55 protein-coding genes (1 of these 55 only partly in view) are annotated in these 57,671 nt (G+C 42.7%); 5 read left to right on the top strand and 50 right to left on the bottom strand.

Translation table 11 applies throughout. The features are described from left to right. The 3 genes from G633_RS19495 to G633_RS0114115 form a co-directional block, all read right to left on the bottom strand. Positions 1-2,030, bottom strand: partial view of an ATP-binding response regulator gene (locus G633_RS19495; RefSeq protein WP_196804273.1) — the 5' portion only. Its footprint begins 853 nt before the window's first position; 2,030 of the gene's 2,883 nt are visible here — the first part of the coding sequence; it begins with the start codon at positions 2,028-2,030; the stop codon falls past the left edge of the window. 53 nt (positions 2,031-2,083) lie between these two features. Next, on the bottom strand, positions 2,084-4,612 hold the full coding sequence (locus G633_RS19490; RefSeq protein ID WP_026520320.1) for a bifunctional diguanylate cyclase/phosphodiesterase: 2,529 nt from the start codon (positions 4,610-4,612) through the stop codon (positions 2,084-2,086). A gap of 174 nt (positions 4,613-4,786) precedes the next feature. After that, complete coding sequence (locus G633_RS0114115) at positions 4,787-6,433, bottom strand: SulP family inorganic anion transporter (protein ID WP_026520319.1); 1,647 nt, start codon at positions 6,431-6,433, stop codon at positions 4,787-4,789. A gap of 187 nt (positions 6,434-6,620) precedes the next feature. Here G633_RS0114115 and G633_RS0114110 point away from each other — a divergent pair, with 187 nt between their 5' ends. The 3 genes from G633_RS0114110 to G633_RS0114100 all read left to right on the top strand — a co-directional run bounded on the left by G633_RS0114110 (position 6,621) and on the right by G633_RS0114100 (position 7,805). After that, complete coding sequence (locus G633_RS0114110) at positions 6,621-6,836, top strand: hypothetical protein (protein ID WP_022768986.1); 216 nt, start codon at positions 6,621-6,623, stop codon at positions 6,834-6,836. Between the two features lie 124 nt (positions 6,837-6,960). Next, a complete protein-coding gene (locus G633_RS0114105; protein WP_022768985.1) occupies positions 6,961-7,260 on the top strand; it encodes an STAS domain-containing protein in 300 nt (99 codons plus the stop codon). Between the two features lie 14 nt (positions 7,261-7,274). Then, a complete protein-coding gene (locus G633_RS0114100) occupies positions 7,275-7,805 on the top strand; it encodes a hypothetical protein (RefSeq protein WP_022768983.1) in 531 nt (176 codons plus the stop codon). A 168-nt stretch (positions 7,806-7,973) separates the two neighbouring features. Here the strand turns inward: G633_RS0114100 and G633_RS0114095 are convergent, their stop codons facing one another. The 41 genes from G633_RS0114095 to G633_RS20160 all read right to left on the bottom strand — a co-directional run bounded on the left by G633_RS0114095 (position 7,974) and on the right by G633_RS20160 (position 51,018). Next, complete coding sequence (locus G633_RS0114095) at positions 7,974-9,836, bottom strand: peptide ABC transporter substrate-binding protein (protein ID WP_022768982.1); 1,863 nt, start codon at positions 9,834-9,836, stop codon at positions 7,974-7,976. A 99-nt stretch (positions 9,837-9,935) separates the two neighbouring features. Then, positions 9,936-10,943, bottom strand: a complete 1,008-nt coding sequence (locus G633_RS0114090; protein ID WP_022768981.1) for an ABC transporter ATP-binding protein — start codon at positions 10,941-10,943, stop codon at positions 9,936-9,938. Continuing rightward, positions 10,940-11,929 (bottom strand): ABC transporter ATP-binding protein, encoded by a 990-nt coding sequence (locus G633_RS0114085; RefSeq protein ID WP_022768979.1) that lies wholly within the window; start codon positions 11,927-11,929, stop codon positions 10,940-10,942. The genes G633_RS0114090 and G633_RS0114085 overlap by 4 nt, the downstream gene beginning before the upstream one ends. Positions 11,930-11,945: 16 nt before the next feature. Continuing rightward, the gene (locus tag G633_RS0114080; RefSeq protein ID WP_026520318.1) at positions 11,946-13,004 is read right to left on the bottom strand and encodes an ABC transporter permease; all 1,059 of its coding nucleotides are present in this window, start codon (positions 13,002-13,004) and stop codon (positions 11,946-11,948) included. Positions 13,005-13,018: 14 nt separating this feature from the next. Then, entirely contained in the window at positions 13,019-13,948 is a 930-nt protein-coding gene (locus tag G633_RS0114075) for an ABC transporter permease (RefSeq protein WP_022768976.1), read from the bottom strand. Positions 13,949-14,282: 334 nt separating this feature from the next. Beyond that, positions 14,283-15,053, bottom strand: coding sequence for a flagellin (locus G633_RS0114070; protein WP_026520317.1), 771 nt, complete (start codon positions 15,051-15,053; stop codon positions 14,283-14,285). Positions 15,054-15,421: 368 nt separating this feature from the next. After that, complete coding sequence (locus tag G633_RS0114065; RefSeq protein WP_196804272.1) at positions 15,422-18,058, bottom strand: YfhO family protein; 2,637 nt, start codon at positions 18,056-18,058, stop codon at positions 15,422-15,424. A gap of 97 nt (positions 18,059-18,155) precedes the next feature. Continuing rightward, positions 18,156-18,566 carry a hypothetical protein gene (locus G633_RS0114060; protein ID WP_022768972.1) on the bottom strand — a complete coding sequence of 137 codons (411 nt, stop codon included), beginning with the start codon at positions 18,564-18,566 and terminating at the stop codon, positions 18,156-18,158. Positions 18,567-18,667: 101 nt separating this feature from the next. Further along, on the bottom strand, positions 18,668-19,420 hold the full coding sequence (locus G633_RS0114055) for an ABC transporter ATP-binding protein (RefSeq protein ID WP_026520315.1): 753 nt from the start codon (positions 19,418-19,420) through the stop codon (positions 18,668-18,670). 5 nt (positions 19,421-19,425) lie between these two features. Then, entirely contained in the window at positions 19,426-20,232 is an 807-nt protein-coding gene (locus G633_RS18580; protein ID WP_051200233.1) for an ABC transporter ATP-binding protein, read from the bottom strand. After that, entirely contained in the window at positions 20,223-21,047 is an 825-nt protein-coding gene (locus tag G633_RS0114045) for an ABC transporter permease (protein WP_022768971.1), read from the bottom strand. Before G633_RS0114045 ends, G633_RS18580 begins: the two co-directional genes overlap by 10 nt. Next, positions 21,040-21,987 carry an ABC transporter permease gene (locus G633_RS0114040; protein WP_022768969.1) on the bottom strand — a complete coding sequence of 316 codons (948 nt, stop codon included), beginning with the start codon at positions 21,985-21,987 and terminating at the stop codon, positions 21,040-21,042. The genes G633_RS0114045 and G633_RS0114040 overlap by 8 nt, the downstream gene beginning before the upstream one ends. 39 nt (positions 21,988-22,026) lie before the next feature. Further along, positions 22,027-23,550 carry an ABC transporter substrate-binding protein gene (locus tag G633_RS0114035; RefSeq protein ID WP_026520314.1) on the bottom strand — a complete coding sequence of 508 codons (1,524 nt, stop codon included), beginning with the start codon at positions 23,548-23,550 and terminating at the stop codon, positions 22,027-22,029. A 128-nt stretch (positions 23,551-23,678) separates the two neighbouring features. Beyond that, on the bottom strand, positions 23,679-24,191 hold the full coding sequence (gene nrdR, locus G633_RS0114030) for a transcriptional regulator NrdR (RefSeq protein WP_022765473.1): 513 nt from the start codon (positions 24,189-24,191) through the stop codon (positions 23,679-23,681). A 138-nt stretch (positions 24,192-24,329) separates the two neighbouring features. Then, entirely contained in the window at positions 24,330-25,574 is a 1,245-nt protein-coding gene (ftsZ, locus tag G633_RS0114025; RefSeq protein WP_026520313.1) for a cell division protein FtsZ, read from the bottom strand. 112 nt (positions 25,575-25,686) lie between these two features. Next, positions 25,687-26,559, bottom strand: a complete 873-nt coding sequence (locus G633_RS0114020) for a cell division protein FtsQ/DivIB (protein ID WP_022768965.1) — start codon at positions 26,557-26,559, stop codon at positions 25,687-25,689. Between the two features lie 7 nt (positions 26,560-26,566). After that, positions 26,567-27,697 carry an FtsW/RodA/SpoVE family cell cycle protein gene (locus tag G633_RS0114015; protein WP_026520312.1) on the bottom strand — a complete coding sequence of 377 codons (1,131 nt, stop codon included), beginning with the start codon at positions 27,695-27,697 and terminating at the stop codon, positions 26,567-26,569. A gap of 31 nt (positions 27,698-27,728) precedes the next feature. After that, on the bottom strand, positions 27,729-29,099 hold the full coding sequence (gene murD / locus G633_RS0114010; RefSeq protein WP_026520311.1) for a UDP-N-acetylmuramoyl-L-alanine--D-glutamate ligase: 1,371 nt from the start codon (positions 29,097-29,099) through the stop codon (positions 27,729-27,731). Between the two features lie 31 nt (positions 29,100-29,130). Continuing rightward, a complete protein-coding gene (gene mraY, locus G633_RS0114005) occupies positions 29,131-30,096 on the bottom strand; it encodes a phospho-N-acetylmuramoyl-pentapeptide-transferase (RefSeq protein ID WP_026520310.1) in 966 nt (321 codons plus the stop codon). Between the two features lie 23 nt (positions 30,097-30,119). Further along, entirely contained in the window at positions 30,120-32,360 is a 2,241-nt protein-coding gene (locus G633_RS18575) for a penicillin-binding transpeptidase domain-containing protein (RefSeq protein WP_035771437.1), read from the bottom strand. A gap of 44 nt (positions 32,361-32,404) precedes the next feature. Beyond that, complete coding sequence (locus tag G633_RS0113995; protein ID WP_022768959.1) at positions 32,405-32,845, bottom strand: cell division protein FtsL; 441 nt, start codon at positions 32,843-32,845, stop codon at positions 32,405-32,407. Between the two features lie 15 nt (positions 32,846-32,860). Then, the gene (gene rsmH, locus G633_RS0113990; protein WP_026520308.1) at positions 32,861-33,799 is read right to left on the bottom strand and encodes a 16S rRNA (cytosine(1402)-N(4))-methyltransferase RsmH; all 939 of its coding nucleotides are present in this window, start codon (positions 33,797-33,799) and stop codon (positions 32,861-32,863) included. Positions 33,800-33,803: 4 nt separating this feature from the next. Beyond that, the gene (gene mraZ, locus G633_RS0113985) at positions 33,804-34,244 is read right to left on the bottom strand and encodes a division/cell wall cluster transcriptional repressor MraZ (protein WP_022768956.1); all 441 of its coding nucleotides are present in this window, start codon (positions 34,242-34,244) and stop codon (positions 33,804-33,806) included. Positions 34,245-34,487: 243 nt separating this feature from the next. Continuing rightward, positions 34,488-36,065 (bottom strand): helicase HerA-like domain-containing protein, encoded by a 1,578-nt coding sequence (locus tag G633_RS0113980; RefSeq protein ID WP_026520307.1) that lies wholly within the window; start codon positions 36,063-36,065, stop codon positions 34,488-34,490. Positions 36,066-36,122: 57 nt separating this feature from the next. Next, entirely contained in the window at positions 36,123-36,974 is an 852-nt protein-coding gene (locus G633_RS0113975) for a DegV family protein (protein ID WP_026520306.1), read from the bottom strand. 155 nt (positions 36,975-37,129) lie between these two features. Beyond that, the gene (locus G633_RS0113970; RefSeq protein WP_026520305.1) at positions 37,130-37,723 is read right to left on the bottom strand and encodes a low molecular weight protein-tyrosine-phosphatase; all 594 of its coding nucleotides are present in this window, start codon (positions 37,721-37,723) and stop codon (positions 37,130-37,132) included. A gap of 627 nt (positions 37,724-38,350) precedes the next feature. Further along, positions 38,351-39,226, bottom strand: coding sequence for a BRO family protein (locus G633_RS0113960; RefSeq protein ID WP_026520303.1), 876 nt, complete (start codon positions 39,224-39,226; stop codon positions 38,351-38,353). Then, the gene (locus tag G633_RS0113955; protein ID WP_026520302.1) at positions 39,216-39,455 is read right to left on the bottom strand and encodes a helix-turn-helix domain-containing protein; all 240 of its coding nucleotides are present in this window, start codon (positions 39,453-39,455) and stop codon (positions 39,216-39,218) included. The genes G633_RS0113960 and G633_RS0113955 overlap by 11 nt, the downstream gene beginning before the upstream one ends. A 441-nt stretch (positions 39,456-39,896) precedes the next feature. Further along, the gene (locus tag G633_RS0113950; protein ID WP_026520301.1) at positions 39,897-40,373 is read right to left on the bottom strand and encodes a zinc-ribbon domain-containing protein; all 477 of its coding nucleotides are present in this window, start codon (positions 40,371-40,373) and stop codon (positions 39,897-39,899) included. A gap of 327 nt (positions 40,374-40,700) precedes the next feature. Next, a complete protein-coding gene (locus tag G633_RS0113945; RefSeq protein ID WP_022768943.1) occupies positions 40,701-41,855 on the bottom strand; it encodes an ATP-binding protein in 1,155 nt (384 codons plus the stop codon). A 111-nt stretch (positions 41,856-41,966) separates the two neighbouring features. Next, positions 41,967-43,253, bottom strand: coding sequence for a S41 family peptidase (locus tag G633_RS0113940; protein ID WP_026520300.1), 1,287 nt, complete (start codon positions 43,251-43,253; stop codon positions 41,967-41,969). Next, complete coding sequence (locus tag G633_RS0113935; RefSeq protein ID WP_026520299.1) at positions 43,228-44,421, bottom strand: winged helix-turn-helix domain-containing protein; 1,194 nt, start codon at positions 44,419-44,421, stop codon at positions 43,228-43,230. Before G633_RS0113935 ends, G633_RS0113940 begins: the two co-directional genes overlap by 26 nt. Positions 44,422-44,438: 17 nt before the next feature. Then, positions 44,439-45,197 (bottom strand): hypothetical protein, encoded by a 759-nt coding sequence (locus G633_RS0113930; RefSeq protein ID WP_026520298.1) that lies wholly within the window; start codon positions 45,195-45,197, stop codon positions 44,439-44,441. Further along, positions 45,194-45,715 (bottom strand): GNAT family N-acetyltransferase, encoded by a 522-nt coding sequence (locus G633_RS18570; RefSeq protein WP_051200231.1) that lies wholly within the window; start codon positions 45,713-45,715, stop codon positions 45,194-45,196. Before G633_RS18570 ends, G633_RS0113930 begins: the two co-directional genes overlap by 4 nt. A 188-nt stretch (positions 45,716-45,903) precedes the next feature. Continuing rightward, a complete protein-coding gene (locus G633_RS0113920; protein WP_026520297.1) occupies positions 45,904-46,188 on the bottom strand; it encodes a helix-turn-helix domain-containing protein in 285 nt (94 codons plus the stop codon). A 76-nt stretch (positions 46,189-46,264) separates the two neighbouring features. Then, positions 46,265-46,813, bottom strand: coding sequence for a hypothetical protein (locus G633_RS0113915; RefSeq protein WP_026520296.1), 549 nt, complete (start codon positions 46,811-46,813; stop codon positions 46,265-46,267). A 6-nt stretch (positions 46,814-46,819) separates the two neighbouring features. After that, on the bottom strand, positions 46,820-47,035 hold the full coding sequence (locus G633_RS0113910; RefSeq protein WP_022768932.1) for a helix-turn-helix domain-containing protein: 216 nt from the start codon (positions 47,033-47,035) through the stop codon (positions 46,820-46,822). A 217-nt stretch (positions 47,036-47,252) separates the two neighbouring features. Next, positions 47,253-49,298, bottom strand: a complete 2,046-nt coding sequence (locus G633_RS0113905; protein ID WP_026520295.1) for a methyl-accepting chemotaxis protein — start codon at positions 49,296-49,298, stop codon at positions 47,253-47,255. Between the two features lie 132 nt (positions 49,299-49,430). Next, positions 49,431-49,844, bottom strand: a complete 414-nt coding sequence (locus tag G633_RS0113900) for a DUF6608 family protein (RefSeq protein WP_026520294.1) — start codon at positions 49,842-49,844, stop codon at positions 49,431-49,433. Further along, complete coding sequence (locus G633_RS19485) at positions 49,828-50,298, bottom strand: LytTR family DNA-binding domain-containing protein (protein WP_051200229.1); 471 nt, start codon at positions 50,296-50,298, stop codon at positions 49,828-49,830. Before G633_RS19485 ends, G633_RS0113900 begins: the two co-directional genes overlap by 17 nt. 9 nt (positions 50,299-50,307) lie before the next feature. Further along, positions 50,308-51,018, bottom strand: a complete 711-nt coding sequence (locus G633_RS20160) for a hypothetical protein (protein WP_026520293.1) — start codon at positions 51,016-51,018, stop codon at positions 50,308-50,310. Positions 51,019-51,245: 227 nt separating this feature from the next. Between G633_RS20160 and G633_RS0113885 the strand changes: the two genes are divergently transcribed. Continuing rightward, entirely contained in the window at positions 51,246-51,938 is a 693-nt protein-coding gene (locus tag G633_RS0113885; protein WP_022768925.1) for a hypothetical protein, read from the top strand. Here the strand turns inward: G633_RS0113885 and G633_RS0113880 are convergent. Both G633_RS0113880 and G633_RS0113875 read right to left on the bottom strand, forming a co-directional pair. Beyond that, positions 51,927-52,574 carry an HAD hydrolase-like protein gene (locus tag G633_RS0113880; protein ID WP_026520292.1) on the bottom strand — a complete coding sequence of 216 codons (648 nt, stop codon included), beginning with the start codon at positions 52,572-52,574 and terminating at the stop codon, positions 51,927-51,929. The genes G633_RS0113885 and G633_RS0113880 overlap by 12 nt on opposite strands. 124 nt (positions 52,575-52,698) lie before the next feature. Further along, positions 52,699-53,577, bottom strand: a complete 879-nt coding sequence (locus G633_RS0113875) for an SPL family radical SAM protein (RefSeq protein WP_026520291.1) — start codon at positions 53,575-53,577, stop codon at positions 52,699-52,701. Positions 53,578-53,773: 196 nt separating this feature from the next. Between G633_RS0113875 and G633_RS18560 the strand changes: the two genes are divergently transcribed. Continuing rightward, positions 53,774-54,532: a transposase gene (locus G633_RS18560; RefSeq protein WP_196804270.1), complete on the top strand. Its 759-nt coding sequence runs from the start codon at positions 53,774-53,776 to the stop codon at positions 54,530-54,532. Between the two features lie 41 nt (positions 54,533-54,573). On the opposite strand, the gene G633_RS0113865 is transcribed toward G633_RS18560, so the two are convergent. From G633_RS0113865 to G633_RS0113850, 4 genes are read right to left on the bottom strand one after another with little or no spacing between them, the layout of a single operon-like run. Then, positions 54,574-55,323 (bottom strand): GNAT family N-acetyltransferase, encoded by a 750-nt coding sequence (locus G633_RS0113865; protein ID WP_026520290.1) that lies wholly within the window; start codon positions 55,321-55,323, stop codon positions 54,574-54,576. Between the two features lie 4 nt (positions 55,324-55,327). Further along, entirely contained in the window at positions 55,328-55,966 is a 639-nt protein-coding gene (locus G633_RS0113860; protein WP_026520289.1) for a GyrI-like domain-containing protein, read from the bottom strand. A 54-nt stretch (positions 55,967-56,020) separates the two neighbouring features. Next, entirely contained in the window at positions 56,021-56,434 is a 414-nt protein-coding gene (locus G633_RS0113855) for a VOC family protein (protein ID WP_026520288.1), read from the bottom strand. Then, positions 56,431-57,348 carry a helix-turn-helix transcriptional regulator gene (locus G633_RS0113850; protein WP_026520287.1) on the bottom strand — a complete coding sequence of 306 codons (918 nt, stop codon included), beginning with the start codon at positions 57,346-57,348 and terminating at the stop codon, positions 56,431-56,433. The genes G633_RS0113855 and G633_RS0113850 overlap by 4 nt, the downstream gene beginning before the upstream one ends. Positions 57,349-57,671: the final 323 nt, after the last annotated feature.

The following is a 57,671-nucleotide window of genomic DNA, read 5'->3' as shown; positions in this document are numbered from 1 at the left end:
GTAATATTCTTCTCGTGCATCTGCAGTTCAAAGAGATCTCTAACATCCTCAAAGGTCTTGCTTAAGTTTACAGGAACAGGCTCAAGGTCCATCCTTCCGCTCTCGATTCTGCTCATCTCAAGGACGTCATTTATAAGTGCCAGCAAATGATGGCTGGATCCTTTTATCTTATGCAGATAATCCTTTAGTTCTTCATGGGTAACAGCTTCATCCTCAGCTAAATTGATATAGCCGATAATGGCATTCATAGGAGTCCTTATGTCATGGGACATATTGGACAAAAAGACCGTCTTGGCCCGGCTTCTCTCATTGGCCTTGATGGACTCAACTGAAGCAGCCTTCTCTCTCCTTGACATAATCCTGTAAATGCTGAACATGATCACAAGAGCAATAATGATTAGACTCATCTGGATCAGGCTGTTTCTGGTAAGAACATGATCTACATTTACCAGCTGTTCCTGTATATAGGCTTCTGTTCTTTCAATGGTATCAATATCCTTGCCACCGCTCTGGCTCTCATAATAATCCTTTATGTTTCCGACAATATCTTTTGTCATGTCGTCGGTAGCTCTTTTAATCCACATTAGTGATGTGAAGAAAATCAGGAACAGGAGGGTCACCCAGACAACCGTTGATTTGCCGTATCTTCTTTCCGTATCCTTTTCAAATACGAACCTGAACCACAAGAACCCCAAAATACTCCAGGTCGCCAATATCAGATAGGACTCAGTTGACATAGCTTCTGCTGAAGACATCATAAAGAACAGGAAGAATAAAGCACTCATGACAATGCCTATTATGCCTGTTATCTCAACCTTCCTATTGTCCTCTTTTTTGGCAGTGGCAAGAGCCGCAGCTGAAGTATAGGCGTATGCTATTGTAGCTCCGATTGTTGTCACATCGACGATCCATCCTATGGCAGTCCTGCCAAGAAGCGGGATGAAAAGAGATATGCACATGATAAAAACAAGGGCATTCTTAGGATTCTTTTCCTCATTGAGCTTTGCAAACCACGGGGGAAGCATTCCCTCATCAGCCATGTAAAACATCAGTCTGCTGGCTGCAATGAAGTTACCGATAAGACCTGTTATTATTCCTGCAAAAGCAGCAAGTCCCAGTATAAATACGCCACTGCTTCCCATGGTATCAGAAACGACATGAAATGTGGGCAGTCCCTCTATACCGGAGAGATTACCAATATCCCTTATATAATCAAGCCAGGTTGAATATCCCTCATCAACATGTGCCACAGCTATCTGAGCCAGCAGCAGATACGATAATACTGCCGTAAAAAGAGCTATCGCCATGATGCTAAGACTTCTTTTTGCAGGGAACTTGAAGCCTGCAGCTGAGTTTGAGATGGATTCAAATCCCACAAAAGCCCAGGGTGAAAGAGCCGCAATTATAAATATCTGGTTGATCTTACTGCCCTGATTACTTACAAAATAAGGTCTTGGAGGAATCAGGATATTGCCGTCCACACCTGCAACAAATGCTGCACAAATGATAATTCCAAAGATGAGAATAAGCGCAAAGATCACCTGCAAAGTAAAGGCAATTCTTTTTCCTCTGATGCAGCATATTCCGCAAATAAGGACCGCTGCCACTGATAGCAGCACTTCTCCAAGATATACGTCATATCCAAGGATCACATAGTGGAAACCAAACTGAAAAGTGCTTCCTAAGAGAAATTTACTGATAAGCCCAAGGGCAGATGCATTGGCCCAAAGGATTGCGATATACACAAGAACCAGAAACCATGCACTCATAAAGCCATGGTCATGACCAAAGGTTCTAAGCGTATAGGTGAGAGTTCCTCCGCCATCCGGGAACTTGTTCATCAGATAGTGGTAATTGGCACCAATTATGAACATGACAATGGCGCCGATGATAAGGCCCACAAAAGTTCCGACAGGGCCTGCCTTTGGAAGGAACGTTGTTCCGGGCATGACAAAAGCCCCCCATCCCACGGCACATCCAAAGGAAAGCGCCCATATATGAATGGGATACAGATATTGATCAAACTTCATTTTATTATTGCCATTTGGCGTTGTATCCGTCCGGATCATCTCCCTTTTCAAACTTATTTCTTAAGTTCTTTCTTGTTCCTGTACATTTCCTCATCTGCACGTTTAAAGACATCTGCTACAGTTTCATTCCCCTTAAACCTGCTCATTCCGGCTGCTATTACAACATCGCCTTTTTGCTTATTCCTCATGTTGTGCTTTCTCATTTTCAGCATCAGAGCATCAATATTGAGATAATCATAGCCTTGCGCTATAACCACAAATTCATCGCCGCCAACCCTGTAGGCCGGACTGTGCTTAAAAATACGACAGATGGTATCGCATCCATGCTTAATGAACCTATCTCCCTCCTGATGGCCGTAAGTATCATTTATCTCTTTAAGGCCATTTAAGTCAAAGACACAGATTGCAAAAGAAGGTGTGTATTTCTCCTCTATTCTTGTATTTAATATCTTTTCCATCTCAACATAGGCATGCTTATTCTTGACGCCGGTAAGCTCATCAAGGTTTGCCTTTACCTCTGCTGCATTAAGGCTTATGGCATATTCCTGCTCGCGTCTTATCTTTTCATCAATATCAAAGATACCGACTATAAGCTTTTCTTCGCCGTCCTCCATGGTCAAAGTAGCCCTTAACTGAACATATTTGGGCTCTCCATTAATGATTGCTCTGTGTTCATTCTCAAACATGCCTGTCTTAAGTATCTGCTCATAGACATTTTCTTTGGTAAAAGCAGTCAGGAATGCATCCAGATCTTCATGATAGATACTCTTGTCGGCATTCTTTATGACGTCTACAAAGAAATCTTTTCCTTCACTTTCTATATTCAAATCCGTAGAATTTCCACCCGGATTATACTTGTAATATTCCTGAGTTCTTGGATCAATCGTGAAGATAAAAATAAAGTTTCCGGTCAGCGCACCTATTCTGGAATAAACAATGCTCTCTTCCTTAGCTCTTTCAACAATCTCCCTGCTCTTTATCTGATTGTCGACGTTATTGATTCCGATAATAACATGATTGGCTGCGTCATTTGTCTTTACTCCCTTGATGCTTACATATGTTGGAGCACCGCCCAGCATCATTCGAGTAACCATTGAAAAGAGACCATTCTCCCTGATCTGCTTTATGAAGTTATCCTTGGTAAACTCAGCTTTGAAGTTCTCAACATCCTCAGAATATATCTCAAAATCTATAGTATTCTTCTCAAGGTCAAAATAGTCATTTCCAAGCCTTTCAAAGGTTATATCCCTGCTATCTCCGTCAGGAGTATATTCTGCAAAAGTCTCTGTATCCAGATCTACAAAATACAGCTTGATATAGTCCTCAGAAAGAGCCCTTGCCACATAGTTATAGGTAAGCCCCTCATTACTTGCTATATCAGAAGCCGATAATATGGCCACCGCTACAGCTGCAACACCTGTAACAGGATTTACCGCCACCCTTCTGATGAACATCTGTATGGTATGACCACTGGCTGTAATGTCGTCTATTATTACCCTCTCTCCGTTTTTAGCACACTGTCTTATAGCATTATAAGAGTAATTTCCCGGGCCTTTACTTACAGTATCGTAAAAGATCTCCTTCCTGTTTTTGCCGTCAGGAAAATAATCCAGGACAAAACGTCTGTAGCTTCTGTTACATCTGACGAAGGTTGCCTTCTTATCATCAAGTGCAAAAATAACCATAGGGATGGTATCAAAGTATTTATTTAAATCCTTTTCATCGGTTTTCGAAGCTGCAAGATCGTATAGGTTAACTCTGCCAAGGGTTTCAAAATATCCCGCCTCTGCAGGATTCTCAAACCCAATCTGTATTCCCCTGATATTTCTGTCAACAATATCTGCAAAAGAAATAGGTCTGGTATAGTAATTCCCCTGCAATTTGACGCAGCCTATTTCTTTCAGGAAATCCACTTGAGTCTTTGTTTCAACGCCCTCAGCCACAGTGTCCATACCGAGTGCCAATGCTGTCTTTACCAGCTCAGTAACAATGATCTTTCCGGCATCAGACTTATCTATTTCCTCTATAAATATCTTGTCTATCTTCAGAAGATCAAAGTGCACCTTAAGAAGAATAAGCATTGAAGCATATCCGCTTCCGTAGTCATCCATCCATACCTTTACTCCCCCGGCTCTGAAGCGATCCACCACCTTTTTCATGCGATCAATGTCCAAAGACATTGTCCTCTCCGAAATTTCAATAGAAATCTTGTCCCTTGTAAAGCCATAGGAATCTATTAAGGCTGTGATCTCCGAAACCATGTCACAGCACTCAAAGTCTGAGGCAGCAAGATTTATGGATTCAGACACAACATAGTAACCCTGTTCGGACTGCTCCTTCATTTTCTTAAGGACTCTCTCAACCATATAAAGGTCAAGTTTGTAGGTCAGCTTTGCCTCATCAAGTGCAGGAACAAATTCTGAAGCTGTAAAGGTTCCCATTTGGGGGTCTATCCACCTCGAATAGGCTTCCTCATCGGAAACCTTACCACTTGCAGCACGAACAAGAGGCTGATGATAAGCCTTTATCCATTCCTCTTTGATTGCCCTATCCAGATTGTCAATAAAGTAGCTTTTATCCAACAGATGGTCCTTTCATCGCCAATTTCATAAATATAGTGTAATACATTTTTCTTCTAAATAACGTATTTTTATAATTATTTTACCATTATATTATATTTGGATTAACCCAATAAAAAAGTGCAACCATCCATATTTTTAGGATGATTGCACCTTTATTTATGAACTGATTTTTATTCAAATTTCAGCTGCGCGCTTTAAGGCATCGTCAATATGAGGCTGAAAGTTCTCTCTGCCCACCAGATCAACAAATCCGTCCTTCTCCATGGTAGCCATAGGCTGCTCATTTACATGGGAAAAGACAAGCTGAACGCCGTTTTCTTTGCATCTTTCATAGAGCTGTTCGAAGGAGTGCATTGCTGTCGCATCGATTGCCGGAACTCCACGCATACGGATTACAAGAGCTCTTGTAAAGTCCTTAAATCCAATCTCTGCGATCATGTCAGCATCACCAAAGAACATGGGTCCGCTGATTTCATAGACTCTGACGTGCTTAGGAATATCTTTAAGCTCAGGTCCATCAGGATCTTCATCGGGGTCATAATACTTCCAGCCTGTAATACCTGACTCGTCGCTCATTCTCTTCATGAACAGGAGGCAAGCAAGAACCATACCGATCTCAATAGCCACTACAAGGTCAAATACGATAGTCAGTACAAAGGTGATGACAAGAACAAATACATCACTCTTTGGAGCTGTCTTACAAAGATGTACGAAAGTTCTCCACTGGCACATGTTATATGCAACCATAAATAGGATTGCTGCTATGGTAGGCATAGGAATAAGCTTTGCAAATGGCATCAGTACTACAAGAACAAGAACCAGGCATAAAGAATGTACCATTCCGGCTATAGGTGTTCTTCCACCATTTTTGATGTTTGCCGCTGTTCTGGCAATAGCACCTGTTGCAGGGATACCACCAAAGAGCGCTGAACCGATATTACCTGCCCCCTGAGCGATAAGCTCCATGTTTGATCTGTGGTGAGAGTTGATCATGGAGTCTGCAACCACACAGGATAACAGTGATTCGATAGCTGCAAGGATTGCAATGGTAAAACCATCTCCTGCCACCGATCTGATTGTCTCAAAATCAAAAGCAGGAACATGAAGCTGTGGAAGGGTTCCTTTTATCTCATAAAGGTCTCCTATGGTGTTAACGTTAAGATTAAGAAGTTTCACCATGAGGATTCCGACGATAACCGCTACGAGTGATCCCGGAATTTTCTTGCTGACCTTGGGCCATACGATCTGAATAAGAAGGCAGACAACACCAACTACAAGAGCCCACACGTTGATGGTTCCGATGTTTGCACCTATGGCCTTCACCTTCTCCATTGTCTCAACTGTCTTGGTTCCTGCAGGATATGTTAATCCCAGGAAGTCCTTGATCTGTCCCACAAGGATTGTCACAGCAATACCTGCTGTAAATCCGGTTGTTATAGTATAAGGAATGAACTTGATAAGGGAGCCAAGTCTGAATACTCCCATAATAATAAGGAGAATACCGGCAAATATAGTAGCCAGTGCCAGTCCTTCCATTCCCTTGGTTGCCACGATTCCGGCAACGATTGTCGCAAAAGCAGCTGTGGGTCCTGCTATCTGAACTCTTGAGCCACCTAAAAATGAAATGATAAAGCCCGCTACAATAGCTGTATAAAGACCTTCCTCAGGGCCAACACCCGATGCAAGAGCAAGGGCGATTGACAAAGGAAGTGCAATTATGGCAACTATGATTCCGGATACAACATCACTGCCAAACTGCTTTACACTATAGTGCTTCAGGTTTGAAAACAGCATTGGCTTTAATTTGTCTTTTGATTGCATGTTACTAACATCCTCCGCTAATACTAACATCATCTAAATAAATACACAGTTTTTAATTATATTACCATCTGCTAAAAAGTAAAGAAATATTTAGTGTGTGACATTACTGTGATAAAGCAAATGCTATTCTTTTAATATAACAAAGAGAGAGCGCTTCCCATCAGGGGAAAGTAAAGGAGAGAAAATTATGAAAGAAAGCACAAAACTGATTATCATCAAATCTATGATCAACACTGTTGTCACATGGCTGTTGTTTGCTATGATCCTTAGCGTTATAAATCATGTAGCTCTGGGGCAGTCACTTATCGAAATCCACACTATTCTGCTTGCAATTTTCGCCGGACTTGGCAGCTATGTCGGGTTCCTTAGAAAAGAGCTTGATGAAACATCCCATATTTCTTGAGAATTTTATGATGTTTTAATGATTAATCTCATTAATAATAGTGCACAAGCTATGCACAATTATGATAAAATAAGAACAATAAATCATATTATTGTTTCACCTACACACATTTAGGAGGAATGCTATGAATATCACAAAAACTGTTAATGGAGATCAGCTTAACATCGCGTTGGAGGGAAGACTTGATACAGGGACAGCACCTGAGCTTGAAAAGGTACTGAATGAGTCTCTTGATCAGGTTAAGGCTCTTACAATTGATATGTCCGCTCTTGAGTACATCTCTTCTGCAGGACTTAGAACTCTTCTCTCTGCTAAGAAGGCTCTTTACAACAAGGGTACAATTAAGATTGTCAACCCTAACGATATCGTTAAGGAAGTCTTTACCGTAACCGGATTCAGCAACATATTTGACATCGAGGGTTGAAAGGAGCAGAGACTATGAAATCAGACGTAATCGCTATTGATAACAAGGGTACCGGATTTAAAGAGGCAGTTGAAGCAACCAAGAAGCTTGCTGAATTCAATGGCCTTAATGCTACAGATTCACTTCATCTTCAGCTCTTTACAGAAGAAATGCTCAGCATGGTAAGGATCGTAACAGGTGAAGTTAAAGCTTCCTTCTGGGTTGATCAGGAAGATAAGACCTATGATCTCAATCTTACAACTGAGACCGTTATGGACAAGGATAAGAGAGCTACTCTCATCTCCGCATCCAGCTCAAGAAAGAACGAAGCTGCAGGAAGTTTCCTCGGAATGCTCAGAGATGCTTTTGAGCAGGCTATGACAGCTGATTCAGATAAAGTTTACTACGAGCTTCCCGATGACATCGCATCAGATGTAGTTGGTCACTTCGTAGATGATCCTGAGTATGATCAGTATGAAGCATCTGTTCTTAAAAAGCTTGCAGACGATGTTAAGATTGCCATCCGTGGTGGCAAGGTACACATGACTGTAAGAAAGGCTTTCTAAGACCGGAAACCTTTAAATAAACAAACTAATAAAAGAGCCGATACCAAATGGTATCGGCTCTCTTTTATTTCACAGTTTGTTTTCACAAGGTAGTTCTGCTCTCGCACTGCGTGCTCGCCAGAACAAAGTAGTACACTAGGCTCGAAAGGACCTCGCCAAGTGATTACTTTAGCCTGTGATTGTGCAGTACATGAAGTACTTGTATCCAAGAGGACTTGAGAAGAATCCCTTTACGTTGCTGCTGATCATGTAAAGATCTGTGTAGTAGTAGATAGGGCAGATGCAGCCTGTTGACATAAGAAGATCCTCTGCTCTGTGCATAAGCTCATAACGAGTCTTAACATCTGTGCAGGTCTTGATGTCGCTGATAAGTACATCATATGTCTCTGACCATGTGCCGTTCTCAACCTTTGTCTCATAACCAAGATCTGTGATGTCAAGTGAGTAAGCCTGAACCTTAGCGTTGTCGCCCTTACCGAACTGAACATCGTTGTTACCTGACTGTGTTGTCCACATATCAAGGAATGAAATAGGATCGTTGTAGTCACCGAGCCAACCGTTACGTGCGATTGAGTAGTTACCTGCCTTACGTGTATCAAGGAATGTAGCCCACTCCTGGTTCTCAAGGTTCATTGTGATGCCGATACCAGCAAATGTAGCCTGTATAGCTTCAGCAATTGCCTTATGTCCCTCTGATGTGTTGTAGAGGTATGTAAGTGTAGGGAAGTCTGTGAACTGCTGTGTAGCCTCATCAAATGTGTAGTACTTCTTGAGAGTCTCAAGAGCAGCACCCCAGTTAGCTTCGTAAGCATCCTCAGATACATCATAGTATCCGTTGAAGCTGTTTCCGCCGGCGTTCTCATAGAACTGTGATCCGTCAGCATCTGTAAGACCCATAGCTACGAATGAAGAAGCAGGAACCTGTCCACCCTGTGCTACGTCGTTTACGATGTAGTTTCTGTCGATGAGAAGTGCAAGTGCGTTACGAACTTCGTTCTCAGCAGCTGCCTTGTCAGCACCTGTAAGTGTGTTTGAAGCAGGAAGAATGTTCTCGTTGATGTTCCAGCATACATAGTATGTTCCAAGCTGACCAGCTGTTACGAACTCATCAGGATATGTCTCCTTAAGAGTAGCGATCTCGTTTGTAGGAACGTCATCGATCATCTGCCAGTCACCATTCTCGAAGTTAGCGAGCTGGTTGTTAGCATCATCTGAAAGGTAGAAGTTGATCTCTTCCATTGTGATCTTATCAGCATCATAGAAGTTATCGTTCTTTGTGATTGTGATAAGTGAGTTGTGATCCCAGCTTGTCATTGTGTATGCACCGTTACATACATAAGTTGAAGGATCTGTAGCCCATGCCTCGTTAGCAACTACATCTTCACGAACAGGCATGTATGTAGGGAATGCAAGAAGCTCATCCCAGTAAGCAACTGTGTTTGCAAGAGTAACCTCAAGAGTCTTGTCATCAATTGCGTTTACATTGAGCTTACCATCATCATATCCGTCTACTACCTCGAACATGTAGCCATAGTCAGCTGCTGTCTCAGGAGCGATTGCTCTGTTCCATGCAAATACGAAGTCACCTGCTGTTACAGGCTGTCCGTCTGACCATGTAAGACCATCTCTAAGTGTGTAAGTGTAAGTTACTGTTCCGTCGTCGTTTGTTACACCTTCAACGAGTTCCTCAGCACAGTCAGGCTGAAGCTCAAGATTTCCGCTTGCATCAAGGCCCCATTTAGCAAGACCTGAGAAGAGGTGGTTGATAAGTGTAGCACCGTCTACTGCAGAGTTAAGTGCAGGATCAAGTGATGCAGGCTCTGAAGCAAGACATACATTGATCTTCTGCTCTCCAACAGGCTCAGCTGCAGGAGCTTCTGCCTGAGTGTCAGCTGCTGTATCAGCAGGTGCAGCTGCCTCCTGAGTATCTGTTGAAGCAGGTGTCTCAGCAGGAGTAGCGCTGTTGCCGCAAGCAGCAAGGCTCAGTACCATGCAAGATGCAAGTACTAAAGAAACTAACTTCTTTTTCATAATTTTCCTCCTTATTATGAATGAGTTTTTATAAAAAATACGGCATTCACCATATTCTTTACCATTTTACCATATATTGTGCACTTCTTAAAATAAAATTTAATTTAGCACAATCTTGTTCTGGATCTTTGATACGTCTTCAATATGATGACAAGCAACAAAGTGTCCGCTGCTAACCTCTTTAAACTCAGGCATTGAAGCAGCACAAGCCTCATCAGCATAAGGACATCTGGTTCTGAAAGGACATCCTGAAGGAGCATTAAGAGGACTTGGTATATCACCTGAGAGGACAATACGCTTGTTAGCTCTAGCGATCTTAGGATCCGGAATAGGTACTGATGATATAAGTGACTTACTGTAAGGATGCATAGGATTGTCATAGATTTCATTTGCATCAGCAAGCTCAACCATCTTACCAAGGTACATAACAGCAATTCTGTCACTGATATGTCTTACAACCAGAAGGTCATGGGCGATAAACAGATATGTAAGCCCAAGCTTATCCTGGAGTTCGTCAAACATATTGATAACCTGAGCCTGAATTGAAACGTCAAGCGCAGATACAGGCTCGTCACAGACGATAAATTCAGGGTTAACTGCAAGTGCTCTTGCGATACCGATACGCTGTCTCTGTCCGCCGGAGAACTCGTGAGCATATCTTGATGCATGCTCTGAGTTAAGTCCTACGTAATTCATGAGCTCAAGGATTCTCTCTCTTCTCTCCTCTTTAGAGCTGCAGAGGTTATGCACATCCAGAGGCTCACCGATAATATCGGATACTGTCATTCTTGGGTTCAGTGATGAATAAGGATCCTGGAAAACCATGGTGGCTTTCTTTCTGAACTCATGAATGTCTTCTTTGGTCTTTATAAGCTTGCCATCGTACCAGATCTCTCCGTCAGTGGGCTTATAGAGGTTTAAGATGGTACGTCCTACTGTTGTCTTACCACAGCCTGACTCACCAACAAGTCCAAGTGTCTCACCTTTTTTGATGGTAAAAGACACATCGTCAACTGCCTTAAGTGGTTTGCTCTTAAAGAATCCTACGTTTACATTGAAGTATTCCTTAAGGTGCTTTATTTCAACAAGGTTCTTATTCTCGCTCATGCTTTTTCACCGCCTTCCATCTGCTTTTTAACATTCATCCAGCAGCCTGCCGCATGATCGTCATTAATCTGCATACGCTCTGCTCTCTCGCGAAGGCAGATCTTCATGGCATTATCGCATCTTGGTGCAAAAGGACATCCCTTAGGCATATTCAGAAGGTCGATAGGAGTTCCTGTGATAGGCTCAAGCTTCTCACCGTCATTGCCCTCTGTAGGGATAGAACGAAGAAGTCCCTTTGTATACTCGTGACAAGGATTGTAGAAAATCTCATCAGCTGTTCCCTGCTCGCAGATTGAGCCTGCGTACATAACGATAACCTCATCACACATCTGAGCTACAACACCAAGGTCGTGAGTGATCATGATGATAGCCATTCCAAGCTCTTCCTGAAGTGACTTCATAAGATCAAGGATCTGTGCCTGAATAGTAACATCAAGAGCTGTTGTAGGCTCATCCGCAATAAGGATATCAGGTTCGCAGGCAAGAGCCATAGCGATCATAACACGCTGTCTCATACCGCCTGAGAACTCATGTGGGTACTGATTCATTCTCTTTTCAGGCTCATTTACGTTAACGAGCCTTAGCATCTCAATAGCTCTTTCACGAGCCTGTTCTTTATTTCTGTCTGTATGGAGCAGAATAGCCTCCATTAGCTGATGACCGATTGTATAAGTAGGATTGAGTGATGTCATGGGATCCTGGAAAATGATTGAAACCTTATTTCCACGAACTGTCTTCATGACTTTCTCGCCGGCACCGACAAGCTCCTGTCCGTCGAGCTTGATCGATCCGGATACGATCTTACCGGTTCCAGCCAGGATCTGCATGATTGAATATGCAGTAACCGACTTACCACTTCCTGACTCTCCTACGATTCCCAGGACCTTACCTCTGTCCAGGTTAAAAGATATACCATTAACTGCCTTTACCTCACCTGCATCAGTAAAGAATGAGGTATGCAGATCTCTTACTTCTAATAATCTCATTATTCTTGCCTCCAAATTAAGTATCCAGCTTAGGATCAAATGCGTCGCGAAGTCCATCACCAAAGAGGTTCAGTGAAAGAACTATCAGCGAAATAACAATTGCGGGAATTATCAGTCTGTATGGATAAGATGAAATTCCGTTCAGCGCATCAGAAGCAAGTGAGCCAAGTGATGGCATAGGCGCATTAACACCAAGTCCGAGGAATGAAAGGTAACTCTCGGTGAAGATAGCGCTTGGGATCTGAAGTGCAGTTGAAATAATGATTACTGAGAAGCAGTTAGGGATGAGGTGCTTTAAGATGATCCATTTACCCTTAGCACCTGCAGCCTCGGCAGCAAGTACATATTCCTGCTCACGCAGTGATAATATCTGTCCTCTTATAAGTCTAGCCATTGATACCCAGTACAGTACACCAAAGACTATGAACAAACTTATAATGTTCGAACCGATCTTGGCCAGGACCGTTCCGTCCAGAGCTCCTTCCATTACTACCTTAAGTACCGATGATAAAAGGATAACCATCAGCATATCGGGCAGCGAATAGATTATATCGACTATTCGCATTATGACAAGGTCCACGGCTCCTCCGGCATAACCGGCCACAGAACCGATGGTCATACCGATAATAAGTACGATAAGGCTGGCAAAGAAACCAACTGCCAGTGAAATACGTGTTCCGTATACAACACGGATGAAGTAGTCACGTCCCTGAGAGTCTGTACCGAAGATGTGAGGTACAACAGACTCACCGGCTTCTATTCTCTTAAGCTCTGACTTACCATACTCGAAAGGTCTAAGATCCTTGAAGCTGTTATCAACAGGCTTACCGGGTGTCATACCAAGCATGCTGTCATAGGAATAGGGCCAGAACATTGGGATAAAGATGGCTGCAAGAGCTATTATTATAATAATAAAGAAGCAAACCGTCGCTACCTTATTCTTACGGAGTCTCTTTACAGAGTCCTTAAAGAATGTAGATGAAGGACGCATCTGCACCATATATTCTTTTTCTTCGTCGGTCGCAGGAATGAAATCATCCATATTGACCTGTGCACTTAACTTACTGATATCCATTATATTAACTCTCCTTACTCAAGTGTGATTCTCGGATCAACAACCTTGTACATGATGTCGCCCACAAGGTTCATGATAACGATTAGTGTTGCAAGCACGATGGTTGTACCCATGATAAGCGGATAGTCACGGCCTGTGATACTGTTTACGAAGGCCCTACCTATTCCGGGAACAGCAAAGATCTGCTCAACGACCAGGGAACCTGTAACGATACCTGCAAGCATTGGTCCGAAATATGTAATAACCGGAATCAGTGAATTCTTAAGTGCATGTCCAAAGATGATCTTCATACCGGACACACCCTTTGCCTTGGCGGTTCTGATATAATCCTGACCCAGAACCTCAAGCATTGAGGATCTTGTAAGCCTTGTGATATAAGCCATTGGGTAAAGGGAAAGCGTAAGAACGGGAAGTACAAGTCCGTTCTTGGATGCTCCGTTTGCCGGGAACCACTTAAGATTTATTGCAAAAGCAATCAGTAAAAGAGATCCCATGATAAATGAAGGCATAGATACGAATGCAGTTGTAATGATCATGATGATCCTGTCGATCAGCTTGTTTCTGCGAAGCGCTGCGACTGATCCAAGGACTACTCCGCTGGCAAGCGCAATCAAAGCAGCAATGAGACCCAGCTTAGCAGAAGTCTTCATTCCATCAAATATGATGTCGTTAACGCTTCTACCCTTCTGCTTAAGTGATGGTCCAAAATCGAATTTGGTTACTACATCAGAAAGATATGTAAGGTACTGAACTCCAAGGGGCTTATCCAGTCCGTACTTGGCTTCCATAGCCTTCATGACCGATTCACTTACGGCCTTCTCACCGATGAATGGACCACCGGGAACTGCATGCATTACAAAGAAGGTAACAGTGATAACTACCCAAACTGTAACTATTGCAAGCAGGATTCTCTTTACAATGTACATTAGTGTCTTAGTATTCATAGCATCTCCAACCTGTTAATAATAGTATTGCCGGCACATAGAATTTTTATCCCCACAAAGCGTTGCAACTTCAACGTGCTAAATCGCTAAATTATGACAAAATAAATGCAATCACATACTTGCCCGTACGTCATTGCACTGAAGATAAATCTCCTATTTAACACGCTTCTAAAACAAAACGTGCAAGCCTTGTTTAGTGTAGAATTTATATTACTTTATGTCAAGTATTTGACCTTAAAATCGCTACAACTGATTAATATATATCAAGAAAACCGCCCCAAAAGACACTTGTCTTTGTGGGGCGGACATTTTCATCAAATAATCTTTATCAGGATTACGCGAAGATGTTCATGGCTTTCTGCTCATCATCTCTCATCTTCTGCGCCAGAAGTGTATTCTGATAGGTATCCATGAGCTCTTTTTGCTTAGCTTCTATAACAGCTCTCATGGAATTGTCTTCTTCCTTGTCCATCTGATATCCGTTGAGCTCCATAGCTGCGTGAGAATTGTAGGTAAGAGCATGTTCTACTCCGTTAGTCTGAGCTCCGGCATTTGATCTGTTCCTGGTAACAGCCTCAAGTGCTTTGTCTATCTTGCTCATATCAAAGCCGTCCTTGGTAACATCGTAGTCATCGATGCCAAGAGCCTTGGTAGTGCTGTTGTAAGTAGAAACATTTACCAGTGAGCCGTTTGAATCGGTTGCTACCTTAAGATCTCCTGCGTTTCCGCTGAGCAGATTCTTCTCATTGTATTTTGCCTGATTGACCGTGTCATTTATGCCCTGCAGATACTGCTTTACCTGAGACTGAATTGACTCCTTATCATCATCAGATAAAGTACCGTTCATTGCTTTAACTGAAAGTTCCTTAATATTCTGAAGATAATCGGTAATACCTTCCATGGCTCCGTCTTCAATGTTGAGGACAGATCTTGCAGATTCGAGATTTTCTCTGCCTACTTCAAGTCCTCTTACCTGAGTATCTGTCTTTTCCTGCATAGCAAGTTCAGATGCTCCCTGAGAAGCCTTTGAAATCTGGCCACCGTTTGAAATGACGGAATACGCTGAGTAGTTACTGTAACCTGAAATTGCTGATATGCTACTCATAGTGCCTCCTTCTTGTGAAACAAAAATAAACTACTCCCATCTACCATAATACTATTTCACAGTCCATAAAAATGGAATACCAAAAATGGCTTGTTTTAGGGCAAAATGAAACATTATTACGCCATTTGCGATCATAAATTGAAAAGAAAATACGTTTATTTTTGTTTTAATTTTACGTTATATTTCTTTTAGAGTTCTGACATAATTTGGCAAAATTTACCCGTTATTATAATCTCATCAGAAGGAAACAACTTCTGAACCCCCAACAATACTTTTTTTCATACACGGGTTGTCTGGTTCCCCACTAGACAACCCCTCCTCCCAAAAAAATACCACCTGCATCGGCAGGTGGTTTTCTTATGTGATTTTCACTTTGCTTTCTTTCTCTCTGATATTTCCACATATATAAGTAGAAACACCCCAATTATGCTAAGCACCACCCCAAACCATAGTCCTGATGATACGTATTTCATCCTGATAGTAACGTCACCTTCACCAAATGAATCATCAACAGGAATATAGGTGAGAGAATCATACACAGCAAGAGCCTGTGTTTTTTTACCATTTGCTGTAATCTTCCAGTTACTCTCGTAGGGCACTGTGAGAAAAAGGCCATCAGCTCCATCAGGAACTGTAATAGTCATCTCATTCTTAAAGGGTTTTATCTTAACATCGCACCCTCTTACCGAAAGCTCATTGTATGCAGCTTTTAGCGCAGCTGTATCTTCTGTGACAAATATAGCACTTCCAAAGTTTTTATCTTCTTTCTCAGCCTGGACAGTCAGCTTGATCTCCTCGCCGGTCTTGTGGTAACCCAGGTTTAATATCTTTACACAGGAGGCATTTCCATAAGTGGTCAAAAACTCATCATTAACAAAAACAGAAAGGCCCTCGCGCGCACCTATAAGCTCATCCAGATAAAAATAGAGTTCTCCGTCCTTAGCAGCTCTGACATTAAAATCAAAGCTTCGTTTTCCTCCAGCGATATACATATCGCTCTTCTTAACTACTGCCGGTGTAAAAATAGATATCTCTTTTCCCAAAAGTCTTGAGTATATATCCTCCTGAAGCTTAAACGGATCCTTCTTGGGAACATGTACCATGGAAGCCTCGGGATCATTGTTATCAGGATCGCAGATGTCTGAGATATCAAATCCATTCGTGGATACAGCCGCAGAAAGAGCAAATGGATTCCTGTAGGCCTTCTCCTTGTCATCCACGGTAAGCTCGTAATCAGGATGGGCCGGATAAGAGCCATCTGTAAATACATACTTGATACCAAGAAGTGAATCCATTGTCTTGGTGTTGTCATGGCCGTAATGAGTGTACAGCCCGTCATCGTTAAATCCAAGTCTTTGAAGGAAATATCTCACATATACAAGTCCCGCGGAGCTGTACTGGGTAACACCGTAGTAATTGTACTGAAATGCATCGTTTTGCTCTCTGGGATTAAGATTTTCCATTCTGTAAAGAATGTTGTCATCTTCGAGGTTCTTAACGGCTTCCACAGCATCCTGTGTCCTTGATATAACTTCTTTATATTCCGCCGCAGTATCACATTTAAGGGACTGCAAGTTATAAGTATGTACCGCATTTGCCGAAAGGTCTGCTATGTTTATTAGAAGAAGCGATAAAGCAAGCAATTGTACCAATACTTCTTTTCTTTTCAAATATGCAAAAGTCAGAGACATCAAAACTATTGTATAAACAGCTGTAATTCCAAGGTTTACATGCCACGTAAGGTCTGTAATATGGTCGTAGTTTTCTTTTCTTAAAAGCACAAGGAATACAAGCAAAACAGCGCCTGCTGCAAGCACCTTGACCGGCGAAAGCTCTTTTCCCAAGAAAGAAAATGCCCTGCAGCTGCAGATGATCATTATAAAAACACAGATAAAAGCCTGTCTGTAGGGATGACCTGATGGCTCCATTCCTGCATGCCATATTACGTTCAGGATATCTATGCCGAAAGATGCAGCAAAGACAATAAAGAGCGCCAAAAAGCCCATTTTTTCCCTCATGGGGATCTCTTTACAGGCAAAATACAAAAGTATAAGGAAAACCGCCAGCACTCCGCAGAAAAGCTGAGGATATCCGAATCTGGCTTCGAGGTAATCATAGGATAAAGTGGGAAGCTTTGAAAAAACATCCAAAAGACTTAACCTTTTGCCGGTGAGTTTCATTCCCAGGAGCGTCACATCCTTGGGGCTGTCCATGAGCTCCAGAAAAGTCGGAACCATGATGACAGCTGAGCACAGAGCTGATATCACTGCAGAATAAATAAGCCTTCCTATCTGAACAAATGGGTGTTTTTCTTTTCTTACCACCAGATCGGCTATGGTCCAGAATACGGTAAAGAAAAGCACCTGATAGGTGATGTAATAGTTGAGAAGCAGCATGAAGAAAAGCGTAACTATGTATGGAAGCTTTCGGCCTTCCCTAAAGAGCCTCTCCAGACTCCAGATATAAAGTGGCAGAAGCATTACTACATCTATCCACATCATGTTCATGCTGTGAGCGAAAAGAAATCCCGAAAAAGCCCAGGAAACAGCTCCGCAGTATACTGCTATGTTACCTGTGTCAGTTGGCAAAATACCTGTAACCTCATCGATAAATCTCTGAAGGAATAGATCCATTATAAAAGCGGCCAGGATGAGCTTTAGCCCGATGACTACTGTAATCCCCAGCGGTATTACGCTTCTGTCAAAAAGGGACAGAATAAGAAGAAACGGGCTCGATAGATAATACGCAAAAAAGCCCAGTGTTCCAGAGCCCAGTGCTGCGTTAAACGAATAAAAAACACTGTTCTCTCCCGCATACACTGTCCGCAGATAGGCATAGTAATCCACATACTGGCGTTTGAGATCAAACATAAGGAATGTCTTTTCCCCAAAGGGAGTTATCGAACAAACCACCAAAACCCCCAGGTACATCGCCAAAATACAGGCAGCTGAGATAACAGCGTGGTAGATATTTAATTTATGCTTTTTAATCTTTTCCCCTAACATACCAAATTTCATTTTACCACTAATAACTTTTTATAGATGTATTATTTCTCAAAAAAATCCCCGCCACTAATGTGACGGGGAATAATCTGACTAATTATCAAAGCTTTATTACGATACCATCTTCTGTTCCGGCTATGATGTTGCTCGGCTTGCCTGTGAGGTCCTTGCCTCCTACAAAGTACTGGTACTCGTGAAGGATGCGGTCCTTCTGCATTCCTGAGATTGCATTCTTCATATCTCTTGATGCAAGTCCCATATCGCCATATATATCAAGTGAAGAGCTGTCATACTGTCCAAAGGAGATTGCTACGTTCTCAATAGAAGCGTTTTCTCTGGCGGGAACCTCGACAGTGAGGTCAAGTCCCTTTTTCTCCTGTTCCTTCTCCTGCTGAGCCTGTTTGGACTGTGGCTGGAGTTCAGGCTGTGGTGCTACCTGGGGATTATCTTTGACAGAGGGAATATTATATGCATTATAGCCGGATGTAAATGAACCAATATTTAATGCCATAGTATACGCCTCCTTTCAACCTTTTTAAAAAACAGCCATGTCTTATCAATGAATATATCGGACATGTTCCCCAAAAACTTAACCTATTTTAACATAAAAATTTAGGCAATCCCAGCAGCTTTTAAAAGCTGTTTCGTATAATCGGCCTGTGGACTGCGATAGAGCTGCTTTGTTTCGCCATATTCCACCACTCTGCCGTCCTTCATGATCATTACGTGGTCGCTGATCTTATAGACGACTCGCAGGTCATGAGATATGAAGATAATGGATATTCCGTGCTTTTTATGAAGATTCTCCAATAGCTCAAGTATCTGTGCCTGAATAGTAACATCAAGAGCTGAAACCGGCTCATCTGCGATAAGGAGCTTGGGAGATCTCATAAGCGCCATACCTATGCATACTCTCTGCCTCTGACCACCTGAGAGCTGAGCAGGAAATCTGTCCAGCATACTAAGTGGAAGCTCGATATCCTCCATTACTTCCTTAACTCTTGCTGCAATCTCTTCCTTGGTCCACTGTCTGGACTTATCAACTCTTAAGGGTTCCTCCAAAAGCCAGCCGATCCTCTTGGCCGGATTAAGGGAACTGTAAGGATCCTGGAATACCATCTGAGGACTATTATACTTCTGCCAGATTTCTCCGGTATAGTCCTTGTTGATGCCGACAATGGCCCTTGCAAGAGTTGATTTACCGCTTCCGGACTCACCTGCTATGGCAAGAACCTCTCCCTCCTGCATGGATACGCTGACATCGTGGAGAGCCTGTATTTTTTTGTTTTTGGAAAAGAGCTTTCGCTTCCTGTTCTTGTAAAAGACATTCAGGTTACTTACTCTTAAAACCTCGTCTCTATCCATTTAAATTACCTGTCTGTGTTTAGATCGATCTTTGGTATTGCTGCAATAAGCTTCTTGGTATAGGAATCTCTTGGTCTTGTAAAGACATCTACTGTCTTGCCGGACTCAACGATATTTCCCTTCTGCATTACTATTACTCTCTGACAAATCTGATTAACAAGGCTGAGGTCATGGGATATAAAGACAATTGAAGTTCCCATTTCCTTGTTGAGCTTTTTAAGGAGTTCCACAATCTGCGCCTGTACCGTAACATCAAGGGCTGTGGTCGGCTCATCCGCTATAAGGATCTTGGGATTGCCGATCATGGCTGCAGCTATCATGACCCTCTGTCTCATTCCGCCCGAAAGCTCATGTGGGTACATATAGTAAACATCCTCGGCATTATCAAGACCTACTGCTCTTAACATCTCAATTGCCCTGTTTTTTCTCTCTTCCTTTGAAACCTCGGGATGGTGGATATAAAGAGGTTCCTCCACCTGCCAGCCTATCCTCTTAACAGGGTTTAAGCTGGTCATGGGCTCCTGGAAAATGATGGATATCTCATCCCCCTGGTAGGAACGGAGCGTCTTTCTGTCACAGGTCAAAAGGTCATTGCCGTCAAACATGATCCTTCCGCTCTTTGTAAGGCTCTTTCTGTTAAGAAGTCCTGCAATAGCCAGAGCACTCATGCTCTTACCGCTTCCGGACTCGCCTACTATTCCCACAATCTCGCCCTTTCCGAGCATAAGGTCAAAGTCCTCAACAGCCACTTCCGGGGATTCATGGTCATGAAATTCTATATGAAGATCGGTTACATCAAGTATTATTTCCATCTGCTGATTCCCTCTCCTAGAAACGCAAATCCCAGAACCATAAGAACAATCACAATACCGGGACACAGAACGTAGCTGGGTGTAGTGAACATGTACTGCTGAGCATCTGAGAGCATCTTACCAAGACTTGCATATGGAGGCTGGGAACCGACTCCCAGATAGCTAAGTCCTGCCTCAGCCAGCACTGCATTATTAAAGCCTATCATTATTGAAGAAGCCATAACGCCCTTTATATTGGGCAGAATATGGACAAATATCATTCTGAGATTGGAGACGCCCTGCAGTCTTGCATTCTCAACATAATCCATGTTTCTGCAGCGAAGGACCTCTCCTCTGACAATTCTGGCGTAACTGGGCACAAAGGCTATTCCCAGCGATATAAGAAGCTGCAGCCATCCGGTTCCAAAAACGCTGACAATCACCAGTGCCAAAAGAATGCTTGGAAAGGCAAAAAGAGCGTCGATGATCCTCATGGTAACCTCATCAAACATTCCTCCGAAATACCCGGTAAGAGCGCCTATAATGGTGCCTACAACAGAGCCAATAGCCACTGTTCCTATCGCTATAAGAAGTGTGATTCTGCTTCCGTACATGACACGGCTAAGGACATCCCTGCCCATATTATCCGTACCCATAGGGTGCCTGAGTGAAATACCCTGGAGCTTTTCTGCGGAATTCATGGTGGTCGGATTATAAGGAGTCCAGAACACACCAAGAAGTATCACAAGAACAATGATTCCGGTGATAACTGTTCCCAAAAGCAGGTACGGATTATTTTTGAAATTTTTCTTTAGCTCTTTCTTTGCCTTACTCATCCTCAAGACCTATCCTTGGATCAACAATGCGGTAGATAACATCCACCAGGAAGTTGACCAAAAGTACAATAATGGCAATACCCATGATGATTGCCTCTACAACCGGGTAATCCCTGTTGCTGATACTTGTAAGCAGTATCCTGCTGATGCCCGGGATACTGAAAACCTGCTCTATTACAATACTTCCTGCAACCATGTCAGCCAGCGCCATGCCAAGGAACGTAATAACCGGTATCATGGCATTTTTAAGGACATGTCTGTATAAAACACCGTTGGTTGCATTTCCTCTGCTGTAAGCAGTTCTGGCGTAGTCCTTGCCTGCCTCATCGATAAGGCTGCCCCTTAGCATCTTGACCGTCATGGATATCTTGGGAAGCGCTATGGCAAGAGACGGAAAAAAGAGATATTGCAGGAATTTACCGAAATTAGCTGTATATGAAACGAAACCTCCGGGGGTAAAGAGTCTGAATATCATACCAAAGATAAAGGTTATGAGTATTCCTGAAAAGAACGGCGGAATAGCCATGATGACCTGGTTTATAACAATGATGATCCTGTCAAGGACACCATTTTCATGCTTCGCCGTAAATATCCCCAGTGGAATTGATATCAAAATCGTTAACAAGAATGCAATTATCGCCATGGTAAGGGTAATCGGGATCTTACTGATGATCATGCCCTTAACCGGCACCTTGTAGTTATAGGAGGTACCAAAATCCCCCTGAATAAAAGAAACAAACCATCTACCGTATCTTACAAGCAGCGGATCGTTTAGTCCCATCTGCTGTCTTGTCTGTTCAACAAGCTCGGGAGATGCCTCCGTGCCCAGCATCCTCAGGGCCGGATCTCCCGGAATAACATTAAAGGCGAGGAAAACACATATAGATACCACCAATAAAGTAACTATCATCATTCCTAGCTTTTTAATGATGTATTTCATATGCGTTCCTCGCCTATCTAAGTCTTTAAAACCTATATATTACTGATCTGCAAGTTTGATCTTGCTAATGTCCTGTACATAAAGAGGATAAAATACATATCCTGTGTACTTCTTGTTCAGAGCAACAAACTCAGGAAGGTCCTGAATATATACGCTTGCTGCTTCCTCAGAAAGGATCTTCTCACATTCCTTGTAGTACTCTGTCTTTGCTGCGTCATCTGATGTGCTCTGTGCATTTGCATAAGCCTCATCATATGCAGGGCTGTTAAAGTTTACAAAGTTTCTTCCTGCATCTGATGCATATCTTGCAAGAAGTGATGATGCTGAAAGTGTTGAAGCATCAACTCCGACTACTGTTGCCTGATACTTTCTGTCTGAGTAAACATCTGAAAGCCATGTGTTCCACTCAACTTCCTGAATGTTTGCTGTAACACCGATTGCCTTGAGCTCCTCTGAAATAACCTGAGCTGTATCTACGTGCTGTGTGTAGTTTGAAGGCACTGTGATAGTAAACTCAAATCCGTCGGGATATCCGGCCTCTGCCAAAAGCTCTTTTGCCTTAGCTGTGTCTGTGTTGTAAGTGTCATTAAGCTCAGGCATGAAGTACTTGGTAAATGAAGGGAACATAGCACTTCCGATCTCTGTGCCTGCTCCATCAGATACGTAATCCATGATCTCCTGAGGGTTAATTGCGTAGCAGAGAGCCTGACGAACTCTTACGTCATCAAAAGGCTTCTCGGCATTGTTGATATACATAGCCTGTACCAGGTTCATGGTTCCCTCGTAGATCTCAAACTGATCATCGAGCTGTGAAACCTGTGTGCTGGTGATACGGGCATACATATCGATTGAACCGCCCTTAAGATCCATAACAACTGCATCTGAGTTAGCCTCGATCTTGAAGGTTACGTCCTTAATGAACGCCTTGTCTCCCCAATAATCATCAAACCTTGTAACTACAAAGTTCTCCTGAGGTGAGCTGGATACATACTTGTATGGTCCTGTACCAATGCAGCTTGTAGCAGGGTCTGTGTTTGATGCGGGGATAATAGCTACTGTGAGCTGAGTCAAGAACTCAGAATCCTCCTCATTCAAAACAACCTCTACTGTCTTGTCATCAACAATGTTTACGCTTGCGATCTTGGAAAAAGAAGAGATCAGGGGCTCACTTCCGTCAACGCCCATGTTACGTTCCAAAGAATATTTGATATCCTCTACTGTAACTGCGTTTCCGTCGTGGAACTTAATTCCGTCTCTCAAGGTGAAAGTGTAAGTCTTGTTGTCATCTGAGATCGTGTACTGGCTGGCTACAGCAGGGTTAAGATTACCATTTTCGTCAGGTTTGACTAAACCTTCGAATACGTTGAAAAGCACCTCTTTAGTTCCTGCCCCTGTTGCATAATGGGGGTCAAGACTGTCAATGTCCTGAGGTATTCCGATTGTAATCTTAGAAGAATCATCTCCTGCCTTGTCGCTTGAGCATCCGCTCAATGCAATAGTCAGCGTTGTGAGCACGATCAGCAAAAAGCTTACGCTAACCTTTCTAAAGCTTTTTCTCATCATGTTCATAATCCTCCTCGATATTTAATTACGAGATATGGCACTTATCCATATCACATTCTACAATATAAAGCCCATGTCCCCAAAAGTCAAGGAATAAAAAAGCCCCGAGAAACCTCGGGGCGTAAAGATCAGTGATCTTTGAGAAGTGGAGTGTTCTTGTCTGTGGTGTCGGTGATGGTGCCTTCTGCTTCCTTCTTGAGGACAGTCTTGAGTTCGTCCATGAAGGTGTTGACATCCTTAAACTCTCTGTAAACCGATGCGAAACGAACGTAGGCAACGGGATCGAGGTTCTTCATCTTGTCCATAACGATCTCACCAATTGCACGGCTGGGAATCTCCTTCTGCTCCATATTAAATACTTCTGTCTCCACAGCATCAACAATCTTGGTGATCTGCTCTGCGCTGACAGGTCTCTTATGGCATGCTCTGAATACGCCGGCTTCAATCTTGGCGCGGTCATAAGGTTCTCTTACATCGCCCTTCTTAATTACGATAAGCGGAATAGTTTCGACCTTCTCATAAGTTGTGAAGCGCTTACCACATGAATCGCACACTCTTCTGCGTCTGATGGAAGTGTTCTCGTCTGCAGGCCTTGAATCAATTACTCTTGTGTCGTCTTTCCCACAAAATGGGCATTTCATAAGTTTCCCTCCGTATATAGTATTTAAACTATTTCACTCCACAAATTATTGTAGCATGGTTTTCCGCTTATTTCCACACAATATTGCAATTAAGCGAAAAAAAGCCCTCTGCATAAGCAGAGGGCATCGCATTTTGCATTATTTTCTCTGTAAGAAATCAGGTATCTTGAGAGATTTAGGCTCTACAGTACTTGTGATATTGGTAGGCCTGTTCAGTGAAAGAGGTCTTGTGGCTGATGATGTAGCCGGCTGATTGTCTGAAGCAGGTGTTCCAATAGGTGTGATTGTAGGCTGTACAGGAGTGATAGGAGTAACAACAGGCTGAACTGTAGGTGTTACTGTAGCAGTACTTGTCTGTGTAGCTACTGTCTGTGCCGCCTTAGCTGCTGCATTCTGAGCCTCAACTACTGCCTGGTTGTTAGTGTTGTTGATCTTATCCTCAATACCTGTAGCAATAACTGTTACGGTACATGTATCTGTCTTGCTCTCGTCATACATAGCACCGAAGATAACATTCACATTATCTCCTGCAAGCTGACGAACATACTCTGATGCATCGGATGCATCTGTAAGAGTGATATCACCGGAGATATTTATGATAACATCTGTAGCGCCGTTAACCTTTGTCTCAAGAAGTGGTGACTCAACAGCCATCTTAACAGCGTCTGTTGCCTTGTCATCGCCCTTTCCGCTACCGATACCGATGTGGGCAATACCCTTATCCTTCATGACTGTAGATACATCAGCAAAGTCAAGATTGATAACTGCAGGAACATTGATAAGATCAGTGATTCCCTGTACTGCCTGCTGAAGAACTTCATCAGCCTTCTTAAGTGCATCAGGCATTGTAGTACGTCTGTCAACAATCTGAAGAAGCTTATCATTAGGGATAACGATAAGTGTATCTACGTTTGTTCTTATATTGGAAATACCAAGCATAGCATTCTGCATACGAACACGAGCCTCGAAACTGAAAGGCTTGGTTACTACGCCTACTGTAAGGATTCCCATGTCCTTAGCAAGCTTGGCTACAACAGGAGCTGCTCCGGTACCTGTTCCGCCACCCATACCACAGGTGACAAATACCATATCTGCTCCCTTAAGTGCTGCAGAAATCTCTTCTGCACTCTCTTCAGCTGCCTTCTGACCAATCTCAGGCTTAGCGCCTGCTCCAAGTCCTTTGGTGAGCTTCTCACCAATCTGCAAAAGCTTAGGTGCCTTGCAGAGCTGAAGCGCCTGTTTATCTGTATTTATACCGATAAATTCAACACCGGTAATATTTTCATCTACCATTCTATTAACAGCATTATTTCCTGCACCGCCAACCCCAACGACGATTATCTTGCAGGCATTTTCTGCTTCGTTAGACTTAATCTCCAGCAAAACAACTCCTCCTTCATCTACCTCATAGACTCCTAATAGCTATGATATAATTTTTTAAACCAATTATCAACCCGTTTTTTTATATAAAATTTTCTCTATATTTATCTACAATTTATTGATTTTTCTCTTCAAAAGTGATGTTTTTTGTACCGTCGTCAAAATCTTTCATTTCCAAAATACCATTTTTTCCTTCGAGCTCAGGTAAAATGTATTGAAGTTGGATAATTTTCTCGTCAATGAAGTCTCTGGTGCCCAGACTGACCTCAACATTGTCGAAATAAAGGTACACGTTATATTCACTGTCAAAGAAGATCCTGTCAGCCTTTAAGTTGTACTTGGAAAGAAGCTGTGTTATATCAAGAATCTCCTCAAATATCTCTTCATTCGGTGTAGGAAGCTTCTCATACATGATAATGTAGTCAAACTTAAGTCCCATTACCTGTGGAACTTCATCAGAGGTCTCATAGGAGCTCTCAACCACTATTCCGTCCCTGTCAAAGTACATATATCTTCCAAGATGGGCAAAATAGCCTGCAATGGCCTTCTCGTAGACATTGATCCTGATGGTGTCCTTGGAAACGATATCCACATCCACTTTTTCTATGAAAGGGATGTTCTCAATGCTCTTGTCCCTGTATTTAAGTGACAAAAACAATGAATTATGGCTTGGCTTGTCATCCAGGACCATATCAATGATCTCATCGTTGGTGTAATGAGTGTTTCCCGTAACATATATGTTGGTAACGGTATAATTATCGTTTATATACTTATAGGCAATACCGCCGGCAATCAGCAAAACCAGTAGTATTATCGCAATGACATACAGACTCTTATGAAGCCTTAATGCTCTGAAGATACTTCTTACAGGATGAAAGTCCCTGAGAGGGTGAAAATCCCTTAGGGGATGAAAATCTTCCATTCTCTCCCTGAGCGATGGTCTGTATTCAATACGCCTCTTTTTTACTCTTCTTTTCTTCTTAGCCATATTTCTATCAGTCTCTGCCTATATTTCTTGCTACATTCAGCGCAATTCCGATCTCCGCCAGCTGGATGATAACAGCAGATCCTCCGTAACTGATGAAAGGCAGTGTAATTCCTGTATTTGGTATCGTATTGGTTACAACGGCGATGTTAAGGATAACCTGGATCGCAATATGCCCCATAACTCCGATAACAAGGAGTGCTCCAAACATGTCCGGTGCATTATTGGCAACCACCATAAGTCTCCAGATAAGGAGAAGGAACATAAGCATTACGGCTATTGCTCCAAAGAGGCCCAGTTCCTCACAGATGATGGAAAAGATCATATCATTCTGCGCCTCGGGGATAAATCCCATCTTCTGCATACTCTCACCAAGGCCTTTTCCGAAAATACCGCCGCTGCCGATGGCATAAAGAGCCTGCAGGGTCTGGAAACCTTTTCCGGAAGCATGAGCCTGAGGATCAAGCCATGCAAGAACACGTTCAAAACGGTAGTTCATACCGCTGGTCTGGTTGGAATTGGCTATTATAACAACCAGCGCAGCTGCGAATGCTAAAACTCCGACTGCAACAATAATATACATACGATAGCCGGGAGTTGAGATAAACAGCATTACTACAGTGATTCCCATGATGATAATGGCAGAACTTAAGTTTCTTGTGATGATATAAACCATTCCGGCAAGAACGGCCGGAAACATCAGAGCGATTCCAAAGCCTTTAAGTGTGGTAAGATTCTTTTTCAGCTTGATGATCATGGTCGCGGTAAAGATAATGGCCGCAACCTTGGCAACCTCCGCCGGCTGGATCGATACTCCTGCGATGATGATCCATCTCTTGGCGCCGTTGATGGTCTTACCAAAAGGAATGATTGCCACCAAAAGAGCAGCTGCAGCAATATAGATTGGCATTGCAAGTCTTGCGTATATCCTGTAAGGAATGTAGGACAGCACAACCATGCCGACAAGTCCAAGGATTGATGGAATCAGCTGGTGCTTGAAATAGTAAGCTGAATCTCCGTAGTCGAGATTTGCCTCGTACGAACTGGTTGAATAGAGCATGATAAGTCCAAACGCCAAAAGAAACAGTATGATGAATATCATGCTGTAATCAATATAGGACTCTTCTCTTTCTCTTCTCAAAAAACCTGCTCTCTCCAACTTAAGCAACCCCTTACTCAGAAATCTTATTTACATACTCTTTAAATTTCTTTCCCCTGGTCTCGTAATTCGGGAACATATCCCAGCTCGCACAGGCAGGTGAAAGAAGTACCGCATCTCCGGGCTGTGCGCTCTCAGTACAGAATGTAAGCGCCTCCTCGAAGGTGTCTTTAAACACATAATTTGTAAAGCCGTGCTTTTTAGCGCACTCAGCTATTTTATCCTTAGTCTGACCGATGAGCACCAGGAGTTTGACCGTATCTCCAAAGTTCTCAATCCATTCATCATATTCGCTGCCCTTGTCATAACCGCCTCCGATGAGGATCGTTGGACGTGACATAGCTCTGATTCCCTGAATTGCAGCATCGGGATTGGTTCCCTTTGAGTCGTTGTAATAGTCAACACCTCTCTTTGTGGCAACGAACTCTATTCTGTGTTCAACAGCCTTGAAGTCCCTGATAACACTGAGAATTGTTGAAAGCGGAACACCCATGGCAAGTGACATTGCAATGGCAGCCATTACGTTCTCTACATTGCACAGTCCAACCAGGTTCATATCGTGAATATTCATGATAGACATTGAAGTTCCTGCTGTGGCCATCATGATCTCATCGTTATCGAGATAGAATCCGTCCGCAAGTTTCTCTTTTGTTGAAAAGAAAACCACCTTAGCCGGGCATCTGTCTGCAAAATCTCTTGTATACTCGTTATCATAGTTAAGAACGCAGGTGTCGTCCTTAGTCTCGTTGTTTGTTATGTTTTCCTTCATGGAAGCATAGCATTCCATGGTGTGATGTCTGTTGAGGTGATCGGGTGTGATGTTCAGGATTGCTGAAACTTTCGCATGGAAGTTGTCCACAGCCTCAAGCTGGAATGAGCTTATCTCTCCCACAATCACTGTGTCGTCCTTCATCTCGAGAGCGCTTTCTGCAAAAGACACTCCGATATTACCTACTACATAGACAGAATTATAGTGAGCCTTCATGATCTCGCCCACAAGAGTCGTGGTAGTTGTCTTTCCGTTTGTTCCGGTTATGGCTACCATGGTTCCCTTGGAGAAATTGTAAGCAAGCTCAATCTCACTCCAGATCGGTATATTCTTGGCCTTAATGCGCATTACTGTCGGCGCATCAAGCGGAACTGCAGGGCTTGGAACTGTCAGTGCTATCGTATCAAGCACCTCGTCCGAAATCTCTCCGATGATGATCTCTGTATTCTTGTCACCATCGTGGAGCTTAGCCTTTATGTCATCCTGTGTAACCTTGGTGTTTTCCTCAAGGATAACAGGGATCGCTCCTACCTTGTGGAGGAGGTTAACAGAACCAACGCCTGATAAACCTGAACCTATTACGAGAACTCTTTTACCTTCTAAATCTGCCTTCATACCAAAAACCTCTTAAAATGTATAAATCTTGTTACAGACCTGCATAAGAGAGCAGGCAAAGCAAAATAGTTATTGTTGTAAATACGTTAACGACCTTGGTCTCGGACCAGCCACCCTTCTCAAAGTGGTGATGGATCGGGGCCATTCTGAAGATTCTTTTACCATGTGTGATCTTGAAGTAAGAAACCTGCATGATTACTGAGATTACTTCAAGAGCATATATAAATCCTGCGATAGCAATGAAGATGGGCATCTGCATAACGTACGCTACGCCTGTCACAAAGCCACCGATTGCCAGAGAACCTGTATCTCCCATCATTACCTTGCCGGGATATACGTTGTATACAAGATATCCAAGGAGTGCTCCGACCATGGCGCTGGACATTACTTCTGCTCCCGTAGCGCCGTAGTGCATTCCGGCAACTGCAAAGAATGCTGCAACAACCGCTGTGACTGATGCGCAAAGTCCGTCAACTCCGTCTGTAAAGTTTGTTCCGTTGGCTGTTCCCAGCGCGATAAAGAACAATATCGGGATGTTCCAAAATCCGAAATCAAGTACGATGCTTGTAAAAGGAACCTTCATGGCAAGGGAAATATCTGTGAAGTTCTGTACATACAGTGAAAAAAGAACTGTAACAACAAACTGTCCGAGAATCTTCTGCCATGCTCTAAGTCCCAGATTATGCTTTCTCACAACCTTTATATAGTCATCAAGAAATCCTATGATACCAAAGCCAATTGTAAGGATCAGCACCGGAATAACCTCTTTGTGGGTTCTTCCGTAAAAGATTCCTATGATGACAACCGGAATAAGGAAGATTATTCCGCCCATTGTAGGGGTTCCGGTCTTTTTCTGGTGTGATTCAAGACCTTCTACTCTCTCTGTCTGTCCGGCCTTTAACCTTCTTAATAATTCAATAATCTTTGGGCCGATCAGTACTGCTATAAAGAAAGAAATCACAACAGGAAGAAGGGTCCTTAAAACATAACTATTCATAACAACATCTCCGTAAAATTGCTTTAGTTACCATCACCTTCGGTAACGGGTTCAAAAATGCTCTCATCTCCGAAATCAGGAAGATCATCTCCGCCGAAAGCATGTCCACTTTCAGGATCGATAAGATTACCTGTGTTCGGGTCAATATAATACCCCGTTGTACTATCCACGTCAAATGACTCCCAGATTGATCCGGTCTCCTCTGACTCGGTAGTTTCCTCCTCCGTTTGTGTCTCCTCCTCAGTTGCTTCCCCTTCGCCCTCTTCTGTAGTTTCCTCACCCTCGGCAGTTGCGGTTGTGACCATCTGCTCGCGAAGCTCTGCAAGCTCAGCCTGCTCTTTTTCGGAAAGTTCTTCAGTCATAGGGTAATTGAGATAGGGAAGCGCCTCGGTAAGTACCGCTCTTACTATTCTTGTGGCAAACTTCGCATCGTCCTGATACTGGACATTACATCTGTCTACAACTACATAGATCGCAATGTCCGGATCACTTGCAGGTGCATATCCCATAAAGGATACGACGTACTGTCTGTTACCACGGGGAAGGGTCTGAGCAGTTCCCGTCTTACCGCCTATCATGTAGCCTGCAGGTCTGGCTGTCTTACCTGTTCCTTCTGCTCCTGCTACTACCTGATTACAATACTCTACTATTTTATCAGAAGTGCTCTGTGATATTGTCTGTCTTAAAACTCTCGGCTCAATATTCTTGATCGTAGCTCCGCTGCTGGATACAATTCTTTTAACAATATGAGGTTCGTAGTAGTATCCGCCGTTGATCAGTGATGAGAAGCTTGTGATCATCTCGATCATATCAACGTTAAAGCCCTGTCCGAAGGAGTTGGTTGCAAGATCGGTAGGTGTCATGTTGGCTGCAGTATAGGTAAGTCCTTCTGTTCTTGCCTCTCCTGCCAGATCAACATTGGTCTTAAGGCCAAAGCCGAAGTCCTTCTGGAACTTGGTAAAGGTACTGATTCCTGTAGCCTGTGCAATGTACATCATGGCTACGTTACAGGAGATCTCTACGCCCCTTTCTACAGAAACCTCTCCATCACCGTAGGTGTTATGGCACTTGATATCCCATCCACCTACATTTAAAAAACCTTTGCAGTTATATACTTCATTACCCGTGATCGATCCGCTCTCAATTCCGGTTGCAACAGTGAAGGGCTTGGCAACCGATCCCGGCTCGTAAGTATCTGAAATGCAGAAATTCTTCCAAAGTGCGTTGTAGTTCTGATAGAGCTGCTCATCACTGAACTCTGAGAGCATCTCTTCTGTAATGTATACACCTGAGTCAAATACCGACTCTCCCTTTAGCTTATTGCCCTTTTCATCAACAGCCGGCATTCCTATCAGATTGGCCGGATCCCTGGGGTTATTAAGGTCAAAACTCGGGTAGCTGGCCATTGCAAGTATGTCGCCCGTGTGAATATCCATCATGATGCATCCCACGTTGTTGGCACCGTTTCCCTGCCTGAAATTGTTGGCATACTGGTCGTTGAACTCTTTTAAATGTTTCTCTACTATATTCTGAAGGCTACCGTCGATTGTGGTAACAATGCTATCTCCGTCTGTCGCCGGAATTGTGGTCCTCTCAAGGTTGGAGTCTTCATCCAGATATCCGTACTCTCTTCCGGTTGTTCCTGAAAGAGTGTTGTTGTAATACTCCTCAAGGCCGTACATACCGTTGTTGTCACTGGATGTAAATCCGATAACATCGCAGGCCAATGACCCGTTGGGGTACTTTCTTATATAACTTGGTTCAAACCACACGCCCTGAATATCGGCATCATAGCTATCCATTCCGGGGGTTATCATATCCTGGAAGTTCTTTATTTCATCGTAGGAAAGCTTTTTAGCCAATATATAATACTGTGATGTAGGATGCTCAGACAGATATGATCTGATTTCTCCCGAATTCAGCTTGAACTCTTTTACCAAAGCATTGACTGTTGGGTCTACAAACTTCTGGTCCCTCAGAAGGAGCTTGGCATCAAGAATTACGTTGTAAACCTTCTCGCTGTAAGCCAGCACCGTTCCGTTGGCATCCAGGATCTCTCCTCTTCTGAAGGGCAGTGTTGTCGAATCATATTGCTGCTGGGAAAGGACCTGTCTCTCATACTCCTCACCGTTATTCTTGGTGATAAAGATAAGTCTGACCCCTAACCCAACGAAAGCCAGTAGTACTAAGACAAACAGTACTACCAGCTTTTTCTTCATTCCTATTGTGAATTTCTGAGCATTCCCCGTTCTTCTGCGTTTCATTAAACCATTTCATTTCCTTCCAACTAACTCATGGCGGCTACCTTCTAGTTCTTACCCACTTCAGGGATAGGAGCCAGCTGTCTGACATAATCATTTCCACCGCCATCGGAATAAGTAACGACCTGGCCTTCACCGGCGTAAGTCATGCCATATTCCTGGATAGCAATACGCTTTACTTCTTCAAGGTCCACGTTGCCATTGGCTCTATTATACGCCTCATCATTGTCCTGTTTCAAATTATTTAACTGACTCTCCAGTGTAGCGATGTTTTTAACGCTGTTCTTAACCTGTGACTGGAGTGAAATGTACCATGCCAAAGTTCCAAGCATAAGCACCATTGCCAGTGACAAAAACAGAAGGTAACCAAGGCTCATGTTATGTCTCTTAGGACGCCTTGTGTTCTCATGAACATGGTAAGGCTCTCTGTCATGAACTCTGTTTGGCTTTCTGACGGTAGTTCCGCGTATGTATTCACTTCTTGCCATGTTCACACCTCCTTTTTACATAGTCTTTTCAAATACTCTGAGCTTAGCACTCTGAGATCTTTTGTTCTCTGAAAGCTCTTCTTCGCTCGGCAGGATCGGTTTTCTGGTGATAACCTTTCCTTTTGATTTCTTGCCACACACACATACCGGGAAGTCCGGTGGACATGTGCATGGGTTTTCGTTGGTTTTAAAATTGTTCTTGGTTATGCGGTCTTCCAATGAATGGAACGTAATCACACACAGCCTTCCTCCCGGATTCAGAAAATCTATGAATCCATCCAGAGAGTTCTGAAGCACATCCAGCTCTCTGTTAAGTGCAATCCTTATCGCCTGATAGGTTCTCTTGGAAGGATGTCCTCCCTTTTCTCTCATCTTGGCCGGAATTGCAGCTTTTATAATGTCGTTGAGCTGCCCTGTTGTCTCAATGGGCGCCTTCTGTCTTTCTATGCAGATATGTTTCGCTATATTCTTGGCGAACTTGTCCTCGCCGAAATCTCTGATAATATGGAAGATCTCCGTCTCCGAATAGTCATTGACAATGTCTCTGGCTGTAAGTGCCTGTCTCTGGTCCATTCTCATGTCCAGCGGAACATCTTCTTTATAAGTAAATCCTCTCTCTGCGTTATCCAGCTGAAATGACGATACTCCCAGATCCAACAGGATTCCGTCAACACCGGTAACCCCGAGAGCTCTAAGCCTTGTCACTGCATTCTCATAGTTGTCCCTGATGATCGTAACTCTGTCATTAAAGGGCTCAAGCCTCTTTGTTGCAGCTGCGATGGCATCTTCATCCTGATCGGTCCCGTAGAGATGTCCGCCCTCTGTCAGTCTTTCTGCTATATGAAAAGAGTGTCCGGCTCCCCCAAGGGTTCCGTCGAGATATATCCCATCAGGCTTTATATTCAGATTATCAAGGCACTCCTTAAGGAGCACTGAATAATGCTTGAATTCCATAGGCTTAAATACTCAATCCGTACTCGCTCATCTTAGCAGCGATTCCATTGATATCTTCAAAGGTACTTGCCTTCTCCCACTCTGCCTTACTCCAGATCTCAGCTCTGTTGCCCACGCCGGCAATCACTGCTTCTTTCTCGATCTTGGCATGCTGTAAGAGATTGGTTGGTAAAAGAATTCTTCCCTGCTTGTCAACTTCTGCGTCAATGGCACCTGAGATAAAGAAACGTCCCAGCATTCTGGCTTCGGGCTTATCCATCGGAAGGGCCTGAAGTTTTTCTTCAAACTGGTCCCATCCATCCTGCGCAAACACGAAAAGACAGCCGTCAAACCCCTTGGTTACCACAAACTGATCACCGAGAAGCTCACGGAACTTTGCCGGAACTATGAGCCTTCCCTTAGCATCTATGGAATGGCTGTATTCTCCCTTAAACGCAGTTCTCACACTTTTGTACCACTATTTACCACTTTTTGACACTTTTTACCACCTGAAACCATTATAAACAAAAAAATCTCATTTAACAATAGCTTTTTCTCAGGTTTTATCTGCCTTTTTGGAGTGGGGGAAAAGTGGGGAATAAAAAATCGCTTATCTAGTGGTTTAGCCTTTTGCCATCCACTAAATAAGCGATTTTTTAATTTTGAATTATTACAGATTTTTTAAAAATTTAATAATATGACTTGTTTATCATGACTTGAACAGTGTTGCAAAGAGTCCTCTTCCAAGGCTTGCACCAAGGTTTCCGCCAAGGGTCTTACCGAACTTACCAAAGGTTCCGCCCACTGTCTTTCCTACTTCACGGCCGACAGTACCAACCACTGAATTTCCGATGGTCTTGGCTGTCTGTTTCTTCTTTCTGTCAGCTGCTGCCTTTTCCTTCTCGGCTGCCTTAGCTGCAGCGGCTTCTTCCTTCTCTTTTGCCTTGCGCTCTGCCTCTGCTGCTGCGAGCTCTTCCCTAGCCTTAGCATCAGCAATTCCCTTTCTCTCAAGGAATTCGAAAGCTGAGTCAGGATCATGGGGCTCGAAGTACTTGTCATAGAGCTTACTTCCATTGATCTCACGGTTTCTTGTGGAGGAGTCGATTCCACCCATAAGTGACTGAGGAGGAAGGATCTTGACCTTCTCGCAAACTGAAGGTGTTCCTGTCTCATCTAATAAGGAAATAACTGCTTCTCCGGTTCCAAGCTCCTGGATAACATCAGCTGTCTTAAATGCAGGATTCTCGCGGAAAGAGTCAGCTGCTGCCTTGACAGCCTTCATATCTGAAGGAGTGTATGCATGAAGCGCATGCTGAATCTTGTTACCGAGCTGTGCAAGAACGCCGTCAGGAATATCTCTTGGGTTCTGAGTTACAAAGTAGATACCTACGCCCTTAGATCTGATGAGCTTAACAACCTGCTCGATCTTATCCATGAGCATCTTGGGTGAATCCTTGAAAAGAAGATGTGCTTCATCAAAGAAAAATACCATCTTGGGCTTATCAAGATCTCCCACCTCGGGAAGTGTCTCAAAAAGCTCTGACATCATCCAAAGGAGGAAGGTTGCATAAAGTGTTCCGTTGTTGATAAGGCTTGTGGAATCAAGAATGTTGATCATTCCTCTTCCATCAGGACCTGTTGCAAACCAGTCATGAATATCAAGAGCAGGCTCAAAGAAGAACTTATCTGCTCCTGCCATTTCCAGAGATACGATTGATCTTACGATGGCTGCAACAGATACAGGGCTGATATTGCCGTAATCTGCAGCAAAATCATTTCTGTTCTCGGAAACATAATTAAGAAGAGCCTTTAAATCCTTGGTATCAACAAGGAGCAGCTCGTTGTCATCCGCAATCTTAAATGCAATTGTGAGAATATCTCTCTGAAGATCGTTAAGACCTAAAATTCTGGCAAGAAGAAGTGGTCCCATCTCTGAAACAGTTGTACGAAGCGGAATTCCCTGCTCTCCGAATACATCCCAGAAGGTTGCAGGATATTTCTTGTACTCAAATCCTGCTTCTGCAAGGCCGAACTTCTGGATACGCTTCTGCATATCTTCAGAGTCTCTGCCCTCTTCTACCATACCTGAGAGATCGCCCTTTACATCTGCAAGAAATACAGGAACTCCCATGTCGCTGAAGGACTCAGCAAGGACCTTTAAAGTGATGGTTTTACCTGTTCCGGTTGCACCAGCAATAAGGCCGTGACGATTGGCCATCTTGGGTAAAAGAAATACATTCTCCCCGTTTTCGGTGTTGGCAACCCAAATCTTGTTATCTCTTAACATGAATAACCTCCTCCAACAAAAAGTCGAATTGAAACGCTGTATCTATTTTACCACAGTTTACGGTTTTTCGAAGTAGGCAAGTGCAATTGCTCCGGGTCCGGCATAAGTTCCGATTGTAGCTCCTACAGTAGCGTACTGGAGCTTTTCTTCGTGGCCTTCGTAAAGGCATTTTGAATCTTCAACGTATTTTTTTAACATCTCATCGCTAAAGCCTGTATAGCCAAGGCATACGGGCATGTCCATGTCGATGCCTCCGGTCTTATTTACGAACTCAATCAGCATGTTGTGGCTGTTTCTTGAACCTCTGGCCTTACCGATTACTCTGACCTCTCCGTCTTCTATTGTAATTACCGGCTTTATCATTAGCAGATTTCCGGCAAAGGCTGCTGCCGAGGAGAGTCTTCCGCCGAGCTTAAGATATTCAAGTGTGTCAAAGACAGCGATGACATGCGCACGCTTCATCTCTTCCGTAATGGTCTCTACTATCTCTTTTGCTGAAAGACCTTTGTCCCTGAGTTCCACTGCTCTCTGAACTATGATGTACTCAGATATGCAGAACTGCTTGGTATCTACAACATAGATGTTTTCAGAGAAATCATCAGCTGCCATACATGCGCTCTGGTATGAACCCGAAACGCCGGATGATAGTGTAAAGCAGATAAGCTCATCCCCCGCATCCTCAGCCTTCTGATATTCCTGTGAATAATCGTATGGTGTTATCTGACTGGTCTTTGGTACTTCGTCTGTTTCTATAAGCTTTTTGTAGAAGTCTGCGCATGAAAGCGTTACTCCGTCAAGGAATTCCTCATCCCCAAACCTGACCTTTAAGGGCATTACGGTAATTTCCCACTGTGCAGCCCTCTCCTGCGATATATCGCTTGCCGAATCCGTTATTATCCTTACTGCCATTTTTATCTCCTCCCGATGAAATCGTTTCCTATATACATGCATAAAATAAGCTACCGCCACATGCATGGAAGTTTTCGTTTCCAAACATAGACAGTAGCATATCACAATTCATCGAAGTAGTGCAATGTAGTATAGATTACTACGTTGACCGGGATTTATCCTCTGGGAAAGTCGTCGTAGTTGATACCGGAGTTTCTGTATTCGGAATCTGCGGATTCATCGATATCAGCGTCGTAGTCCGATAGCTCTTTTGCCATATCAGGATCTGTAAGTATCTGCCTGAAAAGGCCGTGGCATCCTTCGGAAACATCACGCCATGTAGCGTCGAAGTTGCCTGTATACCAGGGATCTGCCACATCTCCGTCTCTATCAGTAAAGTCGAGCATCTTGTAGAGCTTGTGGTCCGGGTCTCCGCCAAAGAGGCTGTTTAGGTTCCTCATATTGGCCGAGTCCATACCTATAATATAGTCAAACTTGTCGTAGTCCGTTCTGGATGTGAGCCTCGCGCGCTTTGCACTGACTCCCAGTTCGTTATCGGACGTACCGATCCCGTGCTCTCTGAGCTTAGCCCTCGCCGGCGGATACACAGGGCTTCCCACTCCGTTCCAGATCTCATCGGTATGTGTCGCTGAGGACTCGATGCTGAAGGCATCTGACAGGCCTTGCTTATTCACTATGTCTTTCATCACGAACTCTGCCATTGTTGAACGGCAAATGTTGCCGTGGCAGACGAATAGAATTCTTATCATTGCTCTAAAGCCCTCTATTTCTGCGGTTTCCCGCATTTTGTGTTTTTGTTATTTTGTGGCTTACACCGCATAAGATGGCATATCTTGGTGTAAATTAGTCGGCAAAAAGGGTAAAAAACAGGGTAAATTCCCAAAGCTTACCCTCACTGTTTGTGCGCATTTTGAATAAAAAAGCTTGACTTAGCCATTGTATTTGTTAATGTATAGCTAGGAGCAAAGCTCTAGGTGCGCTGACACCTCAAAAATCTGATAGTTTAGCTACACATGTCGGGTAGCAAGTTGGCAGGCAACAGAAAAAACTGCAGTTTCAGTCGCACAAGTCGGGCGGCAAGTTGGCAGACAACGGAAAAATCAGCGTTATCATTTGGCTTTATATTTACAACAATTATCAGTGCGCATATAATAACAGTGATCAGGTTGCAGAAACTTGCGATGCCTGCGACCGGAAGAAGGACCAATGAGTCCTTCTTTTTTATTATAACGAAAAGACATCCCATATCTGGAATGTCCTTCTAACAAGAACGCCGGACCGGACAGCTTAACATCTGCCTTACATCCTCATGCAGTTTGCGACGATTTACCTCGCTTATATAACCATATCATGAATTATCCCAAAGCAAAAGTACATCATTCTCCATTTTCATTATCATTTTCATACTCGATATCTATAATGTTCTCTATAAGCCCAACAACAGCATCATTAAGTTGCATCGCATTTAGACTTGTGATGACGGGCTTACCGGTTTCTGCCTCAATATTCTTTCTGGCATCTCCAGCAATCTGTCCGCCTCTTTTTGCTATTGTTTTGTTTTCATCAAGTCCCTGTGGATTATGTACTTTAGTTAGCTCAGTAGTAGTTGCTTCTGCCAACATATTTAATGCAAGCTCAAGAGTACTCATGTTATCTCTTAGGTTTTCTTTTTTGAGTTCCTTAAGATTCTTATACTGCCTTGTTGACATGCCTGACCAGGCTCTGGTAACTTCATCTGTCAAGATAGCAAACTCTTTTCCCTGCTTAACACCATGACCTTTCCACTGATCCGTTAGCTCTTTTCTTGCACGAATTGTCTGAAGTCTTTGATTAATCCAGTCTGCGTCATATCCAAGTCTTGCATATGTTTCCAAAGCGCGATCTATCGTAAGCTCAGGGTCTATCGTCTCCTCTATCCTTTCACGGCCAACCTGTGCAAGCCACATCTTAAATGGTTCAGCCTTCTTGGAAGGAATTGACTGGATAATTCTTAGAAGTTGTTCAGTATTTGCTACATCAGTAAATCGCTTTCTCCCATCTTTAGCAGTCATTTTCAAAGCGTGACAATTTGTCACGGTTTCATTTCCTTCTTCTTTCAGTCTTTGCTTTAGTTTCCTCCAATATGTAGTCGGATCCTTACTTTCAGTTAAAACACCCGCCACATCAACAATTGAGAAATACCACTCCTCTTCATCTTCTACCCATGCGGTTCTAATAGGTTGATTTTCAAATAATTGTACTTTATCTGTCATCGTCGTTGTCCCCATTTTTCTCTACATTTTTCTCTACATTTTTACTTCCCACCAGTTTTTCCATTTCGATTTTATACGCCATCAATCTCAAATGATAATCTGGCATTTTCCTATTTCCCAATTCCCAATCCTGCAGTGTACGATACGGAATTTCAAAATACGCACAAAACTCTTTTCTCGACATTCCAGTACTGTTTCTTAATTCTATCAAATAATCTCTGCTATCCATGCAAGTCACCCCGTTCATTCAATGCCTTTATACTCATTGCGTATTATCAGTATACGCATACGCGATGCGTGTTGTCAATAAAAAATGTCGATCAACTATACAGTCAACCGACATTTTTATTATTGTTGTTTACCCGATTACCCTAACGACAAGTTGCAATTCAAAATATTAGATAATCAAAGCACTTTCTAAAAAACAAAAAGGGTAAATCGAGGGTAAACATTATAATCTCTTAATAGAATGTTCTCACCACACGGCTTTGCTACATTTTGTTAGTACTATGCCATGGCAGACGAAAAGTATTCTTATCATTTCAAAAACTCCCGTATTTTCTACATTTTTAAGCTTTTTTATACCTTTTCCTCGGCATATCCTCCTTGTCTTTATCTATATTGGCTTACCAACTGACCACAGACTGATCATGGCCCATACTCATAATGATTAGATTATATTTGCAACATAGAAAAAAACTCCTAAATAGAGGATGATAGCAAATAAGATGGTGATGAATATCCTACCCCAATAGCGTTTTTTCCACTTCTTGTTACATATAGGGCACGTAGTATTAAACGAAAGATATGTCTTCTTTTTTAGGAACATGTTGTACTTAGTATGGCATTTAGGGCAGGTGACTACTTCGCTCATTATTTCACTCTTGTTCCCAGCAGCTGTCACACTTTTTTTCTTAGCTCCCTTGTTATAGCTTATTTTAGGTTGCAGTGGTTTACGCACATTATTGCGATGCTCAACTTCTGACCACATAGCATCAGCAGCTTCTTGCCTTCTCTGCTTTTGTTCTTCGTTTTTGTTCCGAAGAATCTGCTGTCGGGTTTTATAGTCATCCTTAATAGGCCTTCCGCAATATGAGCAGAACATACTGTCCCCTACTATAACCTTCCCACAAGATGGACACTTCATTATGATTCCTCCAAATATTCATTCACTATTATTTTAAACGATATCACACAAAAAATCGCTCTTAAGAATCATAAAGTATCAAAAATTATCGTAATCATCCTGTGTGGCTACTCCAATACATAAACATAGTAGTTCCGCGGCTTTCCAAGCTATTACGGGTTATAAATATTACACCTTCGTGGTGCCGTGGCAGACGAATAGAATTCTTATCATCTTAGCAAAAAACCTCTATTTATGTGTATTTACTGGCTTTAAACCTATTTTTGTCCAACGTATTTTTCTCATTTTCGTGGATTTCCAGAAGTCAATTTCCTCCGGCATCATGCATCACACTCTTCTTTGCCGAGCAATCTCTACTGCATCAGATATATGTAGATCTTTTTTTACATAAGCAGCAAGATAAGGAATGCAAAACATGACCTTTCCCTGCTCAGGAGCTGCTATGATTCCATTGTCAATAAGGTAAGCTCTGGTTTTGCTCAGTTTACTCTGGGTTGTTCCAAAGCCATGCGCAATATCAGCAGTTGCAGCCAGTCGATCTTCATTTAGACAGTCTGACATTATTCTAAGATATTTTTTCTCACTATTTGGTAATTCATCCAATAATGGCTTCAACGATCTTTGTTCATATGCAAATACAGAATTTGTTATAGCTACCGAAGCTTCATCTTCTGTAACAACATGCTTCTTTTCTGCATTAAGTTCATTTATCCGCAATATAAGATGATATCCGAGAAGTTGCATCAAATACGGATGTCCAAAGCTTGCACTATTAAAATTCGCTATTATACTATCATCAATTACCAGCCCCTTTATTTTTGAAAAAGCTTTTTTTAGAGCGTCAGTTGTTTCATCCCATGTGAATAGCCCAAGCTCCGAATGAGTCGCACGTCTCAAATAAGTACAACCTTCATGTCTTATTATCTCAGAATATGCATATGGCAATCCTGCTACAGCCAGAATAATATCATTTCCCTTTCGAGAAGCCATTTGAAAGGCATTGCACAAAGATGAAACATCCTCTATCGGTACTTTTTGAACCTCATCAACTGTAACCAAAATTCCATTCTTGGAGTTAGCACAAGCCTTGAGAAGAAGTTCCTGTAACCTTTCCTTTCCAACATGCTCAGTCTTGGATACTGCTCCTGCACTAATGCCACCGCCTATTCCCAACACACTCACATTAGCTTGGGGATTTACTGTTTTGGTCATTTCATCATATCCCGAAAGCGCATAAACAAGCTGTGATATTGTGTTTTCAGGTCCAAGATCTATTACAGTCCTTTTTTTTGCAGCAGCTCTGATAGAAAACTGCTCTAAAAGAGCTGTCTTACCGCTTCCTCTCGTTCCTGTAATAAACATAGCGCGATCTTCACTTCCCAAGTCTATCATCGCATGATCAAAAAGCTTTAAAATCTCTTCTCTTCCAAAAAAGACTCCGGGCTTTCCTCCAAATATTGGTGAAAAAGGATTAGTAAACATTGACATTCCTCCACGTTTATTACTTTTTCTATTTCTAATATACTCAATGCATAATTTTATGTCAAATCTGTATTTTCTGTAAAATCTGTACGTTCTGTATCACAATGCATTTTATATCTGATCCATCACATAATCCAGTTCAACGTCTTTTCCGATATTCTCAGGCTTCCACGGTATATAATCATCAACCGGAACACCCTTTTGACCAAGGCCTTTGCCATGATCGATCCGTGTATCTCTGGAGGTTGGATAAGTCAGCTTAAAATCACCAAATTCAACCATATTTACGTTGGAATAATCAGTGATTCCGCTTGTCGGCCTGCCTACTACGGTTACCTTCGGTGAAAAAGACATTGCTTCCACGAAAGCATCTCCCGAAGAGCCACATCTCTCATCAGTGATGACGAAGACCTTTTCGGGGTTTTTCCTTCCGCACATATCAAGCGGCGTCTCATCTTTCTCCTCGATCAGACCTTTACCGTATTTTTCCTTAAGGTCTGAGAGCATCTTATCAACCATGGGCTTAACATCATCAGGAATCATATCACCAAAAAAGCTTTTTAAGAGCCTGCGTCTGTCATCGCAGTTTCTTGCTGAATAGTTTATGGCAATCGGATACTCCTGCCTGATATATTTACTTACCGGCTCGCCCTCAGGAAAACTGTATTCAAAAAGCGGGAAAAAAGCACCATCAGCTCCTCCACCGTTATCACGGACGTCAATGATCAGATTCCTGCAGCTGTTAAGCTGCTGCCTGCATTCGTCATATAATTTACTGATAGCTTCAGCATCAACAAAATCCGCCAGTCTTAAATACAGCGTGTCATTTTCATAGCTTTTGTAGTAATAGCTTTCAGCAGGTTCAGATTTTGTGCCAAGTTTAACCGAAAGCTCTTTTGCGGATCCGTCACCATGTTCTACTGTCAAAGTGTTATAAAACTTAATGACTGAAGGCCACAGCATCCCCTGACGTTCCAAAGACTCGCCCATGAGCATGATCTTTTCTCTATCTGCTATCTCCGGAATAGTCATACCGTCAATCTTAGTTATTCTATCACCGGGTACAAGGCCGGTTTCGCCATCTGCCTCCGTAACATAAAGCACATCTTCGTATCGCATAACAGAGAAGCCAACATTCTTCATTTCAGCATCTGAAAATCCAATATGCGCAAAAACCTTAAACCCTGCCAAATACTGCTGAACTACATGAACAAACTCTTTTCTGTCCATGTCATCAGCTATTATTTCCAAATACTTATCATATTCCCCGGCACCGTAATCAGGATATGTAGCTGAATCATGTTCCATGATGCTACCTATCTCACGGAATATCTCTGTATAAGTCACAATCTCTCCTCCGAATTTTGATATATCATTTCTGAAAACTCTTGCAGTCATTGAATTTGGCAAAACGGCTAAGTGTCCGCTCCAGTGCCAGGTTCAATGCTTTTGTCTGCCTAACTCCCAGCTCCCACCACAAGCCCTTAACCTGAAGAATACCTTCCTTTCGATCCGGAACAGCTTCTATTCGGCCAACGAATCGATCTCCGTATATGATGGGAAGCGTATAATAACCATACTTTCTTTTTACCGCAGGTGTGTATATTTCCCACGAGTATCTGAAATCCCACAAAGCCAGGATCAAAGCCTTATCCCACATAAGCGGATCCAGCGGTGCAATAAAAGACATTCTGGGTTTTAGATTCGCAGTTCCAGCAAGAATTTCCTGCATGAGCGCTTCATCTTCGATGCGATAGTAGAAAGGCACCTTTATCCCCTCTACCATAACAGATCCGATCTTCTTATCCGCAGACAGGTCTGCGAGTACTCTTTTCCGTAAATCCGCTTTCAGGTCAATGCCCAGAAAAGCCGTACTGCTCTTATCCCACAAAAGACCTACTGCCCCGATCCTACGCAGAACACGCCAGGAAATAAGCTCGTATTCATCTTTGCATGGATTGTCAGCTTTTAGCAATGCGGCAGGAAGATATTTCTCCGCAAGGTCATAATACTTACGGCTTCCTTTTTTATGATGAATGATCAGTTCACCGTCGGTATAGAGCTGCTCCAGGACCGATCTGGCGGCCTGAGACTTTTTCTGCCAATTACCGCTCCAATGCATCGAAGAGTGCCAGTAGATCTCACCTTCGATTGGCAATGTATCGCTGCAGACAGGGCCATGCTCTCTGATGAAAGATACTGCCTCCTCTTTTAGTTCCTTAAGTCCCTCAAAAGTATCACTCATCCGAAGGCTTCGCTCTCTGAAGGAAGCAAAATACGGCCAATCCTGTGCGGGCCATATCGACAGTTCTTTATCCACATAGTCTACGAGCTTACGGTCCTCATACAACAGCTCCCAAAGCATGGATTTCTTAAAGCCTTTAACTCTGGACTGCAATGTAAGTTCAGCATTCTTGCCACAAACATCAACAGGGTCAAACTGAATGCATCCCGCCTGATGTATATAATCGTAAGCACCTTCTTTCCCTGCAAAACGATACGAACCGATCAGCCCCTGCTTGGCAAGGATAAACTGCGTTGCCTGTTGTTTTGTAATTGTAAGCATACTGGCCTATACCTTCTTTAATATTCCTTTGACTTAAGTTCCAGGTATTTCCCCTCAAATACTTCTCTGCAGATCCTAAGTTCCAGCTCCTGCCTGTGCCTGAAATGGTCAAGTAATGCCTTGGGTCCTGACAAGCTCTTTTCCCGAGCATAAGGAGAATTATCAAAATAGCTCATCATCAGCGGAAACCACATCTCATTGCCCTTGTCATCCGACCTTTCTTTCCTTATAACATCGATGTTTGATGCTATGTCTTCAGTTCGGATATACATTATCTGATATTCCTTGCCGGCAAGAGTTTCCTTCACTTTCTTGTAGAAGTCAATAATCTCCTGATCGCTGCAATTCCGAAACAATATCATGTCCTCTACTATATTTTGAAAAAGAGAACACTCAAAAATATACTTATCTCCGCTCCAGTTCCGAAATCTCTTTAAGACAATTTCTCTGAAACAGTCCGGTTCAAGATTCCCGTTATATATCTCATACTGCTCCAGATCCTTATGGAATCCCGGAATATCGGTAATGATCTTAGTGTAGCAGATGATCATGTGGTCGTCTTCTTCATAGCTCTTTTCCATGATCTTACTGCGGATATCGCTGTACTTATCAAGAATGCCCGCATAGGTTTTCTTATCAACATAAGCACACCACGCAAGCTCCACAGGAGAATAATCGCCCTCACAAACAGCCTTGTAGTCATGATACTTCTCCGAGAGCTGCCTTACAAGTGTACTTTTGCCACTTCCCTGCAATCCTTCAACAAAATAATTCATGCAATCTCCTTTCTGGTCAACCTGTTCCCCCGAAGTTTTAGCTCTTTTCCGGAGTCCGTTACAAGCTCCTCTATATCGAGAGCTTCAATCACGTAGCTCTCAGCGAATTTGCTCAGCAATTTGTTACTACCTGCGTTTCGGACATCGGCTTCGTAGAAAAACTCTGTCTTGCCGTACTTCCGATGAGCATAGTCTAATATGTATTTAAGTGCTTCATACGCATAGCCCTTTCCCTGCTCAGATTCTATGATCCACGCTCCAAGCTCCGGAGAGTCTCCTGAAAGTCCGTGCATTTCGACGTTTCCAACGAATCTCTCATCTGCGTCAACTACGGCAAAAACAAGAGTTTCCTCTTTTTCCATCTCATCAAGAAAATCCTGAAGAAGAGCTCTTGCATCCTCAATGCTCTCAAAGGGGTCAGGCCACTGATATTTGGTTATTTCATCGTTGAAATTATTGTAATAATCCTCAAGATATTTCATATCAAATGGAATAATCCTAATCTTTCTGTTTGTCATCAAATTCCTCCCGCGTCATCTGCCATTGCAAACAAAAAAGCCTATTCTGCATACGCAAAATAGACTCACACAAATAGACCTATATTCATCCCTTCACCTAAACGCAAAGCGCTCTTTCATTATATTTAAAGACCTTCTAATACTAACATATGCAGTATTAGAAGGCAAATGATTACGTATTTCTTTGTTTATATTTTTTTCGGAACAAACTCTATCCTGAGTGTACTGTCCATCGCTTCCGCAAGGCGTTTCAAAAGAGCTATACTTGGATTCCTTGTTCCCTTCTCGAGACGACATATATCAGCCTGACTAATTCCACTTTTCTCCGCCAATTCCATTTGCGTCATGCCGGCTCGTATACGCGCATCTAGTATAGCTCTTGTAATATTCATTTCCGGCTGAAGCGCTTCATACTCCTTTTTAAAATCAGGATCCTGCATCAATTCATTGGTTAGTTCTTGTAAGTCACTCATATATGCCTGCCTCCTTTCTTTATGCTATATATAGCATAATAAATATTCTTAGTCAATCATACAGCATTCAGAGCATTCAAAGCATTGACGGCAGATTCTGTACAACAAATTCCTGACCGGTTCTATCATATTCAACTCTGTAATATGAGTTTCCACTCATGCTTGTTTGCAATGAATGTGTTATACCGATAGCCTGAGCTTTTTCTGTGGTAAGTGTGACTTTCTTGCCCAGCTTGCTGTCTTCTGTTTCAATCAGATAGCCATTTCTCTTAAGCCAGTCTGTTATTGTTCTGTATGATAATTTCTTATATACCGACTCATCGATTCCGGAATTCAATTGCTCAGTCAGTCTTGTAATTGTCTTAACCTCTGAATACCTAAAGCTATCAAGCGTTTCTATCGGGAATTCTTTTTTCTTGTTTCCACCGGTTTTCCCAATAATTCCGTTGTTATCCTTAAGCTCTGCCAATACATCTTTTACAAAAAACATGCTTCTGATAATGACAGGATCATTCATTACATCATCCTTATCAGCTATATCGTTATTAATGGGATTTTTCCCATCTGCTATGCGCTCAACAAATGTAAGCGCTGTTTCCACTTTTTCTAAATCAAATTGTTTCACTAATAATTAATCTCCATTTCTTTTAGTATCTTCTTTGCTCTCTACAAGCTTTTCCATTTCAATCTTATATGCCATCAATCTAAGGAGATAATCAGGCATCTTTCTATTTCCCAGTTCCCAGTCCTGTAGCGTGCGATATGGAATCTCAAAATATGTGCAGAATTCCTTCCTCGACATTCCTGTGCGATTTCTTAATTCAATCAGGTATTCTCTGCTATCCATCTCTGTATCCCCCTATCAGTCAATCAACAAACAAATTTCTATACTCAACGCGTATATTATTTCATACACATTGCGTATTGTCAATTGCATTTACAAAAAAGACATACCACTTATTGGTATGCCTTCTCTGTCAGATACTTATGCACTTTTTTCGCAGCAGCATTGTTGTCAGCAGATTTACCAAGCCATAGCCTTTTTCATATTCGCATGCTCTGTTTTACTGAATTGTAAATCTCTCAAGGTTTCCGTTGATGGTATCAACCGCCTCAGATACTGAAGATGCTGCACTAGCAACAAGCTCTGAGGATGATGCAACACCCTTGGCAGCTTCTGTAACTCTTTCAACATTGTCGGCAATTTCCTGAGTTGATGCCGACTGCTCTTCAGAAACTGATGCCATATTTGTTGCTACATCATTAACCTTCTCCATCTGTCCGGCCATAATGGTAAGTGTATCATTGGCTTCTGACAGCTGCTGTGTGATTTCCTTAAATGTAGAAGCCGCATTATTGATAGATTCAGCACTTGAGTTGATCATCTGAGTATTGGTCTCAGATTTCTCCGAAAGCTGCTGTACTCTTGCTGACATGTCTTTGATAATGTCTGCAATCTGCTTTGTAGCGTCTGCTGAGTTCTGAGCAAGCTGTCCGATCTCCTGAGCAACAACAGCAAAGCCCTTTCCTGCCTCACCGGCTCTTGCAGCCTCAATGCTGGCATTGAGTGACAAAAGATTAGTCTGTGAAGAAATGGAGTTGATAAGATCAACGATCTGATTGATCTTCTCAGCAGCCTCATCAACACTTGAAACTGCATCTGCCATATCCTTCATGGAATCAACAATATCGTTCATTCCGTTTGCGACACCTGCCATCTCATGCTGTCCGGAATCAGCCTTGGAAACAAGCTCGTTCATTGTTTCCTCAATCTGCTGCTCCTGCTCTGTTACATTAGCAACTGTCTGAGCAAGGACTGTAGCATTTTCTGCAACTTCATTGACAGCCTGGGCCATGTTTTCAATGTTTTCACGAATCTGATTCATGCTGGCCGACTGCTCGTTAGCTGCTCCCTCAAGGTCTTCAGCTGTACTCTTGGAGTTCTGTGCATCATCAAGAAGTCTGCCGGAAACATCTTTAATTTCACTCAGGGACGTTCTCATACCATTGACAAAGTCGCCCATGGCATTGTTCATATATGCAATTTCGTCATCACCGTTAGATGATATGTCAACAGTGAAGTCACCGTTCGAAATCTTTTCAATATTGCCTGTGAGGCTTGTAACAGGGTTCTTAATAAGTTTTCTAAGAACAATGTTCATTATTATGATCACAGCTGCAACAGAAATCACAATAACAACTGCAAGAATAGCAACAAGGCTGATAAGTGCTGAGAGCACCTCTTTTTGCTTAGCATAAACTATTACGAACCAGTCAGTACCACTTACCTGGGAAGCAGCGAGATAATACTTTTCTCCGTTTATCTTGGCATTGACTACTTCATGAGTCTCTTTTCCCGACTCTTCTGCTACATACTTGCCAATAGCGGTCAGGAACGGATCATCCTGAATATCAGCTACATTACTTCCGCAAACATCAGCATTTTTATAAGTAAGCAAAAGCCCCTGACTTGTGATCATCATAGCTCCGCCGGTCTGATATATCTTAACGTTACCAAGCTCTTCCTGAACACTTGATAAGAACATATCGGCTGCAAAAGCACCTTCTCTGCCATCCTTAAGATGAACACGTCTTATAACAGATGCACAAAGCCCGCCTGTGACCTTATCAAAATAAGGAACATCATAGTAATAGAACCAGCTGTTTGTGTACGTCATTGCTTCCTTGTACATAACATTTTCTGTACAATCTTCTATTTCATATGTCGGGTCAGCCGGATACAAAAATGTCTTATCATTAAGCATTACATACGTGCCGGTTGGAAGAAGCGCGTATCTGCCGACTGTTCCCGCAAGATATCCCATTATTTCTTCATTGGAGGAAAATTCATTCTGTTCAACTGCATCTGCCACAGCGTTGAGGTAATAGAATGTAGAATTGAGCTCTCTGTTTACCTTACTGGCATCTACAGAAACCTCGTTTTCCAAAGAATTGTAAATAAGATCCTTGATCATTGAATAACCAAGAGAAAATGTGATTCCCTCAGCTACCAGGATTGTGATGAGAAGCATTGCAACAAACAGTGCAGAAATCCTAGCACTGATTGCCTTTGGTGATGCGCCTGCTTTCTTAGACGTATTGTCACTCATGATATACCTCCATATAAAACATGAAAATTTCTTACAACGACTACACTATTTATAAGTATACATAATGATTATAAATATTGTATAAAGTAAATATGTAATCGTTATAAAAAACATTTCTTTTTACATGAAAGGCTACTCAAGATTGGAAAATACTTCGTTAGCTCTTTTAATCTGTCTGAAGAAACTTATGTAGTATACAATTGCCCCTGCTACATAGGGAATCGTCACCGAAACGAACATGTCTTTGTAGGCTGATGGAGCATTTTCCGTAAAATGTCCCATGATCCAGATGCACAAAAAGACAAATCCTATTAGCGCAAGGTACTGCCCGATCACCACAGGTATGAACGGAAAGCGCTGCAGATAATAGTGGAGCGAAAGCACGAAGGTCGCCAGCACCGAGATTCCCAAGCAGGTAAAAATATTCTCGGTATAATATCTGTCGATAAATCCTGTACTCTTTTCGAGCAGAAGCTTACCACATACAACGAGTGTAAAGGTGATACAGACAATGGAGATAAAATTATGCTTATTGATCAGTTTCATTTTTCTTCCTCCCCTGTAAGGTCTTTAGCGCTTCGTAAAACTCTACCCTGTAGCCTCTGTTCATCACAAGGCACTCATCGTTCTTCAGATATATGAGCGTCCTCATGTTGAGATCTCCCTGAAGTCTCTTTATCTTGTAGAGATTAACGATGCAGGATTTGCTGATACGCACAAAACCTACATCTTTGTGATCATCTATGATTCCCTGCAAAGTTTCTTTTACCTCAATACAGGTATCCTTGGTATATCCAAATGTCTTCCTGTCCACGGTCTCAAAGTAGAATATGGCGGAAAGAGGATGCGTCACCCTCTTTCCATCCGTAGTTCCTTCTATATATTTCAGCGCAGGCCTTAGTCTTTCAAGCACCGCAGCTGTCTCGCTGTCTATCACGTCATAGTGAAGTTCTAAGTAGTTCTCCTCTATGTTTTCCTCTCTGGTCTTAAGAAATTTCATTTTCTCCCCTTATAAAATGAACATGATGCAGAGGAACAGGTAGGAAAGTCTTAAATTCCTTCTCGTAAGAAGATATACTCCTCCAAAGACAAATCCTCCAATTGCAGTGGATATACCGGTCACAAGGGATCCCTTTGTAAACCAGTGACCAAGCCCCCATGTAAGTGCCACCACAATTCCTCCATAGGGAATCTTATCATTTTTGAACCACTTTTCAAATGCATACTGGCCAAAAACGATGATGAGAAGTACAAGAAATACCTCTGCCAGATAGTAAATGTACTGGAATGTGAAAAGAACCGGTCCCCTCTTACTGAATTCTTTGAGGACTTTGCTGCCGCCCCAGTCAAGCCATGTTGAGATCAGGCAAAAGGCTGTTCCTGTGATGAGGAGTACCCACTGGGTTAAAGACATTTCTTTGGTGCCACGGATAAGGCTCTTTTCCCTGAAGTTCCTGATGAGGTCAACTCCTGATTTACGTGCGCATTCCTTGATTACATACAGTCCGCCGAATACCCATACTATAACTGTTAATGTCCAGTGCAAAATGCTCTGCCACATGTTAAAACTTCTAAAGTCATATCCATATACGTTTATCTCAATCACATATGCGAGTAAAAGCTCGAATCCGATAACGGCAAAAGCCTCTAAAGCATAGCTCAAAAAATCAAGTCCCTGGAAGAATCTGTTTTTGTCTTTTGTAAGTGTCATTGTTTTCATTTTGAAAAGCTCCTTTGCAGTAGTTGTTGTTTCATCTGATAAACATACCTTACTAGGCCCGGAGCCTTGTTACAATGCCTCATGTACTAAGTTGCAATAAACGATGCTTAAGTTGCAAATAATGTGACATTTCTGTGATAGGGGGAATTATACAATCATCACAAAATAGAAAAAAACTATCGTAATTGATAGTTTCTACTAAATAAATAAAAAAGGAGATGAAAAATATGAGAAAGATGAATTTAATCATAGCAGCTATCGCCTGCGTAGCACTTTGTGCATCTGTTTTAACTGGATTCAAGTCACTTGCAGCAACAAATGAAGCAGCTCAGGGAAAGACACTTGGCGGATGGGAAGTTGCAGAACAGAATAACCCCGTCATGATAAATGAAAAAGACAACGCTCGCATTCAGACTGTACTTAAAGGAAGTGGTGACAACTTCAAGGTGCTTGATCTTGTCGCAACACAGGTTGTATCAGGAGCAAACTACATGTATCTCGTATATGGAACAACAGCAGACAATGCAGTTCCTGGTTACTATTTCGTAACAGTTTACGAGAATACACAAGGAATCGATACAATAATCGGAACTACACCTATTGATGTAAATGCCATTCAGACTACTGCACCTATGGGAAAAGGCATGGTTGGCGGATGGGCAGTACGCGGAACAGGTAAGCCCGGTATGTTATCAGACCAGAATGCACAGGCTTCCTTTGATAAGATCAACAATGAAGCTGTTATGTACAATCCGATTGCACTGCTTGCAACACAGGTTGTATCAGGAACCAATTATAAGGCTCTTTGCAGAGGAAACGATAGTAACCTTTATGTAGTAACCTGGTACAATGATCTACAGAATAACGCAAGCTTTACATCTGCAGAGTGCGTTAACATCGGTGCATATTCAGGACTTTGATAATATATCCGAGATGTCTTTTACTGAATCAGCAATAAACGTCGCACCGGATTCTCTTAGGCTTTCGGTATTACCATACCCGTAGGTAACAGCAATGCTATCTACTCCGGCCCCCAGGGCACCTTCGATATCATATTTGGTATCACCAATCATAATACATTCATTCTTGTCAAGGCCGTATTCATTTACGGCCTTTTCTATTAGCCTCTTTTTGTCCGAGCTGTGGTCTGAGAGTTCGGGTGCGATTATGGCATCGAAGAGGTCTGACATTCCGATCTTCTCGATTATCATTTTTGAAAACTTCATGGGCTTGCTGGTCACAAGAAGGACTGTTTTGTTTTGGGCTTTCAGATTCTGCAACAGCGCGATGATGCCATCGTAAATGTCGACATCATACATGCGCTCTTTTTCATAAATATATCTGTACAGGGCTACTGCCTTGTCGCAATCCTCTCCATGAAACTGATACTCTCTCTCAAATGAATCATACAAAGACGGCCCAATGAAAGTTTCCAGCTTCTCTTTGGACTGATCCGTTATTCCGAACTGTTCCAGTGCATATTCAACTGATGATGTGATCGCCCTTCCGGAATCTGTCACGGTTCCGTCAAGATCAAACATTATATTCTTGTACATTTCTCTCCTCGCATTTTGAGCCCTGGGGACGGAGTCAGTGGCTCATTTGTGAGCCCTGGGGACGGAGTCATGGGCTCATTTGTGACCCCTGGGGACGGAGTCATGGGCTCATTTTTATGTCATGTCACAGGCTGAACAAGCTCATCTGCTCATACTTATCAGGTAGTTCATTCATATAGCTAAAGCAATCTTCCGGCTTGTACATGATTTTGTTTGATATGCAGAACTCTTGGAAGGTCTGCATTAGCTCTTTTGCATTAGGACTTGGAAGATCATAGGCGTTTCCGTAACGCGTAATATAGCGCTCTTTCATTCCGGGGAAATGCTTATCCAGCGCTGCATAGTAGTATTCCCGGTCGCCTTCCCGAAGCGTTAGTCCCATGCCGAAATCTATAATACCCTTTACACCCACGCGAGCGCAATCCTTAAGTATTGATGTCAGGTTTTGCTCAGTATCATTGATAAAGGGCAGAATCGGCGTGATCCATACGATTGTTGGGATTCCTCTTTTCTGCATCTCTTCGAGCACTTCTATCCTGCGCTTTGTATTGCACACATTGGGTTCCAAGATGCTGCACAGCTCATCGTCGTAGGTTGTGAGCGTCATCTGCACCACGCATTTTGCGCTGCGATTTATTTCGTCCAGGAGGTCTATGTCACGAAGGATTCTGTCGGATTTGGTCTGAATGGCAAGGCCGAATTCATATTTTCTTATGACTTCCAGACAGCGCCTTGTCAGGCACAATTCTTCCTCGCAGTGCATATAAGGATCTGACATAGAGCCTGTTCCTATCATGCACTTTTTTCTCTTGGACTTCAGCGCTTTTTCCAGAAGCTCCGGTGCGTTAATCTTAACTTCGATATCCTCAAATGGATGTGTGAACTGATAGCACTTGCTTCTGCTGTCACAATAAATACAACCGTGGGTGCATCCACGATAAATATTCATTCCATGGCGACCATGGTTTTCTGTGAGAATTCCTTTTGCTTTGACAAAGTGCATTGTGTTCCTCCATTTTTGAGCCCTGGGGACGGAGTCAGGAGCTCATTTGTGAGCCCTAGGGACGGAGTCAATGGCTCATTTTTATTTTCATATTGCTTTTCTTTTTCAACAATTGTATAATGCGTTTTAAATTATTATCAATCACAGAGTTCTTCTGTGAACAAAGGAGTAGATTATGCCAAGAAGGCCAAGAATCATGAGTTCGACTGGCATATATCACATCATACTTCGTTCTGTAAATCAACATCTCATCTTCGAAGAAGATTCTGATTATCAAAAGTTTGTCTACATTCTTTCAGATTGCAAAATGAAATATGACATTAAGGTATATGCATATTGTTTGATGGATAATCATATCCACTTATTGTTAAATTCCCCGGCGGATAAACTTTCTGTCTTTTTCCAAAGCCTGGGGACAAAATTTGTACGATGGTATAACAACAAATATTTGCGTACAGGACATCTCTTTCAGGATAGATTTCGCAGTACGTCAATAGAGAGTGAAAGAGCTTTTCTTGCCGCAATAGTTTATATACATAACAATCCGGTCAAAGCAAACATGTGTCGTTATCCATCAGAATATCGCTGGAGCAGCTACAACGCTTATTATGGTCAAAAGAATTCTCTGATCGATACAAGTCTTGCTGATAAGATCGCCGGTGACAGAGATTCTCTTCACAGATTCTTCTCCAGAGCGTCAAATCATTCAAATGATGAACTTTTTGCAGATGATCATAAAATGCAAAAGCTCTTTCTGACCGATGAAAAAGCTTTGGAAGTCTTTATATCAACATCTAAACTGACTTCAACATCTGAAGTAAATAACCTTAACAGAGTACAACGAAACCACTTGATCTGCGAGTTGAGAGACAAAGGCTTAACCATAAAGCAGATTGCGAGGTTAATGGATATTTCTTTAGCCACAGTAAAACGACTGAGCAAAATGATCCCTTGACTCCGTCCCTAGGGCTCACAGATGAGCCACTGACTCCGTCCCTAGGGCTCATTTACTATCTTCAAAAACTTTTTGTCGTTCATCTGCTCATTGGTGACATATTCACCGTCACAGAAGAATGCATAGGTTGTTACGGGTGTTGGCGCGTTTTGCGCCTCTTCCCTGCTGGTTATCTTAATTGCCTTGAACAGGATACTGTGCTCAGCGGCAGTTTGTTCAAGAATCGGAACATACTTCGCGTTGAATGGGCATTGGTTTGTATAGTAGAGAACATAACCCTTTTCTTCTACATGCGGATGTTTAGCGCACTCTTTGAACTGTGGAGCCACGCTATCTTCTGCAAATGGCAGGTACCACAATTGTATCCCGTTGTCTGCTTCATCGCACACTGTAAAGCCCTTGTATGTAAGGAACTTCGGATCAGCCAGGAAAGGCTTTTTCTTTGCTGCAGCCAGAATACATAGACCAAGCTTTCCCTTCTCTTTGCTATCGCAAATGCAAGAATCAAGCAGCTCGGTAGAATATCCATGTCCCTTGAATGCACCTGATACCCACAGGCAGTCGATATACATATAATTATCTGCAACAATGGGAACCCAGGCATTCTCAGCAGGAATATATTCAATGAAACACTTGCCTCGCTCTGCGCTTTTTAAAAACACAAGCCCTTCATCAAACCTCTCAGCAAGCCATGCCTTCTTGGATGAAACCTGTACATCTTTATTGTTTGAGATAGCACAACAAATGTGCTCATCTTCCAGATTGTCTTTTGTAACCCTGACAAACTCCATTTACTCAACCCTCCTTAAGTTTTATCGGATGCCTGATCACGGTTCTCAGTTTCTCAGGCGCCACCTTCCTAGCATCGCTTAAATAGATCTCGTGATGAAGTCGTTTGTCTGTAATGTCCAGTGCATACCCCTGCTCCTCCATATACTCATACATCATCGCTACAGTCGCAGGTTCATCATCATATGGTCCGACATGCAGGCATTGGACGCAGAGGCCCTCTTCCAAAGTCATAAACTCCACCTTGGAAAAATTCTGCTTTTTCTTAGATGTAGCCTCTGAAACTGCCCAGTCAAAATCATCCTTTGTCACAAAATCCGGGAGCCGTATCGCAGAAATCCAATTAAAGCTTTCCTTATGTGCATAATCTATTCCTTCAACTCCGTCCTGCCACCAAAACCCTTCAAGCGGAGGCACAACATAATCGAAATAGCCTTCAATTCTATGGTCGCCCTTCTTACTCATCTTTATGGTAAAAGAGATTGCATAAAGCATGCCAATTGCTCTTTTATATTCACCGTCTTCCTTATTAGGGTCGCCACTTCCGCGCACGGCAACAAAATTCATCTTAGGTACAGTTACAATTTCCGGTTTTGATGCCGGCATATAAAATTCTTTAAACTCTTTTTTATAATCAAACGCCATAGTTGATCCTCTCCACCCCTCCAAAAAATGAGCCCTTGACTCCGTCCCTAGGGCTCATTTTTCGTCCTTGGTTTCGTAGGGTTTGTTCCATGAGCCGATTTCGATAAGATTTCCTTCAGGGTCTGCGATGTAGCATGTTCGCTGGCCCCATGGCTCAAGCTCAGGCTCAAGCACCGCTGTTGCGCCGCCTTCTACTGCCTTTTTGAACGCAGCATCAACCTCTTCAAAGGTATCCACATAGAGTGCAATCTCAGAATGTCCGTTAAGTCCCTTGACATACTCATACTTCCTATTTGTCATCTTCTCGAAATCCCCTCTTCCATACAGCAGGAAAAGAGTTCCATCCTTAACCAGATATACATTGGAAGTATCCTCTGCCTCTTTTATCTCAAATCCCAGAACATCTCTGTAAAATCTGATCATCTTCCCCATGTCTTCCACCAAAAGTCCAAATCCATCAAGTCTCATTTCTCATCCTCCTTATAAACATCATTCATATTCCTAACGATCTCAGTCAGTCTCTTTCGCGCTTGTTTCGGCTCAAGAATCTCCGCCTTTTCTCCAAAGGTCAAAATCCACGTAACGAGGTTCTCCATATCCGTGTAATCCGCCGTAAACAGCAGTTTTCCATCATCCTGCTCTATAAAGCACGCAGGGCCAAACTCTTCTACCAGGCGCCACTTCACGTCTTTTGTGAAAAGAGCTTTCACCTTTATTCCACCCGGAAACAACTTTTCAGTTGAAAGATCCGGCGCCGGAACGCTTCTGCACTTAAATACAGCATTCGACTCACCGACCTTATCCATGCGATTTAGTTTAAACAGACGAAAGTCTTTTCTTTTAAGGCACCATCCCCACACGTACCAGCTGGACCACTTGAACACCACATAATATGGCTCAATCCTGCGACTGCTCTCTCCGCTCTGGCTGTAATACTTAAAGGTCAGTATGTGCCTGTTTTCAATGGCGCTTTGTATAGTTTCTATCTTGGGAGCAAGCGTATCCCGGTACCAGGACGAGAGATCGATCAGAATGGAATCACGGCCACTCACAAACTCAGATGAACCGGCACTGATCTTTTCCATAAGCTGTCCATAGTATCTGCTGCCACTGATACTGTCAAGGCTTCTGAGACCGGCAAGGATCACCTGCATGTCTTTTGACGTAAGAAGAGTCCTGTCCATCCGGTATCCATCCATGATACTGATTCCGCCGTGGGCGCCCTGGGTAGTCTGTATCGGAATCCCGGCTTTGCACAGGTCTTCTATGTCTCTGTTTATGGTTCTCTTTGATACTTCAAACCGCTCTGCCAGCTCAGGAGCTGTAGTTTTCTCCTGCTGAAGCAGCACGGAAAGTATCCCGATCAGCCTGTCTATCTTCATTTTCGCTCTCTTCCTGCTCTCAATATCTAGGTCAAATGAAAAACTGAATTCCGGTTTATAGTTGCAAAAAATGCATGTGAGGCTTTTTTAGGAGTTTTTTTATAAAAACGGTACTTTGACATGCCCCAAAAACATGCTAAAATCGGTTTACCAATTCTGTTTGTTTGCATAGCAAACAGATGGCTGGAGCAGATTGAGAAAATTTAAATTCCACCCATCAAAAGAGATTTTATGATCTTCGGGTGGTTATCTGTCTGCTGATTTATTAGTCTACGTGATTATTTATCACGGTATTCAATGAGTGCCGGTTTTAGCAGGACTTC

This window comes from Butyrivibrio sp. FCS006 (genome assembly GCF_000424525.1).
Taxonomy (GTDB): Bacteria; Bacillota; Clostridia; order Lachnospirales; family Lachnospiraceae; genus Butyrivibrio.
This window is presented reverse-complemented; position numbering and strand designations above follow the sequence as displayed.

Bases quoted from the DNA above. Each gene is read 5' to 3' on its own strand.
- G633_RS0114115 (WP_026520319.1), bottom strand. From the start codon at position 6,433: ATGCAATCAAAAGACAAATTAAAGCCAATGCTGTTTTCAAACCTGAAG.
- G633_RS0114110 (WP_022768986.1), top strand. From the start codon at position 6,621: ATGAAAGAAAGCACAAAACTGATTATCATCAAATCTATGATCAACACT.
- G633_RS0114105 (WP_022768985.1), top strand. From the start codon at position 6,961: ATGAATATCACAAAAACTGTTAATGGAGATCAGCTTAACATCGCGTTG.
- G633_RS0114100 (WP_022768983.1), top strand. From the start codon at position 7,275: ATGAAATCAGACGTAATCGCTATTGATAACAAGGGTACCGGATTTAAA.
- G633_RS0114095 (WP_022768982.1), bottom strand. From the start codon at position 9,836: ATGAAAAAGAAGTTAGTTTCTTTAGTACTTGCATCTTGCATGGTACTG.
- G633_RS0114090 (WP_022768981.1), bottom strand. From the start codon at position 10,943: ATGAGCGAGAATAAGAACCTTGTTGAAATAAAGCACCTTAAGGAATAC.
- G633_RS0114085 (WP_022768979.1), bottom strand. From the start codon at position 11,929: ATGAGATTATTAGAAGTAAGAGATCTGCATACCTCATTCTTTACTGAT.
- G633_RS0114080 (WP_026520318.1), bottom strand. From the start codon at position 13,004: ATGGATATCAGTAAGTTAAGTGCACAGGTCAATATGGATGATTTCATT.
- G633_RS0114075 (WP_022768976.1), bottom strand. From the start codon at position 13,948: ATGAATACTAAGACACTAATGTACATTGTAAAGAGAATCCTGCTTGCA.
- G633_RS0114070 (WP_026520317.1), bottom strand. From the start codon at position 15,053: ATGAGTAGCATATCAGCAATTTCAGGTTACAGTAACTACTCAGCGTAT.
- G633_RS0114065 (WP_196804272.1), bottom strand. From the start codon at position 18,058: ATGTTAGGGGAAAAGATTAAAAAGCATAAATTAAATATCTACCACGCT.
- G633_RS0114060 (WP_022768972.1), bottom strand. From the start codon at position 18,566: ATGGCATTAAATATTGGTTCATTTACATCCGGCTATAATGCATATAAT.
- G633_RS0114055 (WP_026520315.1), bottom strand. From the start codon at position 19,420: ATGGATAGAGACGAGGTTTTAAGAGTAAGTAACCTGAATGTCTTTTAC.
- G633_RS18580 (WP_051200233.1), bottom strand. From the start codon at position 20,232: ATGGAAATAATACTTGATGTAACCGATCTTCATATAGAATTTCATGAC.
- G633_RS0114045 (WP_022768971.1), bottom strand. From the start codon at position 21,047: ATGAGTAAGGCAAAGAAAGAGCTAAAGAAAAATTTCAAAAATAATCCG.
- G633_RS0114040 (WP_022768969.1), bottom strand. From the start codon at position 21,987: ATGAAATACATCATTAAAAAGCTAGGAATGATGATAGTTACTTTATTG.
- G633_RS0114035 (WP_026520314.1), bottom strand. From the start codon at position 23,550: ATGATGAGAAAAAGCTTTAGAAAGGTTAGCGTAAGCTTTTTGCTGATC.
- nrdR (WP_022765473.1), bottom strand. From the start codon at position 24,191: ATGAAATGCCCATTTTGTGGGAAAGACGACACAAGAGTAATTGATTCA.
- G633_RS0114020 (WP_022768965.1), bottom strand. From the start codon at position 26,559: ATGGCTAAGAAGAAAAGAAGAGTAAAAAAGAGGCGTATTGAATACAGA.
- murD (WP_026520311.1), bottom strand. From the start codon at position 29,099: ATGAAGGCAGATTTAGAAGGTAAAAGAGTTCTCGTAATAGGTTCAGGT.
- mraY (WP_026520310.1), bottom strand. From the start codon at position 30,096: ATGAATAGTTATGTTTTAAGGACCCTTCTTCCTGTTGTGATTTCTTTC.
- G633_RS18575 (WP_035771437.1), bottom strand. From the start codon at position 32,360: ATGAAACGCAGAAGAACGGGGAATGCTCAGAAATTCACAATAGGAATG.
- G633_RS0113995 (WP_022768959.1), bottom strand. From the start codon at position 32,845: ATGGCAAGAAGTGAATACATACGCGGAACTACCGTCAGAAAGCCAAAC.
- rsmH (WP_026520308.1), bottom strand. From the start codon at position 33,799: ATGGAATTCAAGCATTATTCAGTGCTCCTTAAGGAGTGCCTTGATAAT.
- G633_RS0113980 (WP_026520307.1), bottom strand. From the start codon at position 36,065: ATGTTAAGAGATAACAAGATTTGGGTTGCCAACACCGAAAACGGGGAG.
- G633_RS0113975 (WP_026520306.1), bottom strand. From the start codon at position 36,974: ATGGCAGTAAGGATAATAACGGATTCGGCAAGCGATATATCGCAGGAG.
- G633_RS0113970 (WP_026520305.1), bottom strand. From the start codon at position 37,723: ATGATAAGAATTCTATTCGTCTGCCACGGCAACATTTGCCGTTCAACA.
- G633_RS0113960 (WP_026520303.1), bottom strand. From the start codon at position 39,226: ATGACAGATAAAGTACAATTATTTGAAAATCAACCTATTAGAACCGCA.
- G633_RS0113955 (WP_026520302.1), bottom strand. From the start codon at position 39,455: ATGGATAGCAGAGATTATTTGATAGAATTAAGAAACAGTACTGGAATG.
- G633_RS0113950 (WP_026520301.1), bottom strand. From the start codon at position 40,373: ATGAAGTGTCCATCTTGTGGGAAGGTTATAGTAGGGGACAGTATGTTC.
- G633_RS0113945 (WP_022768943.1), bottom strand. From the start codon at position 41,855: ATGTTTACTAATCCTTTTTCACCAATATTTGGAGGAAAGCCCGGAGTC.
- G633_RS0113940 (WP_026520300.1), bottom strand. From the start codon at position 43,253: ATGACTGCAAGAGTTTTCAGAAATGATATATCAAAATTCGGAGGAGAG.
- G633_RS0113935 (WP_026520299.1), bottom strand. From the start codon at position 44,421: ATGCTTACAATTACAAAACAACAGGCAACGCAGTTTATCCTTGCCAAG.
- G633_RS0113930 (WP_026520298.1), bottom strand. From the start codon at position 45,197: ATGAATTATTTTGTTGAAGGATTGCAGGGAAGTGGCAAAAGTACACTT.
- G633_RS18570 (WP_051200231.1), bottom strand. From the start codon at position 45,715: ATGACAAACAGAAAGATTAGGATTATTCCATTTGATATGAAATATCTT.
- G633_RS0113920 (WP_026520297.1), bottom strand. From the start codon at position 46,188: ATGAGTGACTTACAAGAACTAACCAATGAATTGATGCAGGATCCTGAT.
- G633_RS0113910 (WP_022768932.1), bottom strand. From the start codon at position 47,035: ATGGATAGCAGAGAATACCTGATTGAATTAAGAAATCGCACAGGAATG.
- G633_RS0113905 (WP_026520295.1), bottom strand. From the start codon at position 49,298: ATGAGTGACAATACGTCTAAGAAAGCAGGCGCATCACCAAAGGCAATC.
- G633_RS0113900 (WP_026520294.1), bottom strand. From the start codon at position 49,844: ATGAAACTGATCAATAAGCATAATTTTATCTCCATTGTCTGTATCACC.
- G633_RS19485 (WP_051200229.1), bottom strand. From the start codon at position 50,298: ATGAAATTTCTTAAGACCAGAGAGGAAAACATAGAGGAGAACTACTTA.
- G633_RS20160 (WP_026520293.1), bottom strand. From the start codon at position 51,018: ATGAAAACAATGACACTTACAAAAGACAAAAACAGATTCTTCCAGGGA.
- G633_RS0113885 (WP_022768925.1), top strand. From the start codon at position 51,246: ATGAGAAAGATGAATTTAATCATAGCAGCTATCGCCTGCGTAGCACTT.
- G633_RS0113880 (WP_026520292.1), bottom strand. From the start codon at position 52,574: ATGTACAAGAATATAATGTTTGATCTTGACGGAACCGTGACAGATTCC.
- G633_RS0113875 (WP_026520291.1), bottom strand. From the start codon at position 53,577: ATGCACTTTGTCAAAGCAAAAGGAATTCTCACAGAAAACCATGGTCGC.
- G633_RS18560 (WP_196804270.1), top strand. From the start codon at position 53,774: ATGAGTTCGACTGGCATATATCACATCATACTTCGTTCTGTAAATCAA.
- G633_RS0113865 (WP_026520290.1), bottom strand. From the start codon at position 55,323: ATGGAGTTTGTCAGGGTTACAAAAGACAATCTGGAAGATGAGCACATT.
- G633_RS0113860 (WP_026520289.1), bottom strand. From the start codon at position 55,966: ATGGCGTTTGATTATAAAAAAGAGTTTAAAGAATTTTATATGCCGGCA.
- G633_RS0113855 (WP_026520288.1), bottom strand. From the start codon at position 56,434: ATGAGACTTGATGGATTTGGACTTTTGGTGGAAGACATGGGGAAGATG.
- G633_RS0113850 (WP_026520287.1), bottom strand. From the start codon at position 57,348: ATGAAGATAGACAGGCTGATCGGGATACTTTCCGTGCTGCTTCAGCAG.